The sequence below is a fragment of the Dorea amylophila genome (assembly GCF_025567265.1).
Taxonomy (GTDB): Bacteria; Bacillota; Clostridia; order Lachnospirales; family Lachnospiraceae; genus Dorea_A; species Dorea_A amylophila.
On record NZ_JAOQJW010000016.1, the window covers coordinates 1 to 57,671 of the forward strand.

At 41.9% G+C, this 57,671-nt stretch carries 61 protein-coding genes and 1 pseudogene; 6 read left to right on the plus strand and 56 right to left on the minus strand.

Features of this window, described 5'->3' with window-relative positions; genetic code table 11:
- Positions 1–93: 93 nt before the first annotated feature.
- Entirely contained in the window at positions 94–1,278 is a 1,185-nt protein-coding gene (locus OCV72_RS10755; RefSeq protein ID WP_172677222.1) for a D-alanyl-D-alanine carboxypeptidase family protein, read from the minus strand.
- Positions 1,279–1,451: 173 nt separating this feature from the next.
- On the opposite strand from OCV72_RS10755, the gene OCV72_RS10760 reads away from it, so the two are divergent.
- On the plus strand, positions 1,452–1,730 hold the full coding sequence (locus OCV72_RS10760; RefSeq protein ID WP_028085822.1) for a type II toxin-antitoxin system HicB family antitoxin: 279 nt from the start codon (positions 1,452–1,454) through the stop codon (positions 1,728–1,730).
- A 129-nt stretch (positions 1,731–1,859) separates the two neighbouring features.
- Positions 1,860–2,066: an alpha/beta-type small acid-soluble spore protein gene (locus OCV72_RS10765; protein WP_028085823.1), complete on the plus strand. Its 207-nt coding sequence runs from the start codon at positions 1,860–1,862 to the stop codon at positions 2,064–2,066.
- A gap of 157 nt (positions 2,067–2,223) precedes the next feature.
- Here OCV72_RS10765 and recG read toward each other — a convergent pair whose 3' ends face one another.
- The 16 genes from recG to OCV72_RS10845 form a co-directional block, all read right to left on the minus strand.
- A complete protein-coding gene (recG, locus tag OCV72_RS10770; RefSeq protein ID WP_055283799.1) occupies positions 2,224–4,257 on the minus strand; it encodes an ATP-dependent DNA helicase RecG in 2,034 nt (677 codons plus the stop codon).
- A 146-nt stretch (positions 4,258–4,403) separates the two neighbouring features.
- On the minus strand, positions 4,404–6,086 hold the full coding sequence (locus tag OCV72_RS10775) for a DAK2 domain-containing protein (protein WP_055283802.1): 1,683 nt from the start codon (positions 6,084–6,086) through the stop codon (positions 4,404–4,406).
- A 29-nt stretch (positions 6,087–6,115) separates the two neighbouring features.
- The gene (locus OCV72_RS10780; RefSeq protein WP_022415555.1) at positions 6,116–6,475 is read right to left on the minus strand and encodes an Asp23/Gls24 family envelope stress response protein; all 360 of its coding nucleotides are present in this window, start codon (positions 6,473–6,475) and stop codon (positions 6,116–6,118) included.
- Positions 6,476–6,622: 147 nt separating this feature from the next.
- Positions 6,623–6,811 (minus strand): 50S ribosomal protein L28, encoded by a 189-nt coding sequence (gene rpmB, locus OCV72_RS10785; protein WP_022415556.1) that lies wholly within the window; start codon positions 6,809–6,811, stop codon positions 6,623–6,625.
- A gap of 121 nt (positions 6,812–6,932) precedes the next feature.
- On the minus strand, positions 6,933–7,070 hold the full coding sequence (locus tag OCV72_RS10790; protein ID WP_171029403.1) for a hypothetical protein: 138 nt from the start codon (positions 7,068–7,070) through the stop codon (positions 6,933–6,935).
- Between the two features lie 54 nt (positions 7,071–7,124).
- Positions 7,125–7,514, minus strand: a complete 390-nt coding sequence (locus tag OCV72_RS10795) for a GerW family sporulation protein (RefSeq protein ID WP_055283804.1) — start codon at positions 7,512–7,514, stop codon at positions 7,125–7,127.
- 27 nt (positions 7,515–7,541) lie between these two features.
- Entirely contained in the window at positions 7,542–8,558 is a 1,017-nt protein-coding gene (locus OCV72_RS10800; protein ID WP_055283806.1) for a DUF2953 domain-containing protein, read from the minus strand.
- Position 8,559: 1 nt separating this feature from the next.
- Entirely contained in the window at positions 8,560–8,883 is a 324-nt protein-coding gene (locus OCV72_RS10805; RefSeq protein WP_055283808.1) for a hypothetical protein, read from the minus strand.
- A gap of 21 nt (positions 8,884–8,904) precedes the next feature.
- On the minus strand, positions 8,905–10,233 hold the full coding sequence (locus OCV72_RS10810) for a peptidoglycan D,D-transpeptidase FtsI family protein (RefSeq protein ID WP_081021053.1): 1,329 nt from the start codon (positions 10,231–10,233) through the stop codon (positions 8,905–8,907).
- A gap of 37 nt (positions 10,234–10,270) precedes the next feature.
- Positions 10,271–11,743: an FtsW/RodA/SpoVE family cell cycle protein gene (locus OCV72_RS10815; RefSeq protein ID WP_055283810.1), complete on the minus strand. Its 1,473-nt coding sequence runs from the start codon at positions 11,741–11,743 to the stop codon at positions 10,271–10,273.
- A gap of 8 nt (positions 11,744–11,751) precedes the next feature.
- Complete coding sequence (locus tag OCV72_RS10820; protein ID WP_055283812.1) at positions 11,752–13,875, minus strand: U32 family peptidase; 2,124 nt, start codon at positions 13,873–13,875, stop codon at positions 11,752–11,754.
- 59 nt (positions 13,876–13,934) lie between these two features.
- Positions 13,935–14,342: a cell division protein ZapA gene (locus OCV72_RS10825; RefSeq protein ID WP_006427639.1), complete on the minus strand. Its 408-nt coding sequence runs from the start codon at positions 14,340–14,342 to the stop codon at positions 13,935–13,937.
- Positions 14,343–14,413: 71 nt separating this feature from the next.
- Entirely contained in the window at positions 14,414–15,415 is a 1,002-nt protein-coding gene (ruvB, locus tag OCV72_RS10830) for a Holliday junction branch migration DNA helicase RuvB (protein WP_055283814.1), read from the minus strand.
- Between the two features lie 16 nt (positions 15,416–15,431).
- The gene (gene ruvA / locus OCV72_RS10835) at positions 15,432–16,046 is read right to left on the minus strand and encodes a Holliday junction branch migration protein RuvA (protein ID WP_055283816.1); all 615 of its coding nucleotides are present in this window, start codon (positions 16,044–16,046) and stop codon (positions 15,432–15,434) included.
- A 10-nt stretch (positions 16,047–16,056) separates the two neighbouring features.
- Positions 16,057–16,548, minus strand: coding sequence for a Gx transporter family protein (locus OCV72_RS10840; RefSeq protein ID WP_242859252.1), 492 nt, complete (start codon positions 16,546–16,548; stop codon positions 16,057–16,059).
- Positions 16,549–16,558: 10 nt separating this feature from the next.
- Positions 16,559–16,924: a NusG domain II-containing protein gene (locus OCV72_RS10845; protein WP_022415565.1), complete on the minus strand. Its 366-nt coding sequence runs from the start codon at positions 16,922–16,924 to the stop codon at positions 16,559–16,561.
- Between the two features lie 162 nt (positions 16,925–17,086).
- Between OCV72_RS10845 and OCV72_RS10850 the strand changes: the two genes are divergently transcribed.
- Positions 17,087–18,088, plus strand: coding sequence for an FAD:protein FMN transferase (locus OCV72_RS10850; protein ID WP_055283820.1), 1,002 nt, complete (start codon positions 17,087–17,089; stop codon positions 18,086–18,088).
- A 608-nt stretch (positions 18,089–18,696) separates the two neighbouring features.
- Here the strand turns inward: OCV72_RS10850 and OCV72_RS10855 are convergent.
- From OCV72_RS10855 to OCV72_RS10945, 19 genes are all read right to left on the minus strand, one after another.
- Positions 18,697–19,134, minus strand: coding sequence for a hypothetical protein (locus OCV72_RS10855; RefSeq protein WP_055180404.1), 438 nt, complete (start codon positions 19,132–19,134; stop codon positions 18,697–18,699).
- Between the two features lie 42 nt (positions 19,135–19,176).
- Positions 19,177–19,623, minus strand: a complete 447-nt coding sequence (locus tag OCV72_RS10860; protein ID WP_226853708.1) for a DUF2752 domain-containing protein — start codon at positions 19,621–19,623, stop codon at positions 19,177–19,179.
- 16 nt (positions 19,624–19,639) lie between these two features.
- The gene (locus tag OCV72_RS10865) at positions 19,640–20,431 is read right to left on the minus strand and encodes an RnfABCDGE type electron transport complex subunit B (protein WP_022415659.1); all 792 of its coding nucleotides are present in this window, start codon (positions 20,429–20,431) and stop codon (positions 19,640–19,642) included.
- A gap of 13 nt (positions 20,432–20,444) precedes the next feature.
- On the minus strand, positions 20,445–21,020 hold the full coding sequence (locus OCV72_RS10870) for an electron transport complex protein RnfA (RefSeq protein ID WP_022415658.1): 576 nt from the start codon (positions 21,018–21,020) through the stop codon (positions 20,445–20,447).
- 14 nt (positions 21,021–21,034) lie between these two features.
- Complete coding sequence (rsxE, locus tag OCV72_RS10875; RefSeq protein WP_006427343.1) at positions 21,035–21,754, minus strand: electron transport complex subunit RsxE; 720 nt, start codon at positions 21,752–21,754, stop codon at positions 21,035–21,037.
- Between the two features lie 18 nt (positions 21,755–21,772).
- Positions 21,773–22,354 (minus strand): RnfABCDGE type electron transport complex subunit G, encoded by a 582-nt coding sequence (locus tag OCV72_RS10880; RefSeq protein ID WP_006427342.1) that lies wholly within the window; start codon positions 22,352–22,354, stop codon positions 21,773–21,775.
- Positions 22,354–23,283, minus strand: coding sequence for an RnfABCDGE type electron transport complex subunit D (locus tag OCV72_RS10885; protein WP_044919926.1), 930 nt, complete (start codon positions 23,281–23,283; stop codon positions 22,354–22,356). The genes OCV72_RS10880 and OCV72_RS10885 overlap by 1 nt, the downstream gene beginning before the upstream one ends.
- A gap of 48 nt (positions 23,284–23,331) precedes the next feature.
- On the minus strand, positions 23,332–24,654 hold the full coding sequence (gene rsxC / locus OCV72_RS10890; RefSeq protein WP_006427340.1) for an electron transport complex subunit RsxC: 1,323 nt from the start codon (positions 24,652–24,654) through the stop codon (positions 23,332–23,334).
- Positions 24,655–24,886: 232 nt separating this feature from the next.
- Positions 24,887–25,972 (minus strand): 30S ribosomal protein S1, encoded by a 1,086-nt coding sequence (gene rpsA, locus OCV72_RS10895; protein ID WP_055283824.1) that lies wholly within the window; start codon positions 25,970–25,972, stop codon positions 24,887–24,889.
- Positions 25,953–26,810, minus strand: coding sequence for a 4-hydroxy-3-methylbut-2-enyl diphosphate reductase (gene ispH / locus OCV72_RS10900; protein WP_022415654.1), 858 nt, complete (start codon positions 26,808–26,810; stop codon positions 25,953–25,955). Before ispH ends, rpsA begins: the two co-directional genes overlap by 20 nt.
- Positions 26,811–26,891: 81 nt before the next feature.
- Positions 26,892–27,548: a (d)CMP kinase gene (cmk, locus tag OCV72_RS10905; protein ID WP_006427337.1), complete on the minus strand. Its 657-nt coding sequence runs from the start codon at positions 27,546–27,548 to the stop codon at positions 26,892–26,894.
- Positions 27,549–27,580: 32 nt separating this feature from the next.
- Positions 27,581–28,813, minus strand: coding sequence for a BaiN/RdsA family NAD(P)/FAD-dependent oxidoreductase (locus OCV72_RS10910; RefSeq protein ID WP_006427336.1), 1,233 nt, complete (start codon positions 28,811–28,813; stop codon positions 27,581–27,583).
- A gap of 54 nt (positions 28,814–28,867) precedes the next feature.
- Complete coding sequence (locus OCV72_RS10915; RefSeq protein WP_055283826.1) at positions 28,868–29,782, minus strand: MurR/RpiR family transcriptional regulator; 915 nt, start codon at positions 29,780–29,782, stop codon at positions 28,868–28,870.
- 423 nt (positions 29,783–30,205) lie between these two features.
- Positions 30,206–31,621, minus strand: a complete 1,416-nt coding sequence (locus OCV72_RS10920; protein WP_006427332.1) for an oxaloacetate decarboxylase subunit alpha — start codon at positions 31,619–31,621, stop codon at positions 30,206–30,208.
- Between the two features lie 26 nt (positions 31,622–31,647).
- Positions 31,648–32,802 (minus strand): sodium ion-translocating decarboxylase subunit beta, encoded by a 1,155-nt coding sequence (locus OCV72_RS10925; RefSeq protein WP_006427331.1) that lies wholly within the window; start codon positions 32,800–32,802, stop codon positions 31,648–31,650.
- 44 nt (positions 32,803–32,846) lie between these two features.
- Positions 32,847–33,221 (minus strand): biotin/lipoyl-containing protein, encoded by a 375-nt coding sequence (locus OCV72_RS10930; protein ID WP_006427330.1) that lies wholly within the window; start codon positions 33,219–33,221, stop codon positions 32,847–32,849.
- 21 nt (positions 33,222–33,242) lie between these two features.
- Positions 33,243–33,986, minus strand: coding sequence for an OadG family transporter subunit (locus OCV72_RS10935; protein ID WP_055214080.1), 744 nt, complete (start codon positions 33,984–33,986; stop codon positions 33,243–33,245).
- Between the two features lie 56 nt (positions 33,987–34,042).
- On the minus strand, positions 34,043–35,482 hold the full coding sequence (locus OCV72_RS10940) for an acyl-CoA carboxylase subunit beta (protein WP_006427328.1): 1,440 nt from the start codon (positions 35,480–35,482) through the stop codon (positions 34,043–34,045).
- Positions 35,483–35,716: 234 nt separating this feature from the next.
- The gene (locus OCV72_RS10945) at positions 35,717–36,328 is read right to left on the minus strand and encodes a hypothetical protein (RefSeq protein ID WP_055213990.1); all 612 of its coding nucleotides are present in this window, start codon (positions 36,326–36,328) and stop codon (positions 35,717–35,719) included.
- Between the two features lie 390 nt (positions 36,329–36,718).
- Here OCV72_RS10945 and OCV72_RS10950 point away from each other — a divergent pair, with 390 nt between their 5' ends.
- Positions 36,719–38,074, plus strand: coding sequence for a peptide MFS transporter (locus tag OCV72_RS10950; protein ID WP_055213989.1), 1,356 nt, complete (start codon positions 36,719–36,721; stop codon positions 38,072–38,074).
- A gap of 116 nt (positions 38,075–38,190) precedes the next feature.
- Here the strand turns inward: OCV72_RS10950 and OCV72_RS10955 are convergent, their stop codons facing one another.
- The 16 genes and pseudogenes from OCV72_RS10955 to OCV72_RS11030 all read right to left on the minus strand — a co-directional run bounded on the left by OCV72_RS10955 (position 38,191) and on the right by OCV72_RS11030 (position 53,684).
- A complete protein-coding gene (locus tag OCV72_RS10955) occupies positions 38,191–38,622 on the minus strand; it encodes a hypothetical protein (protein WP_055213988.1) in 432 nt (143 codons plus the stop codon).
- Between the two features lie 168 nt (positions 38,623–38,790).
- A complete protein-coding gene (locus OCV72_RS10960; RefSeq protein WP_022416149.1) occupies positions 38,791–40,779 on the minus strand; it encodes a 2-isopropylmalate synthase in 1,989 nt (662 codons plus the stop codon).
- A 184-nt stretch (positions 40,780–40,963) separates the two neighbouring features.
- Positions 40,964–42,493: a sodium:solute symporter family transporter gene (locus tag OCV72_RS10965; protein WP_055213986.1), complete on the minus strand. Its 1,530-nt coding sequence runs from the start codon at positions 42,491–42,493 to the stop codon at positions 40,964–40,966.
- A gap of 216 nt (positions 42,494–42,709) precedes the next feature.
- Positions 42,710–43,186 (minus strand): methylglyoxal synthase, encoded by a 477-nt coding sequence (locus tag OCV72_RS10970; RefSeq protein ID WP_006427320.1) that lies wholly within the window; start codon positions 43,184–43,186, stop codon positions 42,710–42,712.
- A 143-nt stretch (positions 43,187–43,329) separates the two neighbouring features.
- Positions 43,330–44,949: a PglD-related sugar-binding protein gene (locus OCV72_RS10975; RefSeq protein ID WP_055283828.1), complete on the minus strand. Its 1,620-nt coding sequence runs from the start codon at positions 44,947–44,949 to the stop codon at positions 43,330–43,332.
- A 207-nt stretch (positions 44,950–45,156) separates the two neighbouring features.
- Positions 45,157–45,384, minus strand: a complete 228-nt coding sequence (locus OCV72_RS10980) for an oxidoreductase (protein ID WP_055283830.1) — start codon at positions 45,382–45,384, stop codon at positions 45,157–45,159.
- 196 nt (positions 45,385–45,580) lie between these two features.
- Positions 45,581–46,684: pseudogene (locus OCV72_RS10985) on the minus strand (sugar transferase); the annotation flags it as partial.
- A gap of 285 nt (positions 46,685–46,969) precedes the next feature.
- Positions 46,970–47,425: a hypothetical protein gene (locus OCV72_RS10990; RefSeq protein WP_055056631.1), complete on the minus strand. Its 456-nt coding sequence runs from the start codon at positions 47,423–47,425 to the stop codon at positions 46,970–46,972.
- Positions 47,426–47,470: 45 nt separating this feature from the next.
- A complete protein-coding gene (locus OCV72_RS10995) occupies positions 47,471–47,704 on the minus strand; it encodes a hypothetical protein (RefSeq protein WP_055056630.1) in 234 nt (77 codons plus the stop codon).
- Positions 47,705–47,872: 168 nt separating this feature from the next.
- Positions 47,873–48,571, minus strand: coding sequence for a hypothetical protein (locus OCV72_RS11000; protein WP_055056629.1), 699 nt, complete (start codon positions 48,569–48,571; stop codon positions 47,873–47,875).
- Between the two features lie 91 nt (positions 48,572–48,662).
- The gene (locus OCV72_RS11005) at positions 48,663–49,022 is read right to left on the minus strand and encodes a hypothetical protein (protein ID WP_155515229.1); all 360 of its coding nucleotides are present in this window, start codon (positions 49,020–49,022) and stop codon (positions 48,663–48,665) included.
- Complete coding sequence (locus tag OCV72_RS11010) at positions 48,958–49,830, minus strand: hypothetical protein (RefSeq protein ID WP_055056627.1); 873 nt, start codon at positions 49,828–49,830, stop codon at positions 48,958–48,960. Before OCV72_RS11010 ends, OCV72_RS11005 begins: the two co-directional genes overlap by 65 nt.
- An 11-nt stretch (positions 49,831–49,841) precedes the next feature.
- Positions 49,842–51,923, minus strand: a complete 2,082-nt coding sequence (locus tag OCV72_RS11015) for a recombinase family protein (protein WP_055056626.1) — start codon at positions 51,921–51,923, stop codon at positions 49,842–49,844.
- Entirely contained in the window at positions 51,884–52,366 is a 483-nt protein-coding gene (locus tag OCV72_RS11020) for a serine integrase family protein (RefSeq protein ID WP_055056625.1), read from the minus strand. Before OCV72_RS11020 ends, OCV72_RS11015 begins: the two co-directional genes overlap by 40 nt.
- A complete protein-coding gene (locus OCV72_RS11025; protein ID WP_055056624.1) occupies positions 52,363–53,349 on the minus strand; it encodes an AAA family ATPase in 987 nt (328 codons plus the stop codon). Before OCV72_RS11025 ends, OCV72_RS11020 begins: the two co-directional genes overlap by 4 nt.
- A gap of 23 nt (positions 53,350–53,372) precedes the next feature.
- The gene (locus OCV72_RS11030; protein ID WP_055056623.1) at positions 53,373–53,684 is read right to left on the minus strand and encodes a helix-turn-helix domain-containing protein; all 312 of its coding nucleotides are present in this window, start codon (positions 53,682–53,684) and stop codon (positions 53,373–53,375) included.
- Positions 53,685–54,133: 449 nt separating this feature from the next.
- Between OCV72_RS11030 and OCV72_RS11035 the strand changes: the two genes are divergently transcribed.
- Entirely contained in the window at positions 54,134–54,340 is a 207-nt protein-coding gene (locus OCV72_RS11035; RefSeq protein WP_055056621.1) for a helix-turn-helix domain-containing protein, read from the plus strand.
- Between the two features lie 43 nt (positions 54,341–54,383).
- Here OCV72_RS11035 and OCV72_RS11040 read toward each other — a convergent pair whose 3' ends face one another.
- Positions 54,384–54,761, minus strand: coding sequence for a hypothetical protein (locus tag OCV72_RS11040; RefSeq protein WP_055056620.1), 378 nt, complete (start codon positions 54,759–54,761; stop codon positions 54,384–54,386).
- 11 nt (positions 54,762–54,772) lie between these two features.
- Positions 54,773–55,708: a ParM/StbA family protein gene (locus OCV72_RS11045; RefSeq protein ID WP_055056619.1), complete on the minus strand. Its 936-nt coding sequence runs from the start codon at positions 55,706–55,708 to the stop codon at positions 54,773–54,775.
- 257 nt (positions 55,709–55,965) lie between these two features.
- On the opposite strand from OCV72_RS11045, the gene OCV72_RS11050 reads away from it, so the two are divergent.
- A complete protein-coding gene (locus OCV72_RS11050) occupies positions 55,966–56,571 on the plus strand; it encodes a helix-turn-helix domain-containing protein (RefSeq protein WP_055056618.1) in 606 nt (201 codons plus the stop codon).
- A 130-nt stretch (positions 56,572–56,701) separates the two neighbouring features.
- On the opposite strand, the gene gloA2 is transcribed toward OCV72_RS11050, so the two are convergent.
- Both gloA2 and OCV72_RS11060 read right to left on the minus strand, forming a co-directional pair.
- Entirely contained in the window at positions 56,702–57,079 is a 378-nt protein-coding gene (gloA2, locus tag OCV72_RS11055; RefSeq protein WP_055056617.1) for an SMU1112c/YaeR family gloxylase I-like metalloprotein, read from the minus strand.
- Positions 57,080–57,140: 61 nt separating this feature from the next.
- Positions 57,141–57,635, minus strand: coding sequence for a hypothetical protein (locus OCV72_RS11060; protein ID WP_055056616.1), 495 nt, complete (start codon positions 57,633–57,635; stop codon positions 57,141–57,143).
- Positions 57,636–57,671 lie beyond the last annotated feature (36 nt).

Genomic DNA, 57,671 nt, shown 5'->3' on the forward strand with positions numbered 1-57,671 from the left:
CTCTCTTAGTGTTTCTTATGGTATGGAACCTGAACAAGAAGCCTTATCTATTGTTTCCTTCAAGGACTGAGAGGCCGCTTCCCAGTTAATAAATTAAATCCCAAAATACTCTTCCAGCACATTTTCCAACGCACTGCCGTAATTTTGTTTCTCAACTTTTTCTGTCGTGACAATATCTCTTGCTCCAATCTTTTTTCTATCCAGATAATAGACTGTTTCACCTACTTTTTCGCCTTTTTTTAATGGTGCTTTTACATTCTTGTCTTTTCTTGTTTTGCTCTTTATTTTGGACAGGTCAGCGCCTGTGGTGTCCACGTAGGTGAATGTATCTTTCTGACGTACTTTCACCTCTTTTTCCGTCCCGCCTCTGACTTCGACCGGTGATATCTTCTTTTGTTCTTTTTCTGTATATTTCTGACATTTTCCGAAACCGTAATTTAATAAGGTGATCGCATCTCTGACTCTGGCTTTGCTGTCGTCTGCTGCCATAATCACGGCGATCAGATCGATGTCGCCTTTCCTTCCGGTTGCGGATACACAGAATTTGGCTTTACCGGTAGAGCCGGTCTTTAACCCGGTTGCATATTCATACTGACGGATCAGTTTGTTTGTATTCGTAAGTCCGAATTCTGATTCGCCCTTTTGGGTTTTATGTGTGATATTCTCCATCCAGATGTTGCAGTAATCGAAGATCTGCGGATATGTAGTGATCAGTTCTTTTGACATCAGTGCAATATCCCTTGCCGTTGTCAGATGACCGTCTGCATCCAATCCGTTGCAATTTACAAAATGTGTATTTTTCATGCCAAGATCCTTTGCCCGTTTGTTCATCTTTGCAACAAATTCTTCTTCGTTTCCACAGATATATTCAGCCATTGATACACAGGCATCATTTGCGCTGGCTACAGAGATACATTTGATCAGCGTATCTACCGTCTGTGTCTCCCCAGGCTCCAGAAACACCTGTGAACCGCCCATGGACGCCGCATATTCAGATGTTGTCACTTCATCCGCCAGCTTGATCTGGCCGCTTTCCAGTGCATCGAATATCAACAGCAATGTCATAACTTTTGTTACACTTGCCGGTGGTAATTTTTCATCCGGATTTTTCTCATATATGATCTGTCCTGTTGACGCTTCCATCAGAATTGCCGACGGTGCACTGATCTGCTCCTGTTGTCTTTTCTCATTTTCTGTATTATTTTCTTGTGAATTTTCCGGTTGATTCTCTTCCGGCGGAACTGCATATACCGGTTGTAAAAATAGTACAAAAGACATTAGTATTGCACTGATACATCGTCTATGCCGCATCGCATCTGATTCCTCGCTGACATCTTTTCGATTATTATTATCTTACTCGGAGAAATTGTACATTATTCCATCCACCTATTGTTTTCCCACTCCGAAAATCATATAATAGACAAGAACACATTTTGAAAGGATGACAAATTATGAAATTCATATACCCTGCAGTATTTCACAAAACCGAAGAAGGACACTATAAAGGATATTTCCCGGATCTGGAATGTTGTTATGGTGAAGGCGAGACTTTAGATGATGCCATTGAAAGTGCCAACGAAGCGGCACGCGACTGGATCACACTGGAACTTTCCGAAGATGATCCATTGATCCCATATGTATCTGACATTGAAGATATTGAAGTAAAAGAAGGCGAGATCGTCCGCAATATTTCTATGAACATCCGCTTCTACGAAGGCTGGGACGAATAGTCATTTTTAATCTGAAAATATTTCCAGATTATGAAAACACTTCTAGTGTATTAATTGTATTTCTCCACATACTATAGATGTAACGACAAGGAAAAAGTTACAAAGTTACCAAAAGGAGGAGTATAAAAAATGGCAAATCGTTCATCAAACAAAACAGCCGTACCTGAAGCAAAGGGTGCATTAGACAAATTCAAGTACGAGGTAGCAAGTGAACTTGGAGTTCCGTTATCAGATGGCTACAACGGAGACCTGACATCCAGACAGAATGGATCTGTCGGCGGTTATATGGTCAAGAAAATGATCGAACAGCAGGAAAAACAGATGGCAGGTAAATAACCGCACAGTATCTGTAACAGGCTGGAAACACAGAATGAAAAACTAAAAGATCAAAAAATCAACACATGACTTCTATCATACGAAGTTGTCATGTGTTGATTATTTTTTACCGCTATATCCATCCATATCTGCGGAATGTACCAGATAAACAATCCGATTACAGCACAACTTCCGCCACATTCTCATAATTCGGCAGTTTCCGGATCCATTCTTCATCTTCTTCTGTGAGCTGGTCTGCCGCCTCGTTTGCCATCTGAAGGATCTTCGCATCCTGATAGACATCTCCCAGTTTAAAGTTCATAAGACCACTCTGACGGATTCCAAAAAGGTCTCCCGGTCCGCGGAGTCTTAAGTCTTCACTTGCGATCTTGAATCCATCATTCGAATGATTCAGGATATCCAGCCGTTTTTTTGTTTCTTTCGATTTTGACGCACTCATGAAGATACAGTAGGACTGGTGTTTTCCACGTCCCACACGTCCTCTCAACTGGTGAAGCTGAGCAAGGCCGAAACGCTCTGCATTTTCAATCATCATAACCGTTGCATTCGGCACATCGATTCCGACTTCGATCACAGTTGTCGATACCAGTATCTGGATCTCATTTCTTCCGAAACGATCCATGATATCGTCTTTCTGTGCCTGCTTCATCTTGCCATGCAGACAGGCTACCTGGATCTGTTCTCCCATCTCTTCCTGAAGTGCCACCGTATAATCCGTAACATTTTCCGCTTCCATCGTCTCACTTTCTTCTACCATAGGGCAGATTACATAGCACTGCCGTCCTTCTGCGATCTGCTTTTTCATGAAATTGTAGGCCGTGTTGCGGTATCCGGTATCCACCACACAGTTTTTGATCGGCAGACGATTTGCAGGAAGTTCATCGATCACCGAGATGTCCAGATCTCCGTATAAAATGATGGCAAGTGTTCGCGGAATCGGTGTCGCACTCATGACTAACACGTGCGGCTCCCCGCCTTTTAACGCAAATGTTTCTCTCTGTTTTACTCCAAATCTATGCTGCTCATCGGTTATAACAAGTCCCAGATTATCATAACTTACGGCCCCCTGGATCAGCGCATGTGTTCCGATGATGATTTTCGCCATTCCGCACTCGATACGGTCATATGCCCGCCGTTTTTCTTTTGCTGTCATAGATCCCGTCAGAAGTTCTACCTTGATTGGAATATCATACTCTTCGAACATTTTCGTAATATTCTCATAATGCTGTCTTGCAAGCACTTCTGTCGGTGCCATCATTGCTCCCTGACAGCCATTGAATGCCGCATTCATCAGTGCAAGCACTGCAACGATCGTCTTACCGGAGCCCACATCTCCCTGCACCAGCCTTGACATCGTCTTCTCCGAACCGAGATCTTTTTCAATCTCTTTCCAGACCTTTGTCTGTGCGCCGGTCAGTTCAAACGGCAGACTCTTCAGAAATGTCTCTACCTCCGGGCGTGGCTGCATCGGATAATTGTTTTCCAGACGTTCATTTTTCTCCTTTAATCTCCTGATCGACAGAATAAACTCTAAGAATTCCTCGAATACCAGACGTTCTCTCGCATGATAAAAGACTTCTTTATCTTCGGGAAAATGGATTCCTCTCACAGCATAGTTATATTCCGCCAGACCATATTTCAAACGCAGGGAATCCGGCAGGATCTCTCTGGTAAGATCCAGGCCGTCCAAAGCCTGTTTCATAGCCTTCATGACCATGTTGTTGGATAGTCCGGAGGTCAGACCATAGACCGGCTGTAATGTATGCAGTTTCTCTTCGTATTTTGCAGATGGATAGAAGATCTCCGGATGCTCCATAACCAGATCACCCGTTTTCTTGCGAACGACTCTTCCACGCAGGGTGATCACGCCTCCGCTGGATAACGTATTCCGCAAAAATGGCATACGAAACCAGATTACCTTTAATATTCCGGTAATATCTTTTACATACAGCGTTGTCACCTGCATCCGGCTGCTTCCGGATACCTGCACACGACCGTAGATTGCGCCTGTAACGGTCTGGATCTTGTCTTCTTCCAGTTCACTGACAGGCACCGCTTCCTCGTACACATCATATCCATGCGGATAATAACGGATCAGATCACCTACCGTATGTATATTGATCTTTTCGAAGAGCTTTTTCGTCTTCTCTCCGATTCCTTTCAAATCTCCGATATCTGTCTTTTCTATCATACGATGCTTCCTTCCCTCCATCCTGTAAATCCAATCTCTTCATCACAAAACTCATCCGGATACAAAGAACCGGATCTATATACCAGGAGCTTCTCTCACTCTGGATATACAGATCCGGTTCTGTATATAATTCTATACTTTATCTCTTACTCTACAGCAAGCACATAGTAATAGATCGGCTGTCCGCCAAACTGAATATCCACATCTACATCCGGATACAGTTCTTCTATCTCTCCTGCGAATTTCTCCGCCTCTTCTTCTGATACTTCCTCTCCGTAATAGATACTGATCAGTTCGGAATCTTCATCTACCAGATTCGCGATCAGTTCTTTTGTGGTCTCTTCCAGATCTTTTCCTACCGCAAGGATTCCACTGTCACCGATACCCATGATATCTCCTTCATGGATCTCTTTGTCATCGATATGTGTATCTCTTACCGCATACGTCATCTGACCGGTCTTTACATTCTTAATCTCTTCCAGCATAGCCTCTTCATTTGTCTTGACATCTGCGTCCGGCATAAAGTTAATGATCGCTGTAATTCCCTGTGGTACAGTTTTGGTAGGGATTACGATGATCTCTTTATCTTCTACCAATGATTTTGCCTGGTTTGCTGCCAGAATAATGTTCTTGTTGTTCGGAAAGATAAATACCGTATCTGCATTTACCTGATCGATAGCATTCAGCATGTCCTCTGTACTTGGATTCATGGTCTGTCCGCCTTCGATGATATAATCTGCACCCAGTTCTTTGAATATCTCATTCATACCGGCTCCGATGGAAACGGTAATGAATCCCATTGCCTTTCTCGGCTCTGCTGTCTTCTTTTCTTCGTATGCAGCTTCTTCTTTTGCCTGTTCTTCTGCAAGCTTCTCCGCATCACGGATCAGTTTTTCCTGATGTTCTTCACGCATATTATCAATCTTCATCTTAGAAAGCTGTCCATAAGTCAGCGCTTTCTGGATCGCAAGTCCCGGATCATTGGTGTGTACGTGGATCTTCACGACATCATCATCCGCAACACATACGATGGAATCTCCGATCGAGCTTAAGAATTTCTTGAATTCATGTTCATCTTCTTCGGTAAATTCTTTTTCTGTCAGAATGATAAATTCTGTACAATATCCAAATTTGATATCTGCCGTATCTTCTGCATTCACCTTATTCACGGTAACACTTGTACTTGGTTTGATCGAACTGTAATCAATCTCTTTACCAAGGAATGCATCATATCCGCCTTTAATCACTTCCAGAAGTCCCTGTCCGCCGGAATCTACCACACCTGCTTCTTTTAATACCGGAAGCATCTCTGGTGTCTTATTCAGCACTTCCTCTGCATATTCAATCACAGCCGGGATGAATACTTCCAGATCATCTGTCTCTTCAGCCATCTCTGCTGCCTTTGTCGCAATTCCGCTGGCAACAGTAAGGATGGTTCCTTCCTTCGGCTTCATAACAGCCTTGTAAGCAGTATCTCTTGCTCTCTGGCATGCCGCAGCAAGTGCAAGCACATCAATCTCTTTCTCTTCTTTGATCGCCTTTGTAAATCCTCTTAAAAGCTGAGATAAGATAACTCCTGAGTTACCTCTCGCCCCGCGCAGGGATCCGGAAGAGATTGCCTTTGCAAGATCCTTCATCTTCGGGTTATTTAATGCTGTTACTTCTTTTGCCGCTGACATGATCGTCATAGACATATTTGTACCTGTATCTCCATCTGGTACCGGGAATACATTCAATTCGTTGATATAGTCTTTCTTTGCTTCAATGTTCTGAGCACCTGCAAGAAACATCTTTGCAAGCACGTCCACATTAATCGTTTTCGTAGCCACTTCTTACGTTCCTCCTTAAAATCCACAAACTAATCAATGACTCTTACGCCTTCAATATAGACGTTGATCTTATCTACCTGCATACCGGAAAATTCTTCCACTCTGTACTTCACATCACTGATCAGATTATCTGTTACAGCGGAAATGCTTACACCGTATGCCACAATAATGTGGAAGTCAATACTGATATGATTATCATCACTTATATTTACATGGATTCCTCTTGTCAGGCTCTCCTTTTTCAGCAGATGAACCAGGCCATCTTTCATATTTACAGCTGCCATTCCAACAATACCAAAACATTCAACCGCCACTGTTCCTGCATATTTTGCAATTACTTCAGGATCAATGGTAATAATTCCCAAATCTGTACTCATACACCCTTTCATAGCAAAACCTCCACTTCTTTTATTATCTTCTATCTAAATCAAAACATAATATATTTTATTATACTCTGTTTTTCCGCTAATTACAATAGTTCTTATTGCGCAAAAAAACTCAGATTCCACACATCGAAATCTGAGTTTCAATACATCTTATGCACGCTCAACTTTTCCTGATTTCAAACAAGAAGTACAAACATACATCTTCTTTGTAGCTCCGTTTTCGGTTTTCACGCGAACAGATTTTACATTTGATTTCCACATCTTTGGTGATTTTCTATGAGAGTGGCTGACATTGTTTCCAAAGTGAGCACCCTTTTCACAAATAGCACATTTTGCCATGACTGCACCTCCTAACGCTCATAATAAGTTCTTTGTCCGAACTCGCAACAATAGTTATTCTAGCAGACTGTTGCAAGAATTGCAAGAGTTATTTGATATTTTTTTGTTTACTTTTCGATTTTCAGCAACAAAACAGGCAATATCCCACTGCAACGCACAGGATCATACACAAAATCTGGCAGAACAAACCTGGTATGACCAGTGCCAGAAGCATTCCTGCCGCTATCCAGAACAATGCAAATCCTACGATTCTTTTCACAGACACACACCTGCTTTTTGTACATTATATGTACACTGCCTAAAAAAATGTCTGCTATTTTTCTGCTTCGTCGAGGATCTTATTCACATCCTCTTCCGTAACGTTATCTTCTTTTCGGGATGTAAAACGATCCATCACATCCGGTACCATATCCAGCAGCTTCGTGATCGTATCCTGATTCTTGATGTTCACAAGCTTGGTGTGACCATTCTGAATGACCAGCACCGCACTTGGTGTCATCTTCCCACCGATACCTCCGGCACCTTTTTCTTTCTTATCTGCGTTGAACGCACCTGCTCCTACCGCAAAGGATACATCTACCAGTGGTAAAATAATCGTATCGCCGATATGGATTGCTTCTCCTACTACCGTCTTGGATGATACCACTCCGTCCATACCATGGAACAGCGCTTCTACAGTCCCTTTGAAATTATTCTCAGCCATCTTCTTTCCTCCTTGCATTCTCTATATCTATAATTGAAACTTGCGGATATCATGATATGTCTTTCTGATCTCGCTGCACCACACCAGGTTCCACAGGAAGCAGACCAGCGGCATCATGCGGAATCCACCGCGGACTCTGACTTTCCCTTTCAGTATCCTTCTTTCAAAATCAGGTTCCACCAACAGATGACCTCCGATTAACGGATAGATCATACTTAACCCCGCCAGTGCCTGTCCTGTATGGTACGGATCTTCGAATCCAAATTGAACTTCACCTTTTATTACTTTCGGCATCCAACGCTTTAACAGCTTGCCCGCCTCTTTTTTCACCTTCGAAAAAGCTTTCCTGTGCACCGGATCTTCCAATTCCTTCATAATTCTTTCTTTCTTATCCAATATGCTGTCCAGCTTTTCTTCTGCATGTCCAACCGTATGCTTTATCTTATCACAGAACTTTAAGATTGTACATTTTATCTTCGCAAATCTCCCAGCTTTTTCAGGAGTACTTTCCGGGATTTCTTCCACATTCTCCGGAAGCGTTTTACTGCTCTCCACAGTTCTTTTTTCTTCTTCAGACTCTTCTTCCATTTCCGATAGTCTGCTACTGCTTTCCACTCTCTGTTCTTTCCGGTTTTCTTTCGAAGCTGTATTCTCTTTTTCATGAGCTTCCTCCTTCTCAGATTCTATCTTCGCAGTTTCTCTTTTCTCAACGTCTGTTTTCACCGGACGATCTTCCGATTTTTTCTTCTCAGTATCTGTATGTCCGCTTTTCTGCGGTTCACTTCCGAAAGATTTCCACGCAATCCTTACCCGCCATTTTAACTCCTGCTCTTCAAATGACACATCGATCCGTATCAGGCGCAAGAGCCACGTCACGCGGCCGTATGCGCTGCTTTCCTTTATCTCTCCGGGCATTGACGCATCGAGCCGGTATCTCACCGGAACACACAAAAAGATCACCAGAAGCAGAAGCAGCAGCCCGAGAATCACTGCAATTATGATCCCTATTATTTTTAAAATGATCAAAAGAATATGTAACACCATCTTATCTTCCCTGCTCTTTTTCTAATATATAAGACCGTATATCACATCCGCCTGTCTGTTCATATACTTCCTGTACGATCTGTTCTACCAGTTCTACCGCTTCCTCATATCCTTTTGTAATTCCTACCACGAACAGATCCTGTTCCGGAAATGCAGGCTGCTTAAACTGGAGTGTCGGATAGATTTCCAGTTGATTCTTCTCACTGATTGCCAGCGTGATCACATGCACACTCGGCTGCAGTTTTCCGGCTTCCAGCTTGCGGATGATTTTCTCTTTTTTCTTTTCCAGTCCTTCTGTCAGGTACAGATGCTTATAGTATCGCATATTTCCCGTCCTTCTATACTTCTAATAATACGAGTCAAAAATCTCTTTTGCAACATTTACCGCCTTTGCCGTTCCGTCTGATGCTTCAATGATCACACTTACAACCAGTTCCGGATCTTCCACATTCGACATACCGATGAACCAGGAGTGGTCTTTTTCTTTATCGGAACTATATTCTGCCGTACCGGTCTTTCCCGCTGCTGTGTAGCTCTGTCCGCTCAATACAGATGCTGTACCGTAATCTACTACACTCTTCATGTATTCTTTGATCTGGGCAGCTTCTTCAGCTGTCATAAGCTGCTTATATTCTTTCTGATCCGTCTCTTTCATGACCGCTCCCGATGCATTTGTCACCTTGTCAACCAGATACGGCTTCATCAGCTTCCCGCCATTGGCGATAGCAGATGTGATCAGTGCCATATGATACGGGCTTACCTGCGTCTCCCCCTGTCCCATCGCCGTCATCATCTTTGTACCGTTTCCGGCAGAGCTATCCATCGTAAAGCTGCTCTTACTATACGGAAGATCCGAAGGCAGTTTTGAATCAAATAGAACTTCCTCTGCCGTCTTCTTAAATTTCACCGGATCCAGTGAAAGTCCTATATTCGAAAAAGATGTGTTGCACGAATATGCCAGACTTTCCTCCAGACTGACCTGCCCGTGGACATGTCCATTATAGCAGTGAATCTTAATTCCACTGTTCTCGATCGAACCGGTACAATTATAAGAATAAGAACTGTAATCCGGATTCTCCCTCATGAATTCCAGAAGTGTCACAACTTTGAACGTAGAACCCGGTGCATACTGCCCCTGTGTCGCACGATTCAACAGTACACTGTTTTCATCTGTACTCAGAGCGTTCCAGCTGGATTCTACCGTATTCGGATCAAAGTCCGGCTTAGATACCATGGCAAGGATCTTTCCTGTCTTCGGCTCCATCACCACTACCGCACCTTTTTTCTCTCCCAGTGCCTGATATGCCGCTTCCTGAAGGTCTGCATCCAGTGTTGTCACAACCGTGTCTCCCATATTTTTTTTATCTTGGAATTCATTCTTCAACTTGATCAGGAAATTCTCATCCGAAGTCAGCAGATCATAATTCTCCAGAGATTCGATCCCGGATTTGCCCTGTACGCTGTAACCGACCACATGTGCAAATACATCGCCATAAGGATACTCTCTTGTCTCGCTTCCGTCTGCTGCCGTATCGGTCTTCGCAAGCACGTTCCCGTTCCTATCTATAATTGTTCCCCGGGTCACCCTCTTTGCATTCGAATTCTGTCTGGCATTATAAGGACTTCTGATGATCTCCTGGCTTTTTTTTACCTGAAAATATCCGATATATCCCAGCAGTACCAGAAAAAGCGCTACGAATACATACGTAACTCTAGCGAACTCTTTGTTTCTTGCGCGCTTTGCCTTGAGCCGCTTCTTTTCGCGCTTTTTGGCTTCTTTTCGCTCTTTGCGGGTCATATTCTGCCTCTCGATATCCCGCCGCACTCTCCTGTCGGCTTCTCTTTGCTCGTAACCGTTCTTTCTTCCTTCTCTCAATATCCTCTTCCTCGTCTTCTCTTAAAATATACAGTCCCTGGATAATTGCAAACATGATCAGCGTACTGATCAGAGAACTTCCGCCATAGCTTACCAGCGAAAGTGTTACACCTGTTGACGGAATGAACTTTGTCGCTCCTCCGATCGTTAAAAACACCTGGAATATATAACAGGTACCAAGTCCCAGCGCTACCATCTTATAAAACAGATTATGCAGCTGCATTGCGATATTTAAGAACATCACATAACAGCTCACACAGATCAGTATCAGACACATCGCATAGATCAGCCCCATCTCTTCTGAAATTGCAGAAAAGATGAAGTCCTCTGCCGATACCGGAATCGTGTCCGGCTGTCCCTGATAAAGTCCCGCTCCGAACCATCCGCCGGTCCCGATGGCAAATAATGACTGTGCTACCTGATAACCGCCTTTATCATATGTTCCAAACGGGTCTCTCCATACATTTACACGCGTCTTAACGTGCGTAAACAGATGATACGCCACAACTGCTCCGGCACTTCCCGCACCAAGTCCTGCGAGAATATAAAGCGGCTGATGTGTCGCCACATATAACATGACCAGATATACGACGAAGATAATAAGCGCCGCCCCAAGGTCCTTAGATGCCACAAGGATCAACACATGAAATGCTGCAACTGCCGTCGTCACCACAATATCTTTAAATTCTGTAGAACGCTTAAAACTCGATGCCACGAAGAACACAAAGACAATCTTCACAAGTTCTGATGGCTGGATGTTGATTCCGGCAACTGTAAAGCCAAGCATTGCACCATAAGACACCTTACCTACAACCACTACTATCGCCAGCGACACGATACCGATAATTCCGTAAAGAATTCTCCATTCCGACAGAAAACGTGCTTTTCGGATAATGATCGGAATCACAAGGCAGAGCACAATTCCTGCTGCCGCGATCAGATACTGTTTCGCAGCCTTATCATAATTCAGTCTGGTGATCATGATAAAACCGATGCTGAGCAGCATACACATATTATTTACAATCAGACGTGATACTTTCGGATAAATAAAGCTATACAACAGGATCGTTCCTCCAAGAAGCGTCACCTGCATCAGATACAATGCCAGAATCTTTGTATCCTTTTTTTCCAGATACATCACAAGAAATGCCGTCAGATGCATCACAAACATCAGCACATTCTGCTTCCTGAGACAACGTTTCTTTTTATCCGGATCATAATATCCGAAGATACTGAAACACAGATACGTATACACTGTGATCATCAGTATCATCAGATATTTTGATAACTGTACAATTATGTTTACCAACTTTCCACCTACTTTACTCCTCTTTTAAAATGCCCCCTCGTATACTCCCGTATCTGAGGTTCCATCTTTTTTCCTTCTGTAAATGCATTCATATATATCTTACAGATTTCTTTTACCTGTTCTTTATTCTCAACTGTAAAATCCAGCCGTATCTGTGCAGGCATCAGCTTTCTGATCTCTTCCGCCTTATCCGCCAGGAACAACGGTGCTGAATTATACATTACATTATAACAGTCTCTGCAATAGCATCTGACTGTAAACTCCTTCTGATAACGGTCAGAAATCGTAAGTACTCCGCCTTTTCCGTCACAGGAAGCACTGGTCTTCTTTATACAGCCCGCACTGACCATCACCGGCTGGTATCCATATGCGATAAATGCCTGTTCTCCTATCCCAAGTTCTGCCAGCTCACGATCATTCAATTCCACCGGTGCTGTTCCCTGTCCGATCCCCAGATCCTTCAACTCTTCTTTTGCTTTTTGATTAAAAATGTAGAGATTATAATCACTGCGGATTTCTTTTTGGTATGCATGTTGTCTGAGCCACGCATAACTCTCCCAGTTGCGGATCAGTATACCATCATATTTTTCCTCGATTTTTGCATACATACGTTCATATCTGCGGATCGTACGTTCCCTGAAAATGTATGGCATCGCAAGGAAATACTGTACGCCGTTTTCACGTTCAAATTCTATCTCCTCATCCAGATACACACACCGTACTCCGCTGTTTACCGCTGCCTCAAGCTGTGCTTTTGACTGCACAGACGCAGATATACTGCATTCCTTTCCGGTGCTGTTCTTTTCCACGGTTTTTTTTGTTTCTGTCTCACAATCCGCTTCTTCTCTCCGGTATTGCATCTGTATCTTCTCTGTCAGTTCTTTGATTCCTTCTCTTCGCAGTTCATTCAGCGCCTGCATCGGCAGGAACACATTTCCTTCTGTATGGATCTTCAGACGTTCAAACACAAACTCTGTATTGCCGGTCTTTCTCATCTGTTTTTCAATTCTTTTCGGATCCAACGGCTGCTTTTGCGCTTCCTGAACTTCCTGACCGGTACATTCCACGGTAATATTGCCATACGATACTGTTAGTTTAGCACGCTTTCCGACAGAAAATGTTAAAATACCATTAATTTTTTCTTGTACTTTTATATCCTGCCACGGTTTTTCCTCAGTGTTGCCATCTTTGGCATTCTTCGGACGCTTCAATGATATCATATCTCTGCCGTTATGCTGATGATAGTAGCCCTCACAATAACCACGCCTCTGGTAAGCAGCAAGCAGTTCCCGTTTATCAGCCTCTGACACCCGGTATGCCGATCTGTCTTTTCCTTCTTTCTGAAGCTTAAGATAATGATCCGCATATTTCCGATACATCTTTACAACCGTATAGACATATTCCGGCTGCTTCATTCTTCCTTCTATCTTAAATGAATAAATCCCCGCATCGATCAGTTCCGGCAAAATGTCTATCGTACACAGATCCTTCAGACTCATCAGATCTGCCGGTTTCTTTCCATCTATCTGATAAGGAAGACGGCACGGCTGTGCGCACTGTCCTCTGTTGCCGCTCCGTCCGCCGATCATACTGCTCAGAAGGCACTGGCCGGAATAACAATAGCACAGTGCTCCATGTACAAAACATTCCATCTCCAGTCCCGTCTGTCTCTTCATATCACGGATTTCCCCGAGCGAAAGTTCTCTCGCCGGCACGACTCTCGTGATTCCGTATTGTTTTAAATGATCCGCTCCGAGCGTATTGGTAATGGTCATCTGTGTACTTGCATGTACCGGCATCTTTGGAAAATGCTCTCTGATATACTTTACCACACCGATATCCTGTACGATTACTCCATCCAGTCCCGCTCTGTAATACGGAAGCAGATATGCATACAATTCCTCCATCTCCCTGTCTTTCAGAAGTGTATTCACCGTCATATATATCTTTCTTCTGTGCATATGTACGTATTCAATTGCCTGCACCATATCTTCTTCCGAAAGATTCTGTGCATATGCCCTTGCTCCAAATCTGGTACCGCCAAGGTATACTGCATCCGCACCTGCGGCTATTGCTGCCTGCAGGCATTCCATCGAACCTGCCGGTGCCAATATCTCTACCACTCTGTTCATAGTCTCTTATCCTGTCTTTTCTTTCTTGTAAAAAAGGCTGTCGTGTGACAGCCTAATTCTTACTTATTATTCTTAATCTCTGTTTCCAGCTGTACGATCTTCATCTGAAGTTCCTTATTCTCTTCCTTCAGCTTGTCCATCGCTTTCTCTGCATTCTCCAGCTTGATCTGAACGGATATCAGTTCATGCTTTAAGTCATACATCTCTTTATCTTTTGCCTCGATATCACTTTCCAGTGTACCGCCCTGCTTCTTCGCCTTAAAGTAATCGTCCGCAATGTTCAGCGCCAGCAGAATACTTCTGGTCTCTGCGCTCTGCTTGCGATATCCCTCACTATTGCTGCATTCGTCCAGCTTATGGTTCAGATATGTAGAAACTTTCTGTAAATAGTCTTCACTTTCAAATCCACTTAAAGTAAAAACCTTTCCTCCTATTAATACTTCTGTATAGTTTTTTGATGATGCCATAAGAAGCCTCCTCGAACTTTCATAATTTCTGATAACTATTATAAACTAATCTGTAAGAAAAACCAACTGTTTTATTCATTTTCCTTACAAATTCCCAGATGGGCATATGCCGCATCCGTCACGACTCTTCCTCTTGGAGTTCTCTGAATAAACCCATTCTTCAACAGATATGGCTCATATACATCCTCAATCGTACCCGGATCTTCTCCGATCGATGCCGCAAGCGTCTCCAATCCGACCGGGCCGCCGCCGAATTTCCCGATCATAGCCAGAAGGATCCCTCTGTCTGTCTGATCCAGACCTTCCTTATCCACATCCAGAAGATCCAGTGCATAATCCGCCACTTCTTCTGTGATGTAGCCGTCATATTTCACCTGGGCAAAATCCCGGACACGCTTTAACAGACGATTGGCAAGTCTCGGAGTCCCCCGCGAACGTCTCGCCATCGCATATGCACCACTTTCATCAATCCCGACTTCCAGAACCTTTGCCGAACGTAAAATGATCATCTTCAGTTCTTCGACCGTATAATATTCCATCCTGGTCACCACACCGAAGCGGTCCCGCAAAGGCGCTGTCAGCATACCTGCCCTTGTCGTTGCCCCTACCAGGGTGAATTTTGGAAGATCCAGACGGATCGATCTTGCCGAAGCACCCTTTCCGATCATAATATCGATCGCATAGTCTTCCATTGCCGGATACAGCACTTCCTCCACCTGACGGTTCAGGCGGTGGATCTCATCTACAAAAAGGACATCCCCTTCCTGCAGGTTATTCAGGATTGCCGCCATCTCTCCCGGCTTTTCGATCGCCGGTCCTGATGTGATCTTCATATTTACATTCATCTCATTGGCAATGATTCCCGCAAGTGTCGTCTTTCCAAGTCCCGGAGGTCCATAGAACAAGAGATGATCCAGTGCCTCGCCCCTCGCCTTTGCCGCTTCAATATAAATCTTCAGCATTTCTTTTGCTTTTGCCTGACCAATGTAATCTTCCAGAAGCTGAGGTCTTAAATGATTCTCGATCCTGACATCTTCCTCCAGATTCTCAGTCGTCATAATTCTTCTGCTCATCTGTCTGCCTTACCTTCTACAACATATATTTCAGAGACTGACGGAGAACATCTTCCACACTCATTTCTTCCGTAATCTCTACCTGTCTGACTGCTTTTAATGCCTCGGTATTGCCATACCCGAGTGCAACCAGTGCCTGTACCGCTTCTCCTGTCATCTCATTTGCCATGCCTGCAGATGTATCTGCCGTGTTCTGCACTGCATTCACGGTATTCTCAAGCGCATCCTCCAGCTTCAACTTGTCTTTTAATTCCAGAATCAGCTTCTCCGCCGTCTTTTTACCGATTCCCGGTGCCGCCTGGATTGCCTTTACATCATTCGACGCAACCGCAAATCTCAGATCATCGGGTCCGAGTGCCGAAAGAATCCCAAGACCGCCTTTCGGTCCGATCCCGCTGACACCGATCAGAAGCCGGAATACACGGAGTTCATCCCTGGTAAGGAAGCCATACAACTGCATCAGATCTTCCTTTACATGCAGATAGGTGTGGATCTTTACTTCTTTTCCAAGAGCCGGAAGCCTGCCCATTGCGGTCCCTGCCATGTAGATTCCATATCCGACACCGCCGACATCTACAATGACCTTGTCTTCTTCCATTCCTTCCAGAATTCCACGTATATATGTAATCATAGTTCCTCCATCAAAACTGTATATTCTTAATTCTCTTCAACATTTCCGCCGACACGATCCCGATCACCAGTCCGGTAATCAGTCCTGCGACCAGAAGCGCCGGGAAATAATAACCGACACTGAATGTCTCCACCACAAGCATTGCAACGATCAGCTGTCCCACATTGTGGAACACTCCACCCGCCACACTGATTCCCATCACACTGAATCCTTTGCTCTTCTTCAAGAGCGCCATTACCGTCAGACTTAACAATCCACCGGCCAGGCTGTAAATGATACTGAAATAATTTCCAAATATGAATCCGGACAGTAATACTCTGACCACAGACAACAGATATACCTCCGTCAGCTTCATCTTATATAACGCGATCACGATCACCAGATTCGCAAGCCCGAGCTTCACTCCCGGGATTCCGAAATTGATAGGAATCAGCGTCTCCACATAGCTGAATATCAGCGCCAGTGCCGTAAACACTCCAAAATATGCCACTCTGTTCTTCACAATGTCCCTCCTAATTTGCCACTGCATCGAATTCACTTTCTTCACTTCCGTCTACCTCAACCACTACTTTATTCGGCAGACAGATAATGCTCTCATGATTCTTTGAAGCTGCTTTCTGATGTACACACAACTGATCCGGACAGTCTGCATCCGTCATCTTCGCTTTTCCGTTCTTTATCGTAAGTATATTCGTACCGCCATTGATCCTAATCTTCTGATCCTTTGCGAGCGGATAGGTTCCTGTCACCTTACCATCCACCTTCACAGTCACGGTATCAGCTCCATCCCCGCCGGCAAATTCATGTACACCGAAAGCTGCACCGGCAATCAAAAGAACTGTCAATATAAGAACCGCATCTTTTTTCTTCCAATTCATACGTTCTCTCCTTGTCCACTAACGGTACTATTCTATCACAAGAAATTGTCCCATTCAACAAAAAAGAAAATATGTTTGGTTTGCATCTGTTTTTTTTCATGTTATACTACAAGTTATGTAAATACATGATAGAAAATCATCAACTACGAGGTTATTAGTATTATGAAATGTAAAAAAAATAATATCATAAAAACACTCAGTGCGGTTCTCACTGCCTCTGCTCTTCTCTTGACCGGATGCTCCGGCGCAAAAAGCAGTACACAGACCGATCAGGATCTTACTTATACCGACATGCTCTTTGACACTGTCATCAAGATCCAGATCCTTGATCCTGCAGATGAAAGTATTCTGGATGGCCTGAAGAAACTTTGCGAAAAATATGACACAATGTTCTCCACCACCAATACAGACAGTGAACTTTATAAATTAAACCACGCAAACGGTCAGCCCTTCACTGTCTCTTCCGAAACGGCCAATCTTATTCAGGAGGGTATTCATTACAGCGAACTTTCCGGCGGTGCCTTTGATCTCACCATTGAACCGGTATCGGCTCTCTGGGATTTCAAGGCAGATAAACCAACGGTTCCATCTTCCGATGCCATTGCCCAGGCCGTAAGCCACGTTGATTACACAAAGGTCGACATTCAGGATAACACCATTACACTGGAAGATCCCGAAGCCGGCATCGATCTGGGAGCCATCGCCAAAGGATACATTGCCGACCAGGTGAAAACATATCTCAAAAAGCAAGGGATAAAACATGCGATCATCAATCTTGGAGGAAATGTTGATGTCATCGGCACCAAACCCGACGGAAGCAAATACAACATCGGAATCCAGAAACCTTTCGATGAATCCGGTGAAGCTATCACCTCTGTACAGTTAAAAGACCAGACAGTTGTAACTTCCGGAATCTATGAACGGTATTTTAAGAAAAACGGAAAACTATATCATCACATCCTGGATCCACGAACCGGATATCCGTGCGAGAACAATCTTTACAGTGTATCGATCATCACAGACTCTTCTACAAAAGCAGATGCACTCAGCACAACCTGCTTTCTACTGGGATACGAGAAAGGAATGGAACTGATCCAGAGTATGGATGGAGTGGAGGCGATATTTATTACGGATGATGAGAAGGTGCATAAAATTGGGATTTAATTCAGGAAGGCATGATTACCCGGACCTGCATAAAAAGTAGGAAGCCGTTCCTGTTCAGGTTCCGTCGGTGGGAAATACTAAAGCGTCAAAATTATGCTAAAAACGGGCTTCCGAAATTTGCAACTCGCCATTCGGCTCAAACAGGCAAATTTCGAAAACCCAACGCATAATTTTGACGCTTAACTATTTCCAACACCTTCTTCACATTCACTGGAACAGCTTCCTACTTTTTATTCCGTGGGTATCAAATGCCTTACGAATGAAATGGCAAATGCGTAACCGCAGTGGCTTACGCTGGGTTACACTTCCGGGCATTTCATTTATTAATATCCGCTGCCAGTCACGACTTGAAGGAAACAATAGATAAGGATTATTGTGAATGTGGAATGCCGTTAGAAACAATTAGAGAGTCAGAAGCACCGTTAAAGGAACGAAGCGAACGTGTTTGAGGCGAACGCCGAGTTTGAGCGTAGTTCCTTTGCTTTTAGGTGATTCTGACTCTCTTAGTGTTTCTTATGGTATGGAACCTGAACAAGAAGCCTTATCTATTGTTTCCTTCAAGGACTGAGAGGCCGCTTCCCAGTTAATAAATTAAATCCCAAACAAATTTAATAGCCCACCACCTGGCTAAATGCAACCACGCCGAACAGCATAAACAACACCAGATAAATTCCCAGTAATACTGCGAATATGATCAGCTGTGCTCTGCAGAAGTTTCTCCGGTTAATATTACCGTTACTTTCGAATGCCCATACAAAATACATGACTATTCCAACACACGGGATCAGTAATACGATCAATGTCAGTATCCAGTCTTTTAGATCCATTGGAGAGTTGTCTGACTGCTCATTTCTGTTCTGGCTGTACTGCTGGCTGTAATCGTATTGATTGTCCTGATATACGAATTTATTATCCTGTGAATCCTCTGATCCGGTTGCTTCCGGTTCTGGTTCCGCCTTCTCTTCCGGCTCTCCTGCCGGTTCTTCTGTTGATTCACCGTAACTGTAGACCTCTTCAGCGGTTACCTGCTTATTTTCTTCATCCATCTGTCATTCTCCTTTGCCTTACTTATTTTTGCGTCTATCTTATCATTTCAGGGCTCCGAACGCAACATCCATGAGCAGTCGAAGCAGATTATAGTGGTAATAACTCATTGGCGGCTGGTCCGGAAAATACCGATACATACGCCACACGTAGTAAATCACCATAAGAACCACACACACGACACAGCCTGTCTTAAACCATTTTCCAATCGGCTTCTTACAGATATAGCGCTTCCATGCAAATATCACCACACCTGCTGCGAATGCATAGATAAACGGATGCATCTTCCATGCTCCTTTGAAGTCCAGATGCAAAAGCCGGATTCCTGCTCTTGTAAGTCCGCATGCCGGACAAGGAAATCCCGTGATCCAGACCAAAGGGCAGATACCCGGCAGAAATTGACTTCCAAATACAAAATAGGCGATTATAAATATAACCGCCCATTTTGCCTTCTTTATATCATTTTTTAATAATACAAATCCGTCTTTCAATATCTTTTTCATCCTGTTATGAGATAACTTTCTTCGGACATTTTACTGCACAGGCACCACAGTCTTTACATTTCTCGTAGTCAATGTGCGCAATGTTATTTTCCACTGTAACAGCTTCAAACTTACATGCTTTCTCACACATCTTACATCCGATACATCCGGCTGTACATGCCTGCATAACTGCTTTACCTTTGTCCTGTGAATTACATTTTACCAGATGTTTCTGATCGTATGGCACAATCTCAATCAGGTGTTTTGGACATACAGCTACACATTTTCCACATGCTTTACATGCTTCTTTATCTACAACTGCTACACCGTTCACAATATGAATTGCATCAAATGGACATGCCTGAACACAGCTTCCGTCTCCAAGGCATCCATAAGAACAGGCTTTCGGTCCTCCGTCCTGCATCATGTTGACCATAGTACAGTCGTTCAGTCCGTGATATTCATATTCCTGTTTTGCTTTCTCACAGTCTCCGCCACATTTTACAAATGCAACTTCGTGTACCTGTGCACCTGCAGCAACGCCCATGATCTCTCCGACTTTTGCTGCTACCGGAGCGCCTCCGACCGGACATCCGCCGACTTCAGCTTCTCCTTTTACGATTGCTGCTGCAAGTCCGGAACATCCGGCATAACCACAGCCACCGCAGTTATTTCCAGGAAGAACGCCCAAGATGGCTTCTTCTCTTTCATCTACCTCTACCGCAAATTTCTTACCGGCAACGCCGAGGAATACACCAATGAATAATCCGGTGCCTCCTACGATAACTGCCGCAAGAATAATACCTGTAACACTCATTGTCTGCCTCCTCCTAAATTAATCCTGAGAATCCACAGAACGCGATCGCCATCAGACAAGCTGTGATCAGTACGATCGGAGTTCCCTGGAAGGACTCTGAAATATCATTGTATTCCATCTTCTCACGAATACCTGCCATGATCACGATCGCGATCAGGAATCCGACAGATGTACCAATACCATTGACAACACCTTCGATGATAGAATATTCTTTCTGAACGTTTGTAAGTGCCACACCAAGTACCGCACAGTTTGTTGTGATCAGTGGAAGATACACACCAAGTGCTTTATACAATGATGGCATACTCTTTTTCAGGAACATTTCTACAAACTGTACTAAAGCTGCGATAAACAGAATGAATACGATTGTCTGCAGATATTCAAACCCCAGCGGAACCAGGATGAATTTGTAAATCAGTCCTGTAAAGAATGATGATAATGTAATAACGAATACAACTGCTCCACCCATACCGGTTGCAGTCTCAACCTTTTTCGAAACACCCAGGAACGGACAGATTCCGAGGAACTGGCTGAGTACAACGTTATTTACGATAGCTGAACCAATTGCAATAATCAATAATTCTTTCATACTATGTACTCCTCCTACTCTTCATTCCCTGTTGGGAATACTTTGCTTCCGCATCCGCCGCATGATGCACAGTCTGTACCGCATCCCTGTGGCTCGGCAATCTTCTTGCCTTTCTGTGCTGCGCGTTTCTTAAGCTTGTTCATACCTGCAACTAAGAATGCAAGAACAAGGAAAGCTCCTGCAGGCAGGATGAAGATTGTTACTGGTACATATCCGCCTTTTCCTGCTGCTGCGTCTGCAAGTGGAAGAATCTGAACACCGAAGATAGCTCCGGTTCCGATAAACTCACGAACGATCGCGATACAGGTAAGACCAAATGTAAATCCAAGTCCCATACCAATACCATCGAAGATAGATGGAAGTACCGGGTTCTTAGATGCATAACTTTCTGCACGTCCAAGGATGATACAGTTAACAACGATCAGTGGGATGTAAAGTCCAAGTGAATCATACAGACTTGGAACGAATCCCTCTAAAAGGAACTGTACAATTGTTACGAAAGATGCTACGACTACGATGAACGCCGGCATTCTGACTGAATCCGGAATCACTTTACGTAACATGGAAATCAACATATTTGACAGTACAAGTACGACTGTAGTAGACAGTCCCATACCCAAACCGTTAATTGCGGATGTTGTTACCGCCAGGGTCGGACACATTCCTAACATCAGAACGAAGGTAGGATTTTCTTTGATCAGACCGTTATATACTCTTTCAGTACATTTATTCATGATATACTACCTCCTAATTTACTTAAATGCATTCTGATAATATCCGAGTGCTGTATTGACAGCTCCTGTTACAGCTCTTGAAGTAATGGTTGCACCACTTAAGGCATCAATCTGTTCTCCGTCGCCACCGTCTTTGGAAACTACGAATTTATCAGCTTTTTTATTCACATACTGATTATAGAATGAAGGCTCTGTAGCTTTCATACCAAGTCCTGCTGTCTCACTGATAGAAAGGATAGACACACCATTGATGGTTCCGTCTTTCTTAATACCAACTGTGATCTGGATATTGCCGCCGAATCCGTCTTTATCTGTTGTTGTGATGACATATCCTTCATCACCAGCTGTACAGACTTCATCAACTGTTGCATTTGTACCCATATCTTTTACAGCCTTACTTGCTGCTTTCTGATCTACATCTTCTGCTTTAAAATCATCAAGCTTCACATCTGAAAATACCGCCTGCCATGCTTCTTTCTTTGTCTTTTCCTGAGACTGGGCAATCGGATCTTTTGTGATCTCATATACAGCTCCGAGTAAGAATCCGGCAATTACAGTAATCAATGTAAGGATCAGTGTATTCTTAACAATCTTATTCATTATTTTTCTCCTCCTTTACCGAATGGTTTTGGAAGAGTAACTCTTTCGATCAATGGCACCAGAAGGTTACTGATGATGATCGCATAAGAAACTCCTTCTGCGGAACCGCCAAACAGACGGAACAGACCTGTTAACACGCCAAGGATAATACCGTATACATACTGTCCTTTCGGTGTGATCGGAGATGTTACATAATCAGTTGCCATGAACCATGCACCAAGCATCAGTCCGCCTCCGCAGAGATGTGCTGTGATGTACTGTGGATCAAAGAATCCGACATCCGGATTTGCAATATGTCCGAAGATTCCGATAAAGATCACAAATGTAACAATATATGTTCCAGGAATACGAATATCGATCACACCCATCAGGATCAGGAAGATGGCTCCGATCACGATAGCGATTACAGATGTCTCACCGATGGTTCCAGGAATCTTACCAATCAGCATATCCATTGTATTTACTGCGTTACCAGCTTTTAACTGTGCAAGTGGTGTAGCTCCTGTCACACCATCATATACAAAGCTTGTCATCTGGCTTGTAAATGAAAGCAGAAGGAAACATCTTGCTCCGAGGGCAGGGTTCATGAAGTTCTGTCCCAGACCTCCGAATAACTGTTTTACGATCAGGATTGCGAACACACTACCGATCGCACCCATCCACCATGGTGCTGTAGGCGGCATATTCAGACCAAGTAACAGACCTGTTACAGCTGCACTCCAGTCGTTGATCGTAATCTTTTTATGCATTAATTTTTCATATATGTACTCCGTCAGTACTGCTACAACTGTTGTTGTAACCAGCATTCCGAATGCCGGCAGTCCAAAGTTCCATACACCAAATGCAGACGCCGGCAAAAGTGCGATGGCTACCAGAAGCATAATATTGCTGGTAGTCGCTTTGGAACGAATATGTGGTGAAGATGACATTTTCAAATTGTTCTCACTCACTTTTGTTCACCTCTTCTTCTTTCTAGTTTATTTTTTCTTTCTACGGTTCGCCAATGCAATCTTTCTCATAGATCCGATTGCCTGTTTCAGCGGACGTTTTGCCGGACATACGAAACTGCAGGAACCACATTCCATACATTCGAGTCCTTCGTGTTTTGTAAACTTCTCTTCGTCATGATGTTCTGCATAATCCGCCAGTCTCGATGGGATCAGGCGGCTTGGACAGGCTTCTACACAGCGTCCACAGTTGATACATGCAGATGGTTCCATCTTAGCCACTTCATCTTTGGTAAATCCAAGAATAGATGAAGAAGTCTTTGTTACAGGTACATCTAATGAGAACATAGAGAATCCCATCATCGGTCCGCCGGAGATCAGTTTCTCAGGCTCTGTTTTAAATCCTCCTGCTGCCTCTACAAGCTCCTGCTGATTGATGCCAAATGGTACTCTGAAATTGCCTGGCTCTGCAACAGCGTCCCCACTTACTGTTACAACACGTTCCATTGAAGGCTTTCCTTCTACAACAGCCTGGTATACGCTTACCATTGTTGCCACATTATCTACAACACATCCTGCGTCTGCCGGAAGCATTGCGGAATTAATTGCGCGCCCTGTTGTAGCGTAAATAAGCTGACGCTCACCCCCCTGAGGATACTTGGTCTTCAGTGCCAGAACTTCCATACGAGGTTCATCTTTTGTCAGTTCTCTTAATTTTTCGATACAGTCTGGTTTGTTGTCCTCTACACCAAAGATTCCTTTCGCGTTGTCGAACAGACGGAGGATAATCTTCATTCCTCCAACCAGCTTTTCCGGAGTCTCGATCATTGTTCTGTAGTCAGCTGTGATATATGGCTCACATTCCGCACAGTTTGCAATGATGTAATCAATCTTTTCCGGTTCCTTTGGTGAAAGTTTTACTCTCGTAGGGAAACCGGCACCACCCATACCTACTACTCCCGCTGTTCCAATCGCATTCAGGATATCTTCCTTGCTCATGTCTTCTAACGGAGTTACAGCTGGATATTCCACTTCTTTGTATTCGCCATCATTTTCGATCACGATACTGTTCACTCTTCCTCCTGTCGGATTCAGATGTGGTGCGATTGCTTTTACAGTTCCAGATACAGATGCATAAATCGGAGCAGATACGAATCCTCCCGCTTCTGCTATCATCTGGCCTTTTAAAACATGATCGCCAACGGCTACCACAGGATTTGCCGGAGCACCGATATGCTGTGATACAGGGTACACCAGATCGCCCTTAGGTTTTACATCGACAATTGCCTTATCTTTAGCCAGGCTCTTGCCGTCATCCGGGTGAATACCACCCTTAAATGTTAACAATGCCATCCTTTTTTTCCTTCCTTCCTATTTACTCTTTATATAATATACAGGAAATATAGACAAATTTCTATAGAAAGTGACTAATTTCATTGTATATTTTCATGAACATCTTGTTGCATTTTTAACAAATGCACATACGCACAGAAAACCTGCCAATGGCAGGTTCCCTTCTATCCTCAGGCATAGAAAGGATAGAGGCTTTCCTCTATCCTTTCCTGTCTGTATATCTGATTTGATATTACTCAGCGTCTGTCTCTTCTGCAGCTTCTTCCGGCTGTTCTAAAGCTTTCATGCTCAGGCTGATCTTCTTCTCAGCTTCATTCAGATCAACGATCTTAGCTGTGATTTCCTGTCCAACTGAAAGTACATCAGACGGTTTATCAACATGTGCTCTTGAAATCTGAGAAACATGAAGTAATGCATCTACTCCTGGAGCCAGTTCAACAAATGCTCCGAAGTCTGTCATTCTTGCAACCTTACCTGTAATTACTGTTCCGACTGCATAATCCTCTGCTGCATTAGCCCATGGATTTGTCTCTGGGAATTTCAGGCTGAGTGCGATCTTTGTATCGTGGATATCTTTGATCATCACTTCTACTTTATCTCCAACCTGGAAGACCTTCTTAGGATTCTCAACACGTCCCCAAGACATCTCAGAGATATGAAGAAGTCCGTCTACTCCGCCAAGGTCGATGAATGCTCCGAAATCTGTAACGTTCTTTACAGTTCCTTCCATTCTGTCACCTACGTTAATCTTAGCAAACAGTTCTTTCTGTTTTTCAGCACGTTCAGCAACAAGAAGCTGTCTTCTGTCACCGATCACACGATTTCTTCTAGGATTAAACTCGCTGATTACGAATTCAATTTCCTGTCCCTGATATTTGCTCAGGTCTTTTTCATATGTGTCAGAAACAAGGCTTGCAGGAATGAATACTCTTGCTTCATCAACTACTACGCTTAATCCGCCGCCAAGAATCTGAGTTACAGGAGCTTTTAATACTTCATGATTCTCGAATGCTTCTTTTAATCTTTCATTGCCTTTTTCTGCTGCAAGTCTCTTATATGTCAGCAGAACCTGTCCTTCTCCGTCATTTACTTTCAGGACTTTTGCGCTCATCTTATCACCAACGGATACAACTGTTGTAAGATCAACGTTTGTTTCGTTAGTATACTCATTTCTTGTAATGATACCGTCTGCTTTGTAGCCTATATTCAAGATGATTTCATCAGGTTTAACGTCGATGACTGTACCATCTACAACCTCTCCATTTCTTATTGTCTTAAAAGACTCTTCCAACATTTGTTCAAAAGTTAATTCTGACATTATTTTGAACCTCCTCAATTATTTTATTGGGCGTGGATGCCCCTGCTGTAATACCTACTGATTCCACGGACCTTAATTGATTAATATCCAAATCGTCAAGTGTCTGTATATAGTACGTATTCAAACATTCCTCTTTGCAGATTTCAAATAGCTTCTGAGTATTCGAACTACGCTTATCACCTATCACAACCATAGCATCTACTCTCGCTGCAATTTGACGAGCCTCAGTCTGCCTTTCTTTCGTCGCATTGCAAATCGTATTTAAAACAACTATATCATACCTCTTTTTTGAAATAATTTCAACTAATTCTTTGAATTTATTGTAGTTAAATGTCGTCTGGGCCACGATACATACTTTCTGTTCTTTTTCAGGTAATTCAAATCTTTCTGCATCTTCCGGAGTCTGTATCACAGTCACCTGTTCTCCTGCCCATCCGCGGATACCTTCTACCTCCGGATGTTCGCCATTTCCGATGATCACAATGTACGATCCTTTGGCACTTTCTTCTGCAACAATCTTATGAATTTTCTTCACAAAAGGACAAGTCGCATCTACACATGTAATCCCGCGTTCATCCATGATATCATAAATGTATTTTGCTACACCATGAGACCGGATCACAACCACATCCGCATCCACTGTTTTCAATTCTTCTTCATCATTCAGGACTTCTACTCCATGGCTTCTCAGATCTTTGATCACTTCTTCATTATGGATGATCGGTCCATAAGTGAATATCTTTTCACTTTGATGTTTTTCTATCTGTTTATACACTGTATCTACTGCACGCTTTACTCCAAAGCAAAATCCTGCTGTTTTTGCCAGTTCAACATTCATATAGTGTAATTCCTTTCTGTACCACAGCTCTTTTTCAAATATATTACCATTATCTTCGTCTGCCGCTTTGTGCCGGATTGTCTATTTGCACAAATCTACGATTGCTTTTACCACTTCTTCGATCGTCATGTGTGAGCTGTCTACCAGCACTGCATCCTCTGCCTGCTTTAACGGTGCGATCTCACGGGTCATATCTCTGTGATCACGTTCTTCGATGTCGTGTGCGATTTCTTCCAGATTGCAGTCCTCGCCTTTTTCCTTAAGTTCGTCATACCGTCTCTTCGCCCTGGTCTCTACACTGGCGGTCAGATAGATCTTTACGTCTGCGCCCGGCAGGACACATGTACCGATATCTCTTCCGTCCATAATTACATCCTGTGTCTTCGCCAGGTTCTGCTGCAGTTCCAGTAACTTCTTACGCACTTCCGGAATTGCAGATGTTACAGATGCCATGTTCCCCACTTCTTCATTTCTCAGACGTGATGAAATATCATTACCATTCAGGTATACATGCTGCACACCATCTTCATAGGCGATTGTTACTTCTGCATCTTTACATGCTTCGATCACTTTATCCGTCTCTCCCGGTTCAATGCCCTTATTCAGGAAATGAATTGCAAGGCCTCTGTACATTGCCCCTGTGTCTACATAAATGTATCCCTTTTCTTTTGCTACAAGTTTTGCGATCGTGCTTTTTCCGGCTCCTGCCGGTCCATCTATTGCTACGTTATATCCCATGATACGTTCTCCTTATTTCTATTTTTATCACTCTATATCTGGATCCCCGTTCCGGCCGCATATGCCGTAGACCACGCGATCTGAAGGTTGAATCCACCTGTTACCGCATCCAGATCCAGTACCTCTCCTGCAAAATGTAATCCCTTCACCAGTTTGGATTCCATCGTTCCAGGATCAACTTCTTTGATTTTAATTCCACCTTTAGTTATGATTGCCTCGTTATAATCTCTTAAATCTGTCAATGTACACGTCAGGCCCTTGATCAGTCTTACAAATCCAAGACGTTCTTCTTTCGTGATCACATTGACCTTCTTCTCGGGATCAATCCCGCTCAGTTCAATCATAACCGGGATCAGTTTCGACGGGAACAGCTTGTGCACCGCGTTCTTAAACTGTCGGTTCTGATTCTCTTCAAATTCCCGGAGCACTCTGTGATCAAGCTGTTCTTCCGAAAGAGCTGGTTTCAGATCAATCTTAAGTGTCAGTTCTTTTGCCTTCAATTTCTTTCCCACATAACTGCTGGCACTTAGGATCAGCGGTCCACTCACACCGTAATGCGTGAATAACATTTCTCCAAAATCATCATACAGCTTTTTCTTGCCGTCAAGAATCGTTACATTAACATTTCGAAGTGAAAGTCCCTGCAATTCAGGCACCCACTCTTCTTTACATTCCATCGGCACAAGCGCAGGCATACAATCCGTCACCGTATGTCCTAGACTTTCTGCAAACCGGAATCCATCTCCGGTTGATCCTGTTGACTGATAAGACAACCCTCCTGTTGCAACGATACAGGCATCCGCATGAATCTGTCTCTGATCTCCAAGTATGATTTTTTCAAAATGTCCGTCTTTTGCGACAACCTTTTTCACAGCTGTCCGCAGATGTACTTTCACACCCAGGCGGTCCATCTCCCGCTCCAGCCCGCGGATCACGTCCGAAGAATGATCCGACACCGGGAACACACGGTCGCCGCGCTCAATCTTTGTCGGCACACCGATTCGTTCAAAGAAATCAATCACCTGCTGATTCGTGTATCCATAAAAACTACTGTATAAAAACTTTGCATTTGTTCTGACCGCATCGAACAGGCCTTCCATATCACAGGCATTGGTAATATTGCATCTGCCTTTTCCCGTGATATAAAGTTTCTTTCCAAGCTTTTCATTCTTTTCATATACCACGACCTGATGTCCACACCCGGCCGCTGCAATAGAGGCAAACATTCCTGCCGCACCGCCTCCGATGACAACTACTTTACTCATCTTCTATTTGTCCTTTTCTATTTGTCTTTTTCTTCATATTCTTTTCTGCCGGTTCTACTCTTTCTCATTTCTGGAAAGTTCGACTCTGTCGTCCACCATATTCAATTCATCTTTGCTATACACCTGATACTCATCCCAGATCTGCTCCAATGTCTCAAGTGTTGTGATAACCTCTTTCTGTTTCTTCATACAAAGAGCTACCACCAGCGCATTGATCACACTCAATGGTGCTACCAGCGAATCTACGATTGACGCCATATCACTTCTTGCGATCAGATTGCAGGAAGAATACAGTGTCATCGGAGAATGTACACTGTCCGTCAACGTGATCACTGTTGCTTTTCTATTACTTGCAAATTCCAGTGCTTTCAAAGTACGCATCGAATATCTAGGAAAGCTGATCCCGATCACCACATCATCCTCGCTGACACGAATCAGTTGTTCAAAAATCTCACTAGAACTGTTCGTATTAACCGCTGTCACATTCTCACAGATCAGATTCAGATAAAAACTCAAGAAACTTGCAAGTGGCGAACAGCTTCGTATCCCGATCACATAGATCCTCTTTGCTTTCAGGATCGTATCTACCGCCATCTCAAATGCTTCATGATCAATTGCTTCCATCGTAAGCTTGATCTTCTCAATATCCGAATGCAGAACCGATGTCAGAATCTCCCCCTGGCTGATCCGTCCATACGTCACTTCCATACGCTGGATGGAATTCAGCTTCATCCTCACCAGTTCTCCCAGAGCTTTCTGAAATTCCGGATATCCGTCATATCCAAGGGCCGTCGCAAATCTCACCACCGTCGATTCACTGACACCGACCTCTCCTCCCATCTTCGCAGCTGTCAAAAAAGCTGCCTTATCATAATCCTCACGGATAAAATCCGCCAGTTTTTTCTGTCCTTTGCTGAATTTGTGATATCTTTCATCGATCATCTTCAGCAGTTCATTCTTTGCGCTCATGCGATGTACCTCTTTTTCAAACAATATTTTCATTATATAGCTTTGTAGGGGAATAGTCAATTGGTGTTGGATTGTCGGAGGGTGGTGGTTACGGGATAGGTGTGTGCCGGAAGCCCCAACACCCTCCCGGCACATACCTCCCACTATCCCTGCATTTTTCGTGAACAGCCAAGTGTAGAAGTGCCTGGTTCAATGCATACGCAGGGCGCTTTGCAAGGCCGTTGGTAGAAAATGAGACCGTAAAATAAGATTCGGGATGTGCCACAAGCACATCCCGAAAGAATACCCGAGGCGAGAAATCATCAGGATTTCTCGTCCGAATGTATTCGGTTCTTATTTTACAGTCTCATTTTATGCCTACGGATTGCAAGCCCCCGAAGTCGCATTGAGCCAGGCACTTCTACACTTGGCGTCCGCTAAAACCTATACAGGATAACTACCATTCTCCGTATCCGCTACCGTCGCATCCACCTTCGTCTGCTGTGCCTCTCTATACTTAAAGAACTCAACAGCAACCTGTGGGAACAGAGCATAAGACAGTACGTCTTCATCCTGCTGGATCCACTGTTCGCATTCTTTGCGGAGTGTATCTAATTCGTCCGGAATCAGGTCTGCAGGACGGCATGTGATGATCTCAGGATCGTCTCCAAGTACTTTCTTGATTACGTCTGGATTCATCGGTTTTACTGTCTGTCCGTATTTTCCACTTAAGAGGTCTTTTGTCTCTTTTGTAGCAACTTTGTAACGTTCTCCCATCAGTACGTTAAATACAGCCTGTGTACCAACGATCTGTGATGAAGGTGTTACAAGTGGTGGTTCTCCAAGGTCTTTACGTACTCTTGGCACTTCCTCAAGTACATCGTAGAACTTGTCTTCAGCACCCTGCTCTTTTAACTGTGATGTCAGGTTAGAAAGCATTCCGCCTGGTACCTGATACAGAAGAGTCTTGATGTTAACACCAAGGTTCTTTGGATTTAAGAGTCCGCTGTCAAGAGCTTCGTCACGGATTGGACGGAAATAGTCAGCGATCTCTGCCAGAAGTTTCTGGTCTAATCCTGTATCATAAGGTGTTCCCTTGAATGTCTCAACCATAACTTCTGTTGCAGGCTGAGATGTTCCAAGTGCGAATGGTGAGATTGCGGTATCAATGACATCTACACCGGCCTCTACTGCTTTCATGTAAGTCATAGAAGCAACACCTGATGTGTAGTGTGTATGAAGCTGGATTGGAAGATCTACAGCTTCTTTCATTGCTCCGATCAGCTCTGTTGCCTTATACGGTGTCAGAAGACCAGCCATATCTTTGATACAGATAGAGTTTGCACCCATCTCTTCAATCTTCTTGGCAATGTCTACCCAGTAATCTAGTGTATAAGCATCACCTAAAGTATAAGATAATGCGATCTGAGCTTCTACTTTTTCTTTGTTTGCAGCCTTAACTGCTGTCTTCAGGTTACGAAGATCATTTAAGCAGTCAAAGATACGGATGATGTCGATTCCGTTGGCAGCAGATTTCTGTACGAAATATTCTACCACATCATCTGCGTATGGACGATATCCTAAGATGTTCTGTCCACGGAATAACATCTGAAGTTTTGTATTTTTGAATCCATCACGGAATTTACGAAGTCTTTCCCATGGATCTTCTTTTAAGAAACGAAGAGATGCATCGAATGTAGCTCCACCCCAGCACTCTACGGAATGATACCCAACCTTGTCCATTTTATCAACGATCGGGAGCATCTGCTCTGTTGTCATACGGGTTGCGATCAGAGACTGATGCGCATCACGCAGGATCGTTTCTGTAATCTCTACAGGTTTTTTTACTATATCTGCCATTTTCTTTCCTCCTAATTATATATCGCTTAAATTCCTACGCCAAAGATTGCCATAAATGTTCCGGCAGCTACGGCTGTACCGATAACACCCGCAACGTTTGGTCCCATAGCATGCATCAGAAGGAAGTTTGTCGGGTCTGCTTCAGCTCCGACCTTCTGTGATACTCTGGCTGCCATTGGAACTGCAGATACACCGGCAGAACCAATCAGTGGATTAACCTTACCATGTGTTGCAACACACATCAGTTTACCGAACAGTACACCTGCTGCTGTACCGAATGCGAATGCGATCAAACCAAGAATTACGATCTTGATCGTATCCATATTAAGGAATGCCTCAGCACTTGTTGTTGCTCCTACGGATGTTCCAAGCAGGATAACTACGATGTACATCATTGCATTGGAAGCTGTCTCTGTTAACTGTCTTACAACTCCAGACTCACGGAACAGGTTACCAAGCATTAACATACCAACCAGTGGTGCTGTTGTAGGAAGAATTACACACACAACGATCGTAACGATGATTGGGAATAAGATCTTCTCAAGCCTGGAAACAGGTCTTAACTGTTCCATCTTAATCTTACGTTCTTTTTCTGTTGTCAGAAGCTTCATGATCGGTGGCTGGATAATCGGTACCAGTGACATATAAGAATATGCTGCTACTGCGATTGGTCCAAGTAAAGCTGTCTGCTGTAACTTACCTGCAAGGAAGATAGAGGTAGGTCCATCAGCTCCACCAATGATTGAGATCGCTGCTGCCGCTTTGTCAGAGAATCCCATAGCCATCGCTCCAAGGTATGCTGCAAAGATACCGAACTGAGCAGAGGCACCAAGAAGGAAGCTCTTAGGGTTAGCGATCAGTGGTCCGAAGTCTGTCATCGCTCCTACACCCATGAAGATCAGGGAAGGGAGGATTGACCACTCATCCAGTTTATAGAAGTAGTAAAGCAGTCCGCCTGTTCCATTTGCCGCATCTTCTGCATGAAGCATGATGTCCGGATAAATGTTAACCAGTAACATACCGAATGCGATTGGAACAAGAAGCAGAGGCTCGAATCCGTGTCTGATTGCAAGATAAAGGAAAACACATGCAACCGCGATCATGACTACATTGCCCCATGTAAGACTGAAAAACGCCGTCTGATGCACGAGGTTTCCTAATGTTGTCGTTATATATTCCATTTTTTAACCTCCAGTCGTGTTAGATAAACACCATATAAATGATGTTAGTTCAATGTAGCAAGAACAGCGCCTGAATCAATTGCATCGCCTACTGCTACATCAATGCTTGCAACGGTTCCGTCTTCCGGTGCTACAACTGGAATCTCCATCTTCATAGCCTCGATGATGACAACTGCATCACCTTTCTTTACAGCCTGACCTACATTTGCTTCGATCTTGAATACTTTTCCGGCTGCTCCGGCTTTTACTTCGATGGATCCTGCTCCACCTGCAGGTGCTGCCTTTGGTGCTGCTGGTGCTGCCGCAGGAGCTGCCTTCGGTGCTGCTGCAGGTCTTGCAACTGGTGCTGCACCTGCTCCGTTTTCTTCTACTGTTACATCATATACATTGCCATTCACTGTGATTGTATAATTTTTCATTGAATTCATCCTCCTAATTAATTATGCGTGCCACTTATTTGATGGACGACGCTTGATGCTTCTTACTACGAAGCCGTCTGTGCTTCCACCGGCTTCTGCTTCATAAGCAGCGATCGCTGCGGAAATAACTGCTGCCAGTTCATCATCATTCGATGCTTCTTCTACTACAGGTGCTGCAACTGCTGCCGGAGCCGGAGCTGCTTCCTGTGTGCTTTCTGCTTTTCCTTTGTTCTTGAATTTTTCTTCAAGTGCAGGAATGTATTTGAACAGGGAGATCAGAATTGAGATAAAGATCAGGATTACGAATACGGTACCCATTCCAAGGATTGTATTCAGTCCTGCTTTTTCCATGATCTCACCGATGCTGTAATGTGCATCGATCGTTGTACTGTCCAGATAAAGGTCCTCATCAAAAACAAATGTAATGTCTGCATCACGGTCTTTGAATTTTGCACTGGTCGTTACTTTCAGTTCATCAGAGGATGGTTCGAATTTGTAATCACCGTGGCTTACATATTCCCCACACTCTTTTGTTCCCTGCTGCCATGCATCCAGAGCTGCAAGGAAACTATCTTTTGTAAATGGAACACCCGCCTGGTTCAGCTGGGACTCGATCTGAAAATCTGTCATCTTGTTCCACTGTTCGATAGTATCTGCATCTGCACTGTTGCAATACTCGATCAGAAAATCTGTTGCCTGTGTGATCGTTGATTTATCATACTGAAGATTTTCTTTCTTACTTCCGCAAGCGGTAAAGCAGAGCATTGCGACAAGCACACAAAGTAATACGCTTAATTTTTTCTTCACTTTGCCTCACCTCTCTAAACCGTACCGTGTTTCTTTACCGGACGATCCTCTCTTTTTGTGAATAACATCTCGAATGCGCCGATCACATATTTTCTTGTATCTGCTGCTTCGATGATTGTATCCACATATCCTCTTTTCGCTGCTGATAATGGGCTTGACTGCAGATTCTTATATTCTGCTGCTTTTTCTCTGATTGTTGCTGCATCAGCGTCTGCATACATGATCTTGGCTGCCTGGTTTGCGTCCATCATTCCAATCTCTGCTTCCGGCCATGCATATACCATATCTGCTCCGACTGCTTTGCTGTTCATTGTCACATACGCACTTCCGAATGCTTTACCGATTACAACATTTACCTTCGGTACTGTTGCATCTGCAAATGCATAAGTAAGTTTTGCTGCTGATTTTGCAATACGTTTCTCATCGTATTCGCTTGCTGTAAATCCGCTTACATTTGTAAGTGTCAGTACAGGGATGTTGAATGCATCACAGAACTGTACGAATTCTGCAGCCTTTTCAGCTCCGTCAGCAGAAAGTGAGCCGTCAAATTCAGCCTCCACTTCAGCTTCTTCGTTATATACTTTTGAACGGTTTGCAACTGCACCTACAGTCATACCATTCAGTTTGATGAATCCTGCCACCATATCTTTTGCATATGCTTTCTTCACTTCGCAGAAGATGTTGTCATCAGAGATCATTGTAAGAGCGATCGCTGTGTCTTCTTTTGCATTAGCAAGGTCTGCACATACACGGTTCAGATCATCGTTACATTCTTCATAAGAAGAATCCTCTTCGTTGTTGCTCGGTAACATGCATACGAGAGAACGGATATCTGCAAGAATCTCTTCTTCAGATCCGATTCCGTCTACAAGACCGGTTGTCTCACTCTGGAATTTTGCGGAAGATGTATCACATTTAGAAATGTCATTTCCCGGAATTGCATTTGGAGTATTGGTAAATAATTTACCATTCTTTGTCTCCATGAATGTGAAATCTGTCAGAGCAGGTACGATAGAAAGTCCACCTCCACATGTTCCGAAGATTGCTGTGATCTGAGGGATCACTCCGGAAGCCATTGACTGTTTCTGATAAAGTTTTCCAAATGCCTCTAAAGCATCTGTAGCTTCCTGCAGTCTGAATCCGGCGCAGTCAACCAATCCGATGACCGGTGCTCCCATCTTCATTGCCATATCGTAGATATTAGAAATCTTCTTTGCATGCATCTCACCGATCGCACCATTTAAAACAGTAGCGTCCTGGCTGTATACGTATACCAGATTTCCATCGATCACTCCATATCCGGTGATAACACCGTCTGCTGGAGTTTCTTTTTCCTGCATGTTAAAATCAGTTGTTCTTGCTGTTACAGCTCCACCGATCTCAACAAAACTGCCCGCATCAAGTAAACTGTTGATTCTCTTACCTGCTGCATTGTCTGCTGCCATGTTGCCCATAGTCTAGCCCTCCATTTTCATTATTTTAAATTGGGTTTTTCCTGATTCTTGTATCAAAAGTAAAACCAAATTTTTTCCAATTATATTATACTGTTTTTGACACTTTAGCGCAATACCTTTATATTGTTTTTTGTTAAATACTTGACGAGTCGTATAAATCCTGTATATAAAAAAGCCATGTGTCCCCGTACTTCTTCCGTACGCACATAGCCTTTTCATCTGCAGCATTCTGTTCTAAAACTTCTTCACTTTTTTTCTCTTCATATTCCTGCATCTTTCCAGAAGAAATTCTGCCAGTTCGTCCGTATTGTTTCCTTCCAGTGCAGTCTTTGGAAATCCGATCATCGCTCTTGCCGATCCGACCGTCTCGGGATCTGCCTTCACAACTACACCGAATGCCTCTTTCGTCTCCAGGATCTTGGTAACATCTTTGTACGAAAATGATCTTGTCTTTTTCGCAGTTACACTGTCAAAGTGATCATCAAAAAAGTGGATTTCGGAACTCACCGGTCCACCGTTCAATCTGCATCGTCTGTCAAACTGCTCTTCTGCATCCCCGACCGCCGTTGTCGATAACACCTTTCTCCAGATTGTTCTGTTCAGTATCACTGCCGCAACAAATGCCAGTGCCCAGACTACAATATACTTAATGACAAAAAAAGTCATTCCTCCCGGCGTACCGCCTCCCGGGTTTCCATATTTGCACATAAAATAGAACACAAGCGGTCCCATCACCGTCACTATAAACTTAATCGTAATATCACTGCTGTCCACACGGAAAAGTTCACAGATCTGTTTCAGCGTGTTCTTTGACTCCTTATAAGCCACACGGTAATAATTTGCCATATCATTTTCCCCTTTACAAAATCTGTGTCTTATTATATCCTTATATAGTTGATTATTCAAGAATATCCTTTATATTATTTGTAAATAATCTATAAACTCTTCTATGTATTCTATCTATGTAGTTTCTCCATAAGCGATCCTGTTTATTTTTGATTTCTATTATCATTTAGTGATTTTGGCTTACATTTTCCGGCTATATATGGTCGTTTTATTACATTTCAACATACATATTCCTAACAAAGCATAAAAAACCTTAACTTTTTCTTAAACAATTAGTTGTACTTTAATCTAGTTTGTGATAAGATTAACTGCGTTGAGAGTTTTAATCATAAGGGGGGTTCCTCGTATTATTAAAACCAAAGAAAAATTTCATATTGGAGGGTGAATCTCATGGAGAACACTAAGAAAAAATTTCCATTTGGTTTCTATGTGTGCTGTCTGACTTTCTCTTTTGAAAGACTTGCATACTACGCTGCTAAATGGGGGCTTGCGATTTTCATCGCAGCCAAAGCAGTAAACGGTGGTCTTGGACTTGATCAATCCGTAGGTGCTGCAATGAGTTCTAACCTTGTAGCGTTCACTTATATCACACCTATCATCGGTGGATATATCGCTGACCGCTGGATTAGTCCTCGTATCCTCGTACCAATTGGAGAGATCATGATGGGTCTTGGATATCTGTGTGCCTGGAAAGCAAACGGAGTCGGAATGTTATGGGCAATGATCATTCTCGTTTCTATCGGAACTGGTTTCTTCAAAGGAAACGTATCTGGTATCAACGGACGTCTCTTCCCATTAGCTGATCAGGACGAACTCGACACTGTATTCAACTTACAGTACATGTTCGTTAACATCGGTTCTTTCTGCGGAACTACTTTCCTTTCACTTGTTGGAAAGAGCGCTGGATACCGTACTATGTTCCTGGTTTGTGCAATCTTCCTGTTCATCGACTGCGTATGGTGGTTCGTTGGAATGAAGTCCTTCGGCGAAGCCGGAAAGAAACCATTCCTTGTTGACAACCGTACAGAAAATGTTGACAAAGCCGACAAAGAGAAAGACAATGCACCTCTTACCAAACTTGAGAAAAACCGTGTGATTGCTATCTGCATCGTAACACTCTTCTCTGGTATTTTCTGGCTGATCTGGTACATGGCTTACATGCCTGTTTACTATGAATTCGGTCCAGTATCAGAAGCAGGACGTGGATGGGCTAACTGGAACATTGGTTCCTTCGAGATGCCTACTGCATGGTTTGACTCAATGAACGGACTTCTTTGTATCATCCTTTGTCCTGTATTCGCAGGAATCTGGGCTAAGATGAGACAGCGTCCACAGGGTGACTGGGGAATGTTCACAAAGACAGCTATCGGTATTATCATACTTGGTCTTTGTACAGCTTCCATGGTACTTGCAGCAGTTCTTTGCGGACAGAGTGCAGATAAACCAGTTGGTATCTGGGTAATCATCCTGGCTTCTGTATGTATGTCAGTCGGAGAAGTTATCTTCTCACCACTTGGAAACTCATTCATCAGCAAATATGCTCCAAAGAAACTTCTTGGAACTATGCTTGGTGTATGGCCACTGGTCATCTTCTTCGCTGGTAAAGCTTATGGACCACTTTATAACTGGCTCGAAAACTTCGACTTCATTAAAGCATATGGTGTTATTACAATCATCATCGTTGCCTGCGGAGTTATCATGTTAGCATTTACTAAGAAGTTCGACAAGATGGTTGAAGGTAAATAATTCGTGAATTAAATACCGTACATAAAAATAAGACTTGCATAAGCAAGTCTTATTTTTATGGGGACGGGTTTTCCGGCTTTTTTGTTGTCCCCTCCGGCTCAATCTATCATATTCTTTTATTTTTTACGATACTTTTTATTCCCTGTACTGTAACTTCTTTTAATCTGATTATTATTTTTCTTCGTCTTCTTCGTGCTTTCTTTCTTATTTGCCTTCACACTGAATGAATCTCCGGATCCACGTGGTGTAATATTCTTCTTTGTTCCGATTTCTTTCTGGTCTTCGAACGCAGGCTTCAGAAGTAATTCCGCACCAATTACAAAGCAGGCAACTTCTATTGCCAGCTGGATCATCTCCCCGTTCTTTCCGAGTCCTTCAAAGAAAGGATCTAGAACTCTTGCCCCAGAAAGGATCACCAGTGTCAGTCCGGCATAAGTAAACAACGAATAGAACATCATCGTCTTCCCCCTGCCTTCATTCTGCTGCATGAAGTAGTATCCTGCGATAAAAATCACACCGCCAAGGATCATCAATATGTACTTTAACATTTCTATCTCTTCCTCCCAATCATGTTTTCTGTAAAGTCTATTATTTATTATACATGAAATCCATCTCGATTCCTATCTTTTTATATGTATATTTTTATTTTTCCGTTTACGCACTTTTAAAAGGGATGCACCTTCCGGCACATCCCTCGCAACTTTTCACTACTTATTTTATTTCTGATTTCTAAACTGCATCGGAGTCATATCATAAGCTTTCTTGAACAGTCTGTTGAAATGCTCAACATTCTGATATCCGACTGACATTGCAATGTTCTCGACTGTCATATTACTGCTTTTGAGCAGTGCTTTCGCTTTCTTCATGCGGATTTTCTTCACCAGATCCCCAAATGTCATTCCGGATTTTTCCTTAATGTATTTTGACAGATAAGGTTTGGACAGGAAGAATTTTTCTGCCAGGTCATCTAATGTAATGTCAATATAATTTGCCTGTACATAATTCATGATCTCGATCATTCTTGCATCCGTACATGCATCAGCACTCCCGAGTTCTTCAATCTTATTTACCGCAACGATCAAGGCTTCAATGGAAGCTCTGATAATATCCGGATCGATTCCTACACCCCAGAATGTCTTTCCGTTGCATATAATTCCCACATAAGCAACAGCCTTAGAAGAAGATCCCTTTGTAAGCGAATGTTCTTCGTAGAAGGATAATTCATAGCTGATATTGAAATACTGCTTAATTGCATTACTTACTGCGTCCAGACGTCCATTTCCGTTCGAAGTGATCACTTTACTCTCTCCTGCATGATTGATCGTCACTTCTGCGGTAATTCCGTCTACCTGTTTAAAATGGCACTCATCAATATGGAAGATGGATTTGGTATTAATATAGTGATCAGAGAAGATCTGGTATACCCAGTCTGGTGTCAGCTCTTTGTGTGCTTTATCCGATACATCTTTTACCATATATCCTACTTCTTCACGCATTGCCTTTGGAAGATTGATTCCGTGGCTGTGCATTAAGATGTAGTTTACGCCGCCCTTACCAGACTGACTGTTGATACGGATAACGTCCGAATCATACTCTCTTCCGACATCTTTTGGATCGATCGGCAGATACGGAACTGTCCATTTATCACATTTCTTCTCATCTCTCCATGCCATACCCTTGGCAATCGCATCCTGATGTGATCCGGAAAATGCAGTAAATACCAGGTCTCCGGAATATGGCTGACGGTCATATACCTGCATTCTGGTCAGACGCTCATATGTCTCGCGGATCTTTCTCATATTAGAGAAATCCAGTCCCGGATCTACACCCTGGGAATACATATTCATTCCAAGTGTGATGATATCAACGTTACCGGTACGTTCTCCGTTTCCAAACAATGTACCCTCGATACGATCAGCTCCTGCAAGAATACCCAGTTCTGCAGTTGCCACTCCGCATCCTCTGTCATTATGTGGATGAAGTGAAAGTACCACATTCTCTCTGTGTTTCAAATGCTTATGTACATACTCTAACTGGCATGCAAATGTATGAGGCATTGCATTTTCTACAGTTGTAGGAATATTGATGATTGCTTTATTATCAGCTGTCGGCTGCCATACATCCAGAACAGCGTTACAAACTTCTACGGCATAGTCCACTTCTGTTCCGTGGAAACTTTCCGGACTGTATTCAAATGTGAAGTTACCATCTGTCTCATTAGCCAGCTTCAGAAGTAATTTTGCCCCGTCGATCGCAAGTTGCTTTACCTGTTCTTTATCTTTTCTGAACACCTGCTCTCTCTGTGCAACAGAGGTAGAATTGTATAAATGGATCACTGCGTGAGGTGCTCCTTTTACAGCTTCAAATGTTCTCTTGATGATGTGTTCTCTTGCCTGTGTCAGGACCTGAACGGTTACATCATCCGGAATCATATCTTTCTCAATCAAAGTTCTCATGAACTGATACTCTGTCTCGGAAGCAGCCGGGAATCCAACCTCAATCTCCTTAAATCCGATATCAACCAGCATCTGGAAGAACTCCAGCTTTTCATCCAGACTCATTGGTTCGATCAATGCCTGGTTACCATCTCTTAAATCTACACTACACCATTTCGGCGGCTGTTCTACCGAATCTTTTTTTGCCCAGTCATATGTGACCTCAGGCGGCATGAAATAACTTTTCTCATATTTCTGATAATTCTTCATAATTAAAAGCCTCTCCTTTTACCCAATATTTCAAATCTTATCATCTTGCAATAATAATCATCAATTTTGTTGTTCATTTTTAATACTTTTATATCCTAACACATCCCTACGCAAAAGGGAAGTGATAAATTTAATCACTTCCCTTGATGTTTTTTAATATGTTCGATTTTTCAGATTATTTCGATTAATTCTGTTCCAGAGAACGTTTCTTGGTGATTGTAACCTTCTCATCATAGCAGGCAAATATCTCATCCACCCTGTCTTTCTTAAGTTTTGGTGTAAGTACACTCACTACCGGCACTACGATCAGTCCTGCTACCATCGCAATTGCTCCTGCATTAATCGGAGATGCAATAAAGTGGAAGAAGAGGTTCAAAACCGTAATTCCGACACCTGCCGTAAAACTTGCCCAGACCGCGGCTCTTGTCACACCTTTCCAGTACAATCCATACATGAACGGTGCAAGGAATGCTCCGGCCAGTGCACCCCAGGAAATTCCCATAAGCTGTGCAATGAATGTAGGTGGATCCATTGCAATCACTACTGATAATACAATGAAGAATACTACCATCACCTGCATGGTTCGTACCTGTTTCTTCTCACTCATATCTTTCATCACATTGTCTTTTAAGAAATCCAAAGTCAATGTCGAGCTGGATGTCAATACCAGCGAAGCCAGGGTTGACATGGAAGCCGATAATACCAGCACTACTACGATACCGATCAGGATATCCGGAAGTGTTGATAACATATGTGGAATGATTCCGTCGAAGATCATATTGCCCGCCTCATCATGTAATTCCGGTGCATCAAACAATCTTCCGAATCCTCCTAGGAAGTAACATCCTCCGGAGATCACGATCGCAAACAACGTAGAGATCACAGTTCCTGTATTAATTGATTTTTCATCTTTAATCGCATAGAACTTACCAACCATCTGTGGAAGTCCCCATGTTCCAAGAGAAGTTAAGATAACAACCCCCAGAAGATTTAACGGATCCGGCCCAAAGAATGAAGTAAACGCGCCCGGCTGTCCCATTGTCACCGGCACATCACTTGGAATCTCTGCCATTGTCTTAATTGCCTGAATAAATCCGCCCTGACCATTTAATACCGCCAGGATAACTGCCACGATACCACCCAGCATGATAATCCCCTGAATGAAGTCATTGATCGCCGTAGCCATGTATCCGCCAAGAATAACATAAATTCCCGTAAACACTGCCATTCCGATCACACAATATTTATAAGGAATATTAAATGCCATTCCGAATAACCTTGACAATCCGTTATATACAGAAGCCGTATACGGAACCAGGAATATAAATACGATTGCAGAAGCTGTAATCTTAAGCGCCTTGCTTTCGTATCTCTCACCAAAGAAATCCGGCATCGTCTTAGAATTCAAATGCTGTGTCATAACCTTGGTACGTCTTCCGAGTACAACCCATGCCAGCAAACTTCCGATAATCGCATTCCCAAGACCGATCCATGTAGATGCGAGACCATATTTCCATCCAAACTGTCCTGCATATCCTACGAATACAACTGCGGAGAAATATGACGTTCCATACGCAAATGCCGTAAGCCAGGGGCCTACCGATCTTCCTCCCAATACATAACCGTCTACACTTGTCGCATGCTTTCTTGCATAGATGCCGACCGATACCATAATCGCAAAAAATATCACCAGCATCAATAATTTCGTCGCCATAACTTTTCTCCTCTACTTTCCTCATTTCTTTTTACTTGTTTTCGCTAATTCACTTTAAAGCGTTGCGCTTTAAAGTGCTAAAGTTTACGGTGTTAGAATAACACAGATGATACGGTATGTCAATCTTATTTTGCAGAAATATAAAAGAAATATATAAAAGGCAAAAAAACAGCTGCGATTCCTTTTTTTGCGGAATGCACAGCTGCTCTTTAGCTTCTATTTCATCTTCTCCACTCTGTCCTGAATGGTCTTGTTAAAGTTCTCTACCTTTCTTTCATATGTAGAATTCATAAATTCAGACTTCAGCATGAAATCTGCTGTTGCAAGATTGTTAGCTGTAGGAATATCGTAAAGTACGGCAATACGGGATAATGCTCTTACATCCGGATCGTGCGGCTGTGCCTCTAACGGATCCCACAGGAAGATCATAAAGTCGATCTGTCCTTCTACAATCTTCGCTCCGACCTGCTGATCTCCTCCGAGCGGGCCGCTGTTATATCCCTTTACCGGAAGCCCGGTCTTCTCTGCGATCAGACGTGCGGTTGTACCTGTACCGCATAAGAAATGACCTTTTAAGATTTCCTTATTCTTGTCGCACCATTCAATCAGTTCTTTTTTCTTACCATCATGGGCAACGAGTGCGATATGCTTTGCTTTTCCAATTTCAAATGTTACAAAATTATCGTTTAACATCTGTTGAATTCTCCTTCCGTTTTAACTCTCTTCGTTATCTTTATATATCAAACTTATATTTATAATAAAATGTATTTTATTATCTGTCAACTTTAAACTGGAAATTAAATTGTATTTTAGTTACAACAATTTGCCCATCACTTTCAGAACGTCTCAACGATTTCCTGCATCTGATCAAACTGTTCTTCCATCTCTTTTACAAGCCTGAACTGTGTTCTTGCCCGAACAAGATTGTGTTCCGGATAAGTTGTTTTGAAATATACATCGCCCTGGAGGAAGTCAGCAAGAAAACGCATACCGCATTCCAGCGTCATAAGTCTCGCTCCCCACGGAAGACTGGCGTTCTCCGCCGGTGTCAGTACATCCTTCGCCATCTCCAGATACCCTTTCACGTAGATGCGGTAAAGCTCTATATCAAAGTGCACCTTGTTCAGATCCTTCTCATCTTCTTCCGCTGTCGATGCCCCGAACCGGATGGAATCACCAAAGTCATTTGCCGCAAGTCCCGGCATGATCGTGTCCAAATCGATGATGCACAGTCCCTCTCCTGTATTCCTATCAAACAAAATGTTATTCAGCTTGGTATCGTTGTGCGTCACACGGAGCGGAAGTATTCCTTCCTCAAGCTGCTTCATAAGGACACCGCAGTCATCCTCGCGTGCCAGTACAAACTCTATTTCTTCACGGCAAAGTCTTGCCCTGTTCTTCACATCTTTCCGCAGTGCGTCTTTGAAATCATGGAAACGCTTCACCGTATCGTGGAACTTCGGAATCGTCTCATAGAGACTCTCGGCCGGATAATCCCCCAGCTGCTTCAGAAAATGGCCAAAGCTGAGTGCCGACTGATAGAACTGTTCCGGTCTCTCCACCATCTGATAGCACACAGAATCCGGTACATAATGCAGGCAGCGCCATGGCTGTCCATCCGCATCTTCAAAATAGCTCTCTCCTGATTTTGTCTTAATATAAGACAATGCCTCTCTGTCTAGATCTCCACCTGCCTCACGGATCATACTGCGCAGATACTCCGTAACGCCGAATATATTCGCCATTACCTGATCCGGGTTCTTGAATACATTAATATTGATGCGCTGCAAAACATAGAGCGGCGTATCCTTTCCATCTGCGCCCGGCATATAGACTGCATAAGTCTCATTGATGTGTCCTTCTCCGAATGGCTTCACATAACTGCACTGCTGCCCGAAACCAAATGCGTACACGGCATCTTCCAGACTCCGGCTGTCCACGCCCTCGATCTTCCTTCTGGTTGAGAAGATCACTTCTCCTGCCTCCACTTTACATCCGCTCTCGATCGTACAGTCTGACTTTACAACACTCCCCAGTCCGACATGCGCTCCGGCACATACTACTGAATTGTGATCTACGATTGCCCCGCTGTTCACCAGCACCGCACGTCCGATCCGGGTATTGGTATTTACCACTGCTCTCTGCATCACAAAACAGCCCGGCTCCAGCACCGCACTCGGACTTACGACTGCAGACGGATGCACGATTGCCGGTACCTCATACCCTTTTTCCAGCAATTTATCCGTCCAGTACAGACGCATCTTGTTATTTCCAAAAGCTGCTACTGCCACCGGATACTCCTTATGCCTGATCTCATAATCACAGCACATTCCGATGACCGCTTCATCCTTCACCGCATCATCCAAAAATACAACCTTTTCATACCCCAGTGCCTGCGCAGTCTCCGCTACCATCCGGCCGAATCCGCCTGCACCGAGAATCAGCAAACTTTTCATTACGTATTTCCCCCAATTGTTTTTTTATTGATCAGTTATACTATATCATATCATAGAAGTGGACCCGGAGATAGTTATTTTCACAAAAAGCTTCGGAGAATCACAGGTAGCAGGATTCTCCGAAGCTTCTTTGTATTTATATTTATATTGGAAAGGGGTTCCCTTTTAGGGACATATTTTAAAGATAGTTCAATCTTTCAAGGGTATTCAATACCATATGGCGTCCGGCATCCGTTCCGTCAATGATACGTCTCGCACGTACAGAAGCCCTGTGCCGCCACGTGCACGCAGCTCATAATATTTGATATGTTCGTCGCTCAGTTTCCCATCATGTCCGGCGAAATCACTTCCCATAGGCATCATTACAACACGGTTTTTGAGTGTCATACCTCTGATCGTAAGAGGGCTGAATACGTGTGGAAAATTGTTTTTCATAGTTTACTAACCTCCATAAAAATATAATTGTATTTGTTTGCATTTCTCTATAATTTGATTATTTTGTTAAATAAAAGACAAATTAGTATTTTTATGAAAGTTGATAGATTTTGTCTATGAATTTTAATCATAAAAAATGGCCGCTGCGCCAGCAGATTATTCACTATCGGTACAGCGGCCATTTTTCTTAACTTTTTTATTTTTTCTGATTTTTTTCAGGTATTAATTTCCCGGCGATCAAACACAGGATGATCGTGATCACCATATCCGGCAATGTATTTCCTACCGGCATATCTACATTCATAAGAATTCTGTACACAACGAATCCAATCACCCAGATGATCATGTTCGGCATATGCACTGCCTGGCTGCTTTTATCTTGTTTTAACAGGAAAAAGTCAGCAATCTGAATAGCGATCATCGGTGCAAATACAGAACCGATCAGATACAGGAAATCTGTTATATTATCCATCGGATATACAATTGCAGCGGCCGTTCCAATCACTGTCACAACGATAGCAACATGCTTTCCGTTCCATCTGCTTACAACCGTCTCACTGGAGATTCCAGCAGAGTATGCATCCAGGAAAGTGGTTGTAACTGTTGAAAATACAATGATCAGAAGTCCCAGGATGCCAAGACCTGCCTTTAACATGATCTGTGCAATGTCATATTCTCCGGTAATGATAGCAGCTCCCATTCCGATCACATACATCCAGCAGCTTACAATTCCATATGTAACCGCACTGACTGCAGTTGCTTTCACAGGTTCCTTCGCCTCTCTTGTGTAATCACTGATCAGTGGCAGCCACGATAATGGCATCGCAACCGCAAGCTCTACTGCTGCTCCAAATGTCATACTGTCGTCAGACGGTGTTCCCGCCCCGCTTCCTGTAAATATCACCTTACACAGAATCAGTGTCAGGATAAATAATGCTGCCATCGCAACGGTATTGATCTTGCCCAGATTCGTAATTCCGATCACAATCCACAGAATGATCAATGCTCCGATCACCAGGCACCATATCCATCTGCCGGTATGCATCACACCGTCTGCTGCCAGTGCCCCGTCATAGATCATGATCGCAGTCCAGCCGACAAGCTGCAATACATCCAATCCGATATTCCAGTTATTAATATACTCTCTATCCAGTCTCACAACCTCTTCAAAATCTGTTATATCACTTCTACCGCTCACCTGCCACATTCCGGTAATACCAGGTTTGATCGCAAGTCGTGCTCTGTGATGTAATTCATACAGATTTGTCTCAGAAATCAACGGTGGTCTGGTTCCTACAATGGACATATCTCCTCCTTATGTCAACTCAGAAACAACTTTTCCGTACAAAAAAAGAACCTTTGATTTCTCAAAGGCCCTTATCTACCAACATTCTTATTTAATCTATTACTTACTGAAAGCCTGAAACCTCTCTCAATAAGTTAATTACAACAAAATATGTATTATTATCACATATTTCTTCGATTAAAATACCATATTTTGTTCTTTCTAGTACTCTAAACTGATTTCCTATTTTCATTACCAAATCATCGGAAAACATTTTCCTTGAAACAGTATTAACTCATATTATCCAGCAATACTTTCTAACACCGCAGTTGCCGCTCGGAATAGCTCAATTTGTCCATCTAATCCCTCCAATAGCTTCATGCCGTGCATTAAATTGTTGCGAATACGGTGCAATACTAACAAACAGCCACGAGTTAATTCACCTTCTGATTGTGTTATAAACTGACGCATCACATCCATGTCTTCTTCTTTGGAGGCTCTGGCATTATCAGGATGTAAAGAATCTCTGACGTATTCTGCTTCAAGCTGACCAAACCAATTTCTACGCTCGTTGAGCACTTCAGCAAGATGAGCCTGCTTCTCCTCATCAATATGGATTCTTGTAGCTATTTGCTTGATTTTCCTTGGATTACAATTGTTATGACACCAAGAACATTCAAACCAATTCCATAAAATTGTAAATTTTCCAATTTCGAAAACCGTTTCTTCTTGCAAACTATATCCTTTAATCAGCATTTGTCCACCTCTTTAAACATAAATAACTTATCCCTACTTTACACCTTACATAAGCAAAAATTCATCTTCATCTGACGTTTCAATGGTATATGTATGTCGGGTTTGTGTCATCAACATATTATCATTATTTATAATTTTTTCAGATAAGCAAAACTCATCTGGATCAGATATTTCAATCGTATTTGTTTCATATGTTGTAGAATCACATAAATGAAATTCATCTGGATCAGATTCTTCTACCGCATGCTGAATATAAATAGAAGCCTCCTTTAAATGCATATACTGTTGTTAACCGTAAATGATTTTTTGTTCTTTTACCTGTTATCAAGCCTCGTGAAATAATAATAGGCAAAACTATATACATGAGAATAAAGCTAATATCCATATATAATATTCCTCTAAAATCTTATTTTTCTATACTTCATTAAATACTATCTACAAAGTATATTATTTTGCAATTCTTAAATTCAAAAATTTATTCTTTGCTTTTTGAATTTCATCAAATTTTTCGTTCCATTTAACACGTATATTAGATTTTTTTAATACTTCATCTAACGAATAATCATCAAAATATTTCAATGGTTCTGCTGCATAATATTCCTTACAATACCAGTTGTAAAGTGTGCTTATTTTCTCTTCGCATTCTGCACTTTCTAATTCAAACGGTGTTTCTTTTAATATTTTTTTTAAACCTTCTGACAGAAAAAATATATCCGGTGGATAATCATCATATACGTACTCTCCTTCATATTCTACCCGCACAGGTTTAGGGTTAATATTATTCTTTTTAAGTTTATACTCAAAATATGAAAATAAACTATCCGCATTAACAGATGCATCATTATATCTGCAAACTTCCTTATATGCATCTAAAAGTTTATTTAAGCATGACATTTCATTTTTCTTCATATATCTACTAGTATAATCTTTGGATATTTCACATAAATTTTCATAATTTTTCTGAGAATATTCCTCATCAAATAGTCTTATTATCGGATGAATAATATTCATTTTCAAATTATTTCTATTTCCTTTATGATAATATGCCGCTGAAATAACTAATGAAATAATTCCTGATACTATTACCGTTATAATCGTAAAACAATTAGAATACCACTCATTATCAAACCACTGTTGAAAAGTCATTTCACATCTCCATCTCATCTTTTAATATAATCTGTCAAGCATATTTATGATTATATATTACCACACAAGAAATATTTCAACAACGATTCTTCTATAAATCTTCACTCTTCAAGCCAAAAACAACCATTTTCTGTTCTTCCAGGTACTTCCCCTTAAAAGAGTATGTCTTTTCCGGATTCAATCCCCAGTCAGTCAATGTTTCGTATACAAACTGCTTGCTATGTATTTTGAAGCTCTTATGTAATTCTAAGAAACCTTCCGGTACACGGATAGACATATTATCTTTGCCATCACAGGCTACTACTGCCAGTGATTTTTCTTTCATGTTTCTGAGCAGGCATATATGAGAGGGATCTCCTAATGCTGCGATTACACCAACCCCGATGTTAATGGAATCCCATTTGCCCTGTAATGCCAAGGTTGGTACTGGTATTTTCTTCGTTATTTCCATTATCATCGACTCCTTCTTCTATATTTACATTGCTTTGTGGTTGATTTTCTATACGATAATCAGGCACAGTTGCTCCCATAGGTGCTTCTGTACCTTCTGTATTCTTTCCTATTGAATTTTCATGTTCCTTGTTGTAGTTTCCGAAATCTTCAAAAAGGTTTAACTGACGGTATTGTTCATATTCTGTATATGACCGACCAATACGGTTTTTATAGGCATCCGGATAATATTTAACCTGACGTTTTTTTGTTTCTCCTGTAACTGGATCAACATATTCTTCTTTCTTTGGTGCAAACATGATTGCTTCTTCCATTTCAAAGACAATAATCAGTCCACGATCAGAAGCAGCTACTCGACCAAGTACTTTATATCTGCACTCACGGTTCCAGCCCATTAAATGATATAGATTTTCTACAAAATCTACGGATGTAATATTCTTATTCACCCATTTGCCCTGTTTGTTGACTCTGGCCCATTCTACAGATGCACTTTCTTCCTCTGCACAAGGTACAACAGCCAGCCTCTTTTTTTCCGTATTTACGACTGTGAGAACATGTTTTACTCCCTCAAATAACCGGATTGCTGCCATATTAAAGGTCAACTGTCCATATTTAATACTTACTGCCGGTTTCTTCAACATGGAAAACTGTGTTCTTGGTGGCAGTTCATATCCTTCAAAGCTCTCATATTGTAGTTCCTCGTTTTTTTCCATACGGGAACGTACAAGTTCTTGTATCAGTTCAAACTCTCTTGCTGTAAAACTTTGTCCTTCCTGATTATTTGGTCTGTTATCTGTGGTTTCTCCCATATTCTCACCCCTTACATGGTCATCAGAAGTTCTTCTAATTCATTCACGATTTCCTGTCTGGACGGTATATGTCCTATGACGGGATTTTCTACTACAACTCCTGTTTCTTCTATATCTTCTTCTGTTATGGCATTAATCATGCTGTCCCTCTGTTCCCGGATAAAATAATTAATGCCTATCCTTCGTTTCATCCATTCTTCCGGATAAGCACATACAATATTATTGTTTTCTGGCTTATTTTCCTGCTCCGTATCTGTTTTGTACTTTACAAATCCAAAAGGCTGATTACTTTCTTTTTCTACATCGGGATGATTTTTGTACTTTTTACCAACAATAATCTGTGGTTCATCCAATGAAAACACAAGTATTTTTGACATTCCTCTTTCTTTTGTAATACCACGAAATTTAAAGCTAAATTCTTTTTTCCAATGTAAACTCTCATAAATCGCTGTAGAAAATGCACTGGACGATACAAAGGACACAAGCTTTCCATCTTCTTTTTCCCATTCAATACAGTTTGGGTTATCTGGTGTTGTCTGCCGGATAATAATTGTCTGGATAATTGGATGATACAATATCTCCACCCATCTGCAATAATTCAGTTTTTCATGGCAAGCCTTACTGAATTTTATCCTTCTTCTACCTACAGTTAATGCAGGAAGGCTCTTATTTAGAAAATAAATTCCGTGTGGAACCTGATACCCGGATAATGCCATGGAAACAACTTTTCCCTGTTCCTCACCTGACCATATTCGGATCTTATGATTCAGTTCTTCTAATTCTTCCTCTTCATATACCTCCTGGCAAATCTCCAGTAAAGCACTGCCATCTATTCCTCCCCAGCCTGGACAGATAGAAACAAAACCTTTTAAATTTCCTTTGTGGATCACCGAAAAATCCGGAACACCCTCTGTCATTTTTCTGGAACTTTTCTTTACCATCTGTGCAGCCAGGGCGATTTCCCTTGATACGATTGGTTCATGATGATCTTCTTCATAAGCGGATACTCTGTCATGTTCGTTTTTCTTTGATTTATGCTCAACATAATCAATAACTATGGTTTTTCTGGCTTCCAGATCTCCCCACCGACGTTCGTTTGACATAACATTCATGACCATAGAAGCATTCCAGTCGGTTCTTCCTCTGAGTGTAGGACGTTCCCGTTCTGTCAGGATCTCTGCTATTTCATCACAATCATAGCCACCTATGTATGCAAGAAAAATAAAACGGACTGTTTTCGCTTCTTCCGGCTGAATGATCAGTTCTCCTTCTTTCGTGTGGCGGTATCCTAACAGATCAAGCACTGGATATTGTCCTGTACATATCCTCTGGTCATAAGAAAGTATCATTCTCCTGCTTTTATTTGCTGATTCCCAGTCAGCAAGCATCGCATGGATAGAGAGATTCTGTTTACAATCCGGATCAAGAGTATATATATTTTCTGTCTCAAAGTATACTCCTACTGGATGGGATGGATTCATACTTTTTAGCTGACGTACTAATGTCATACAATCAGACATATTTCTTGCAAACCTTGATACACTGGCACAGAGAATCAGATCAATTTTCTTCTGAGCCGCATCTTCGATCATTCTTTTAAATTCTGTTCGATGTTGAGTAGATGTGCCTGACTTTCCCTCATCACTATATATCTCATGCAAAGTCCAGTTTGGTGTATCTCCAACTTTTTTCGTATAATATTTTGTTTGATTTTCTATAGAAGAAACCTGATTTGTACTTTTGGTACTTACACGGGCATATACTCCAACTTGTTTATGTCCTGTATCGGATATGGTTGGCTTTGGTTTTGCTTCCCGGATCACACCATTTCCAGAACGTGTTTTTCTAACACGGTTTCGGATTTTCTCTCTCTGTTCTTCAATTTCATTATGTCTTTTTTCCCAGTCACCTATATCTGAAGAATCTGTAGAAGAAATAACGTTTCCTTCGGTATCTATGATTTCACAATCCTCGATTTTCTCTGTATCTACTTCCTCGGATTCCTCTACTCCATAAATATCTTCAACAGCCAACTTCTCTTTCAACCTCCTGCTTACAGTTCCTGTATTCCCTGCAGTATCTTTTCCTTCCATTTTTTATACTTTGCTTCATCCAGTTTCACATAATCATCTGCCATTTTTTCTAATGCTTCTTTCTGCTGCTCTGGATTCATGATCGTATTAATATGATATTTCTCATCTTCAGTTACCAGTTCTATAAGCCCTGGCATTTCTGAAAGAAATTTGAGCAGATAGCAAAATTCTTCACTATTTGCCGCCAAATATGCTTTCGTCTGGGCAGCAATGCAATCAACTTCTCCATTCCGGCAGGCTTTTAGCAGATGGAGCATCTGTGGTCTTTTATATATTAACTTTTGTCCGGTAATATCTACATATACGCCTTGTAATATCCATCCCGGAATCTTATCGCATTTTTCTTTATAATATCTCTTATGATAGCTAAGAGCTGCTTCCTTATTTTTTTCCCATAGCTTTGCTAATTTTACATAACCAGCTACTCTATAATTAAAACTCATTCCTCATCAACTTCTTCCTCTGGTTCAGGCATATGCCAATACCATGTTCCCTGTTTTCTGTATGCTTCTATGCCTATTTCTTTTTGCACAGTTCTTATTGTTCTTTCCTTAATGCCAATCCTATCCATTCGCCGTATAATCTCTGCACTTGGTACATCTTCTACCGATAACATAATCCTCAGATACTCGGATGCTTTTTCTTTCTTGGTTGCTTTCTTTGAACATACAACTGCTTCTGCTCTTTTATCAATATTACATTTTCCTATCCATTGAAATCCTTTATCTGGATTCATAACAAATCCGACGGCATTGCTCTCTGGTGCGAGATTGGATTTTACCTGATACATATAACGTATCTCTGGATCCTTTTCATCTCTTGAGATCATAAGAACACTTCTGCAGATTGCTGCTATATCTATGCTTCCTAATCCCCGGTACAGTCTTTTTCCTCCAGAAGATTTTGTCATATGTCCGATCATCACCACCGCACATTTATGTTTTTCTGCAACTTTCCCAAGTTTACGCATAATGGAACGGACATGGCTTGCATTCTGCATATCCGCATTAGAAGGCATGAACGCCTGAAGTGGATCTAACACAAGAAGCTTTGCTTGAAAACTCCGAATCGTTTTTTCCAGACGGTCATCTATAAATGTCAATCCCATGTCTGCATCATCTATAAATGCAACCCTGTCACAATCTGCTCCTGCTTCTTCTAGCCGGGGTTTTATCGTATCCCCCACATTATCTTCTGCACCTTGATATATGACATTTCCGATTTGTTCCAGCTTTTTTCCATCTGGAAGAAGCCCTCCTCTGGTGAGAGCTGATGCAATATTTATCATAAAAGTAGATTTTCCATCACCCGGATCACCTTGTAATAAGGTAAGTTTTCCATATGGAATATACGGATACCATAACCATTCCACTTCTTGCTTCTCTACAGTAGAATATATCTTATAGTCCTCTTTATTTTCCATCATGCACCTACCTTATCATCCTCTTCTCACATATCTTCTAATTTCTTATTTTTCTCACTCATGCTTTCCACTAGATCAGCTATCATTGTGTATTCTGCCCTTGTAAGCCCTGATACATCCAACGTTCTATTTGACACCTGAAATCCCAAAAGATAATCTGTACTCACATGATATAAAACAGCTAATCTGATCAGAATATCATACGATGGCTGTCTGCTATCATTTTCATAGGCACTGATCTGCCTTTTATTTACACCTATTATATCTGCAACCTGTCCCTGTTTCAGTTTTCTCTCCTGACGTAGCTGCTTCAATCTGTATCCTAAAGAATCTATCATGTGCGTCGCACCTTCCTATGCGCCATGACTTACTGCACGTAACACAAATTTCTTTTCCTTTATATTATCATTTATAGGTCGGCATTTGGCAGATTCCATTCGCCTTTTCGCAGACCTTTCCCGCTTCATCCGCATGTCCTCGACTAGAAACAGTCCCCTGTTTTGCAGCCTTGCAACCTTGCAGCCTTGGAATATATTTTCGTCCAAAACATTGATAAAATGGTACTTTTCAGAGATTTTTATTTTCCTTTTCACTAAAATTCATCTCCTTTTCTTTGCAGCCTTACCTTGAATTTTGCAGCCTTACTCATGATTTTGCAGTCTTACAAAATCACGACTTTTTTCACTTCGTTGCATTATGGTGACTATGTTCACCATATTATTTCATAATTTCAAATTTTATAATGTAGGCAACCTATTCCTCAATTCCTAGAAAGGTAATTTTGTATATGATTGACTACACACCTCTATGGAATACCATGAAAGAAAAAGATATTTCCCAATATGACCTTCTAAATCATGGTATTGATAAACGTACCCTGCAACGCTTACGAACAGATCAGAATATTACAGCTCTGACTATTGAAAAACTCTGCCAGATACTTCACTGTACACCAAATGATATTATACGATTTATTTCAGAAGAAGAAAAATAATACCGCTGAAACACGAAAGATTCTTCCTGTTCAGCGGTATTTTTTATACACCCATCTCAAACATTTCCAGCCCGTCCAGCATCATGTCTACATCCATATCAAGTCCGCTTTCTGATTCCTCCACACCACAATCTTCCCTTGATTCACATACCGTTTTTTCATCCATTCTCTTCATTGAGCTTTCTATCTGTAAGAGAAAATCTTTATCGTGCAGTAATTCTTCTTTTACCTTTTCTATATCAATTCCTGACATACTTTTATCCGGAAATAGAGCTTTTCCTTCCTTATTATATATCCATGCATGAATGAGTTCCGTGATCAAAGCTGTTTTACATCTCTTTTGTGTTTTTAAGAACTCACCAGCTTGCCTTTGCTTCTCATTTTCTTCATCAAATAATAAAACAATTCGTATCTTTCCCATCTCTTCATCCTTTATCCTCTACGAATACGGGCAACTGCCAATTTCTCATAACCGATTGCGTTCGCCTTCACATCATCAATAAACTCAATATATTTAAATTCCGGTGACTGTTCAATCTGCTTTTTTAATAATAAACTTCCTCCTCCAAGAAAAATAGCAGGATTTGTTCTGAAATCTGTCACATGTGCATGAAGTTTATTAATAATCATATGTACCCAATCATCTGCCATACGATAAATCTCCTTAAGAATCTCCTCTTCTAAAATAGTCTCCTCCCCCATTAAGACCTGTTCTACATCTGAGGAATCCAAATGAATCCCATAATTCTGCTGAATCCTGTTAGAAATCTCAGATCGAAGTACCGCCATACCGGAACGTTCACTTACTCTCACCGATAAATCTGGTTTTCCATTTCGGATCACTAAAAGATCTACCGTTCCATCGCCTATATCAATGCAGTTTACTGTCCGGTACTTCTTTAACAGACTCGCCTTAAAACACATGACTGCTGCAAAATTCTGCGGACTTACAAATACATCTTTCAGATAAAAACTAACCGGTTTGTCATTCATTCTAAAATTGATGCCATGACGGGAATGATCAATAAAATACTGTTTAAATCCTACTGCCTGCTGCCCAAAATCTGCCGGCGGCAAACCCACTCCAAGAACAACGTCTTTTCCTGTAAGGTTAATATTTTTCTTTCGTGCCTCCTGCACAAGTGTGAACAAAGTCAGAATAAAATAGTCATCATCCACCGTTTTATCTGCTTTAAACGGCATTTTTGTTTCCGATAAAGTATAATAAGCACCTTCATATTCCAGAATATCTTCATTCATAAATCGTCCTGGCTGTGCAGTATACCTTACAATTCCACATGGGAACGAAGATGTTTCTCCCTTCATATTTCCATTACCATGATCAATTCCAAAAATTATTTCCGCCATCTGCTCTTCCTCCTGTACTTATACTTAACTGTATCTTAACTTGCTGTTTCATGTACACATTTGTGACAGTTAGTTGCGTTTATATGACACCTACTGACACTTTTATATCACTTTTGTATGTGTTATTATTTTTATATTTCACTTATGTGTATGTACATACTATATATCACACTTTTGTGTATGTCAATATTATTTTTATCTTTTTTTGTACCACCATCTGAAAAAAGTATGTTATACTGCTGATGGAGGTATTAAGAATGACCACAGGAGAAAAAATACGTTATTTCAGAACTTCTCATGAACTTACTCAGGAACAACTTGCTTCTCAATCCGGATTAAGCATAAGTGCACTTCAAAAATATGAATCCGATGAAAGGAAACCAAAGCCTGAGCAATTATTGAAGATTTCTGATGCATTAGGAATTAGCATTAATATATTTATGGATTTCGACATCCGTACTGTTTCTGATCTGTTTTCACTTTTATTCAGAATGGAAGAACAGGCAAACCTAAGATTTTATAAAGATACAACAACTGATACTGTCGGTATTTATTTTGAAAATGAATACATCACTGAAAAGATTTCTTCTTATGCAGAAATGCTAAGAGAAATTGACAGCATGAACCCTTCTCATCAGGAGCTTATGCACACAAAGATTCAAAATGAATTATTAAACGATAATACATCTATACAAGAAGTTTCTGTAATCACTTCCTCTTCTCATAAAGACGCTGTCTCTTCTCTCGCTGTAGAAGAAAAACTTCTTGATATTATTTCTGACTGCACTCCTGCAGAACGGGAACAAATTTTAGATGCACTTACTTTCTTTAAAAACTGGATGAGAACAGCAAAAGAAAAATGATATAGAAAAAGCCCAGAGTTTGAATTCTCTGAGCTTTCTCTTGTCTATAGAAGTTTCGTCCACAGATTTTCTTTTCTTATCTTCTATCTGGATATACCATAGTATTCCAAACAGCAATCATAATAGTGGATTATTCATGGATTTCTAATGGAAGATTATCTGGATCATGGAAAAATGTCATTTTCTTTCCGGTATAATCGTCTAAACGTACCGGTTCTGTTGTTATTCCTTTTGCGTTAAGCTCCTTAACCGTATCGTCAACACTTTTTACCTTAAATGCCAGATGTCTCAAACCAAGTGCCTCCGGATAATTCACACGGGCCGGAGCATCCTTTATAATAAATAGCTCAATCTCCTGCTCTCCACAAGCTAAATCTATTTTATAATCATCCCGTTCCTTTCGATAATTTTCCCGGATTATTTCAAACCCCAGTAAATCAACATAAAAATGTTTTGATTTCTCATAATCGCTTCCTATGATTGCAATATGATGAATTGTGTCAAACATTGATTTATCCTCCGTCGTTTTTCCTATAAGTTTATCACAGTAAGATTTTTATGAAAACACATTAATTCTCTGTTTTTTTCAATTTTTCATACAGTCTAAAAACAAATTCCATGTCCAATACTTTTTTACCTTCTCTTTCACTATTTCCTATGTAAACATGCTCTGCCTGATCTATCAACTCCTGTATCACTCTTTTATCTTGCTGAGCAGCTTCTCCATCACTAAGCAACCAGATACATCCCGTCTGCATTTTAATCACAGCATCCATACTTGATAATGTTTCAATTTTTATATTACACCCCGAAAGCTGTGCAAATTGAATTACTCGTTTTGTGATATTCTTAAACCAGCAATACTTTTCTGTATTCACGATTCTATATGTCTGTTTTTCTTCTCTCTCAGCATTCTGGATGATGTTTTGCAACTCCATATCGCTCTTTTTTTGTTCTAATGTCCTCTCTTCTTCACTCAGTTTTGCATCGTGTTTTTCCATTGCTGCCTTCATCTGAGCAAGCCATTTTTCCTGCTCATCATAATAAAAGTGTTCTATTTTCACCTATGTAATCCCCTTTACATATTTTAAATTCATACC

Bases quoted from the DNA above. Each gene is read 5' to 3' on its own strand.
- OCV72_RS10755 (WP_172677222.1), bottom strand. From the start codon at position 1,278: ATGTCTTTTGTACTATTTTTACAACCGGTATATGCAGTTCCGCCGGAA.
- OCV72_RS10920 (WP_006427332.1), bottom strand. From the start codon at position 31,621: ATGGCAGATATAGTAAAAAAACCTGTAGAGATTACAGAAACGATCCTG.
- OCV72_RS11040 (WP_055056620.1), bottom strand. From the start codon at position 54,761: ATGGGAAAGATACGAATTGTTTTATTATTTGATGAAGAAAATGAGAAG.
- recG (WP_055283799.1), bottom strand. From the start codon at position 4,257: ATGATAGAAAAGACAGATATCGGAGATTTGAAAGGAATCGGAGAGAAG.
- OCV72_RS11030 (WP_055056623.1), bottom strand. From the start codon at position 53,684: ATGATAGATTCTTTAGGATACAGATTGAAGCAGCTACGTCAGGAGAGA.
- OCV72_RS10945 (WP_055213990.1), bottom strand. From the start codon at position 36,328: ATGGCAAATTATTACCGTGTGGCTTATAAGGAGTCAAAGAACACGCTG.
- OCV72_RS10820 (WP_055283812.1), bottom strand. From the start codon at position 13,875: ATGAACAGAGTGGTAGAGATATTGGCACCGGCAGGTTCGATGGAATGC.
- OCV72_RS10925 (WP_006427331.1), bottom strand. From the start codon at position 32,802: ATGGAATATATAACGACAACATTAGGAAACCTCGTGCATCAGACGGCG.
- OCV72_RS10930 (WP_006427330.1), bottom strand. From the start codon at position 33,221: ATGAAAAATTATACAATCACAGTGAATGGCAATGTATATGATGTAACA.
- OCV72_RS10780 (WP_022415555.1), bottom strand. From the start codon at position 6,475: ATGAAAGGGTGTATGAGTACAGATTTGGGAATTATTACCATTGATCCT.
- ruvB (WP_055283814.1), bottom strand. From the start codon at position 15,415: ATGAGCAGAAGAATTATGACGACTGAGAATCTGGAGGAAGATGTCAGG.
- OCV72_RS10885 (WP_044919926.1), bottom strand. From the start codon at position 23,283: ATGTCATCTTCACCACATATTCGTTCCAAAGCGACTACCAGCAATATT.
- OCV72_RS10800 (WP_055283806.1), bottom strand. From the start codon at position 8,558: ATGGTGTTACATATTCTTTTGATCATTTTAAAAATAATAGGGATCATA.
- OCV72_RS11010 (WP_055056627.1), bottom strand. From the start codon at position 49,830: ATGGGAGAAACCACAGATAACAGACCAAATAATCAGGAAGGACAAAGT.
- OCV72_RS10850 (WP_055283820.1), top strand. From the start codon at position 17,087: ATGAAATGTAAAAAAAATAATATCATAAAAACACTCAGTGCGGTTCTC.
- OCV72_RS10950 (WP_055213989.1), top strand. From the start codon at position 36,719: ATGGAGAACACTAAGAAAAAATTTCCATTTGGTTTCTATGTGTGCTGT.
- OCV72_RS10880 (WP_006427342.1), bottom strand. From the start codon at position 22,354: ATGAATAAGATTGTTAAGAATACACTGATCCTTACATTGATTACTGTA.
- OCV72_RS10990 (WP_055056631.1), bottom strand. From the start codon at position 47,425: ATGCTGATTAAAGGATATAGTTTGCAAGAAGAAACGGTTTTCGAAATT.
- OCV72_RS10955 (WP_055213988.1), bottom strand. From the start codon at position 38,622: ATGTTAAAGTACATATTGATGATCCTTGGCGGTGTGATTTTTATCGCA.
- OCV72_RS10825 (WP_006427639.1), bottom strand. From the start codon at position 14,342: ATGGCATCATCAAAAAACTATACAGAAGTATTAATAGGAGGAAAGGTT.
- OCV72_RS10995 (WP_055056630.1), bottom strand. From the start codon at position 47,704: ATGCATTTAAAGGAGGCTTCTATTTATATTCAGCATGCGGTAGAAGAA.
- OCV72_RS10910 (WP_006427336.1), bottom strand. From the start codon at position 28,813: ATGAGTAAAGTAGTTGTCATCGGAGGCGGTGCGGCAGGAATGTTTGCC.
- rsxE (WP_006427343.1), bottom strand. From the start codon at position 21,754: ATGAATAAATGTACTGAAAGAGTATATAACGGTCTGATCAAAGAAAAT.
- OCV72_RS10870 (WP_022415658.1), bottom strand. From the start codon at position 21,020: ATGAAAGAATTATTGATTATTGCAATTGGTTCAGCTATCGTAAATAAC.
- OCV72_RS10915 (WP_055283826.1), bottom strand. From the start codon at position 29,782: ATGAGCGCAAAGAATGAACTGCTGAAGATGATCGATGAAAGATATCAC.
- OCV72_RS10865 (WP_022415659.1), bottom strand. From the start codon at position 20,431: ATGAGTGTTACAGGTATTATTCTTGCGGCAGTTATCGTAGGAGGCACC.
- rsxC (WP_006427340.1), bottom strand. From the start codon at position 24,654: ATGGCATTGTTAACATTTAAGGGTGGTATTCACCCGGATGACGGCAAG.
- OCV72_RS11025 (WP_055056624.1), bottom strand. From the start codon at position 53,349: ATGATGGAAAATAAAGAGGACTATAAGATATATTCTACTGTAGAGAAG.
- OCV72_RS10980 (WP_055283830.1), bottom strand. From the start codon at position 45,384: ATGAAAAACAATTTTCCACACGTATTCAGCCCTCTTACGATCAGAGGT.
- OCV72_RS10970 (WP_006427320.1), bottom strand. From the start codon at position 43,186: ATGTTAAACGATAATTTTGTAACATTTGAAATTGGAAAAGCAAAGCAT.
- OCV72_RS10760 (WP_028085822.1), top strand. From the start codon at position 1,452: ATGAAATTCATATACCCTGCAGTATTTCACAAAACCGAAGAAGGACAC.
- OCV72_RS11050 (WP_055056618.1), top strand. From the start codon at position 55,966: ATGACCACAGGAGAAAAAATACGTTATTTCAGAACTTCTCATGAACTT.
- OCV72_RS11035 (WP_055056621.1), top strand. From the start codon at position 54,134: ATGATTGACTACACACCTCTATGGAATACCATGAAAGAAAAAGATATT.
- OCV72_RS10960 (WP_022416149.1), bottom strand. From the start codon at position 40,779: ATGAAGAATTATCAGAAATATGAGAAAAGTTATTTCATGCCGCCTGAG.
- OCV72_RS11020 (WP_055056625.1), bottom strand. From the start codon at position 52,366: ATGAGTTTTAATTATAGAGTAGCTGGTTATGTAAAATTAGCAAAGCTA.
- OCV72_RS11045 (WP_055056619.1), bottom strand. From the start codon at position 55,708: ATGGCGGAAATAATTTTTGGAATTGATCATGGTAATGGAAATATGAAG.
- ispH (WP_022415654.1), bottom strand. From the start codon at position 26,810: ATGAATGTTGAACTGGCAAAAACAGCAGGATTTTGCTTTGGAGTAAAG.
- OCV72_RS11015 (WP_055056626.1), bottom strand. From the start codon at position 51,923: ATGGAAGGAAAAGATACTGCAGGGAATACAGGAACTGTAAGCAGGAGG.
- OCV72_RS10795 (WP_055283804.1), bottom strand. From the start codon at position 7,514: ATGGCTGAGAATAATTTCAAAGGGACTGTAGAAGCGCTGTTCCATGGT.
- rpsA (WP_055283824.1), bottom strand. From the start codon at position 25,972: ATGTCAGAATTAACTTTTGAACAAATGTTGGAAGAGTCTTTTAAGACA.
- ruvA (WP_055283816.1), bottom strand. From the start codon at position 16,046: ATGATTACATATATACGTGGAATTCTGGAAGGAATGGAAGAAGACAAG.
- OCV72_RS10855 (WP_055180404.1), bottom strand. From the start codon at position 19,134: ATGGATGAAGAAAATAAGCAGGTAACCGCTGAAGAGGTCTACAGTTAC.
- gloA2 (WP_055056617.1), bottom strand. From the start codon at position 57,079: ATGTTTGACACAATTCATCATATTGCAATCATAGGAAGCGATTATGAG.
- OCV72_RS10845 (WP_022415565.1), bottom strand. From the start codon at position 16,924: ATGAATTGGAAGAAAAAAGATGCGGTTCTTATATTGACAGTTCTTTTG.
- OCV72_RS10935 (WP_055214080.1), bottom strand. From the start codon at position 33,986: ATGCTCTGCTTTACCGCTTGCGGAAGTAAGAAAGAAAATCTTCAGTAT.
- OCV72_RS10805 (WP_055283808.1), bottom strand. From the start codon at position 8,883: ATGCGATACTATAAGCATCTGTACCTGACAGAAGGACTGGAAAAGAAA.
- OCV72_RS10975 (WP_055283828.1), bottom strand. From the start codon at position 44,949: ATGAAAAGTTTGCTGATTCTCGGTGCAGGCGGATTCGGCCGGATGGTA.
- OCV72_RS11000 (WP_055056629.1), bottom strand. From the start codon at position 48,571: ATGACTTTTCAACAGTGGTTTGATAATGAGTGGTATTCTAATTGTTTT.
- OCV72_RS10965 (WP_055213986.1), bottom strand. From the start codon at position 42,493: ATGGCGACGAAATTATTGATGCTGGTGATATTTTTTGCGATTATGGTA.
- OCV72_RS10940 (WP_006427328.1), bottom strand. From the start codon at position 35,482: ATGGGCAACATGGCAGCAGACAATGCAGCAGGTAAGAGAATCAACAGT.
- cmk (WP_006427337.1), bottom strand. From the start codon at position 27,548: ATGGGATATAACGTAGCAATAGATGGACCGGCAGGAGCCGGAAAAAGC.
- OCV72_RS11005 (WP_155515229.1), bottom strand. From the start codon at position 49,022: ATGGAAATAACGAAGAAAATACCAGTACCAACCTTGGCATTACAGGGC.
- rpmB (WP_022415556.1), bottom strand. From the start codon at position 6,811: ATGGCAAAATGTGCTATTTGTGAAAAGGGTGCTCACTTTGGAAACAAT.
- OCV72_RS10765 (WP_028085823.1), top strand. From the start codon at position 1,860: ATGGCAAATCGTTCATCAAACAAAACAGCCGTACCTGAAGCAAAGGGT.